Origin of the sequence: uncultured Thiohalocapsa sp., assembly GCF_913063425.1 — a bacterium.
Classification (GTDB): domain Bacteria; phylum Pseudomonadota; class Gammaproteobacteria; order Chromatiales; family Chromatiaceae; genus Thiohalocapsa.
The window spans coordinates 1-42,797 of sequence record NZ_CAJXYK010000051.1; the positions used below are offsets into that span (position 1 = coordinate 1).

Below are 42,797 nucleotides of genomic sequence, written 5' to 3' on the forward strand. Positions count from 1 at the left end.
GGGGGTGGCGGTGACGCCGGAGAAGCTCGCGGTGACGGTCGGCGGGGCGGCGGCCGCGATGACGGGCTCGCTCTCTGTCCCGCTGCCGCCCGCCGGAGTGGCATCCGGCGGCTCCGCTGGGGTCGGCTGCGGTGCTGCCGGCGGTTGGGCGCCCAGCAGCTCCGTGAACGGCAGCCAGCGCGCCACCTGCAGGCCGGCGCCGTCGCCGGCGACGCCGCCCGCCAGTGACGCGAGCGAGACGGTCTGGCTGTCCAGCTGCTGGCGCTGCAGGAGCACATAGTCGCGGGTCTTCTCCAGCCGCCCGCGCAGCGCACGGATGCGGTTGTCGGTGCGCTCCATCTCCACCTGGGCGATGCGGTACTGCACCACCAGCCCGTTGGCCGCGGGCGTGGGCGGCGCCGGGGGGGCGCCGTCGTGCGCGGCGAGCCAGTCGGCCCAGCCCTGCGGCGGCGGGGGATTCGGCGTGTCGTAGGGGTAGAGGTCCGGGTCGCCTGCGCCCGTGTGGGCGGCGGCGATGGCCGCGCGCCGCTCGGCCTTGACGCGGTCGTAGAAGGTCGCCGGCAGCTCGGGTGCGGGCTCGGGCTCGGGCAGGTCCAGGGCGCGGATCTCCGCGGCGCTGAGGTCGATGTCCTCCGCCTCCAGGAGGTGGTAAAGGCGGTCGTGCTCCCGGTGCCAGTCATGCCAAGCGGTGTGGGCGCGGCGGTGGTGGCGGTGCAGGTCGTCGGCGAGGCGTGCATCGATGGCGGGCAGGTCCAGCAGGTCCGGGCGGTAATCCGCGGCGGACACGGCCAGCAGCAGGCGCAGGCGCTGGCCCGCCGGCCGGCGCAGGTCGAGCGGGTCCCCCGGCAGGTGGCGGCGGATCAGGTCCGCCACCGTCGCCTCCGGCACCGGCACCATGTCCACGCCGAGCTGCGCCGGCAGCCAGCGCAGCCGCGGGCGCGCCGGTGGACGCGCTGCGGCGTCCTCCAGCAGGGCGAGCGGCAGCTCGCCGGCGGCGGGGAGGACGTCGAGCCGCAGCGCCGCCTCCAGGTGCTCGCCCACCGGCGTGCCGGCGGCGATGGCCGCATCCCGCGCTGTGAACAGGGCGTCGCGGGTCTGCGCCAGCAGCACGCGGTGGCCGGCATCGGGCAGCGCCGGCCGCCGGGCTGCCGCCACGGAGACCCAGGCCAGGCGCAGGCCGAGGTCCGCAAGGCGCAGGTCGCCGGCGTCCGGGGCCGGGTCGGCGGCGCCGGCATCGACCTCGCTGGCGGGCAGGGACTCCAGCGCCAGCAGGGCCAGCAGTACCGCGTGCCCCAGGGCGTCCAGAAAGGCGCCGTCCAGCTGGCCCGCGACGAGACGGTTCTGCAGCGTGGCCGGTGCCAGGTCCGCGCGGGCGGCGTCGCTCACGGCCAGCCGGCGCAGCGCCAGGCTGCCCACGGCGACGCTGCGCAGGTCACGGGTGGGGTCCAGCTCGGTGCGCCGGCAGGGGTCGATGCCGGGCTCCGCGTCATAGGGCAGGTAGCGCCGGCGCAGCACCAGCTGGTAGACGCCGGCGGCATCCGCGGCGCCCGTGTCCCGCAGCCAGCGCTGCACCAGGGCGGCCCAGGTGTCCCGCAGCGGTCCGAAGAGCCCGAGCGCGCGGCCGTTGGCGGCCACCGCCAGGCCCGAGCGCACCCGCAGACCCTCGCCCGCCGGCGTGTCCGCGGCGGGGGGCTTCAGGTCCAGCTCCAGGCCGTGCAGGATGCCCGCGGGTCGCCCGGCGAGCAGCGGCGCGAGTCGGGCGTCCGCATAGGCCTGGAGCTGCTCGAAGGCGCGCTCCCCCATGGCCCGGCCCGGGAACAGGTGCGGGCGGGACAGGGCGCCGGCGGCGGGCTGAAACGGCGTGAGTCGGATCATTGGGCGTGGCCTGCTCAGGGCTGGTTGCGGGCGCGCTCGGTCCAGCGCTCGCGCAGGGCCGGGTCCACATCGAAGCGCGGCAGGGCCGCGGCCATGGCCGCCGCGGCATCCATGTCCGTGACCAGTCCCGCCAGCGCCTCCAGCAGCGCCCGCAGGCCGTCGCGGTTGGCCACCGCCAGCAGCGTGGGCCAGCTGAGGTCATCGTGGCGGCGCTCGATGAGGAGCAGCAGCTCGGTGACGGCGAGCACCACGTCTGCGTCCTGGTCGAAGGCCCGGCGCAGCTCCGCCAGGGCCGCGCGTGCCTGCGGCGACAGCGGCGGGCGCAGGCGCTCGAGCCGCGGCCAGTCCAGGCGCGTCAGCAGCAGCGCGTTCTCGTCGATGATGCGCTCCGGCACCGGCGTGGGCGCGTCGATGGGCAGGGCGGGTCGGCCCGGCGGTGTCACGGGCTCGCCGGGGCGGATGGGCGTGTCGCCGGGGTCCGGCCGGCCGGGCGGCCGGATGATCGGATCGGCATCGCGCGGCGGGGGCTGGTCGGGTGCCGGCTGGTCGGGAGGGGGCAGGCTGCTGCCGCGCGCCAGCACGATGCCGCTGACGGCGGTTTCCGCGGTGCGGGTGGGCCGGCGCACCCAGCGCAGGCCGCCCTCGGGCACCCGCGCCCAGATGGCGGCCCAGGTGCCCTGGTCCAGGTCCAGCCGGTGGCGTGCCGGCAGCGGGCGCAGGCGCAGCATGAGCGGGTCCAGCCGGGCCAGCGGCGGCGGGTCCGTGTTCGCGGGGACGGACTCCAGCGCCCGGGCGAATTGCCCGTAGTCCGCATCCCCGAGCGGCGCCAGCACGATGATGTCCACACCGGCCTCGGGCCGGTCCAGTGGCAGCGGCGGCAGGGGCATGGACTCGCGCAGGGTCAGCGCCAGGTCGCCCTCGCGGATGGGGGCGACCCAGACATCGAAGCCCTCCGGAAAGAACCCCTGGCGGCCCTGCACCGGGTCGAAGGCGTCCTTGGGCGCGCTGCCGGCGGGCGGCAGCAGCGGGAAGTACTCCGCGGCCGGGAAGTCGCCGCCGAGACCGCCGGCGCGGCGCTCCGCCAGCACGTCCGCGAGCAGGGCCTCCCAGCGTCGTGACAGGTCGTGCTGCAGGTCGTCCGGGTCCGGCAGGGCGCGGGCCGGGGTGCGCAGCAGCTCGGGGTCCAGCCATTGCGGGCGGTCGTCGGCGATGGCGAGCACGCCGAGCGGCAGGCCGTCCTCGGGCAGGGTGGCCGTGGGCAGGTCGCCCCGGGCCTCCCGGGCCATGACCTCGGCACGCACGGCGAGCCGCCGGCCCAGCGGCGAGACGCCGGTGAGCGGTGCGAGCCCGAGGGTCATGCCCTCCACCATCACGGCATAGTCGCCGGTGCGCGGCGCGGCCAGGTCGCGCGGGAAGACCTCGGCGCGCCCGTTGCCCTGCTCGGCATACTGGAGCACCAGGGCGTAGAGCCCCCGCGGCAGCCGGGAATAGCTGCCGCCGTTCTGCCCGGCGATGGCCGCGCGGTCGCCCAGGTCCGCGGTGATCTCAGCGGTCAGCTCCAGCACCCGCCCGGCGCCGGTGACGCCGAGCCCCGGACCCACGCGCACCACGCCCGTGCCGCTGTCCAGTGTCGCCGCGAGCCCCCGCAGCACGCCGGGGCCGATGACCCGGCCGAATTCCCGCAGGCGCCGGTCCAGGTAGAGCTGGTCGCGGGTCAGGTCGTCCGCCGTCAGCAGGCGGCCGTCGAAGTAGTTGCTGCGGGTGAGCCGCGGGTCCAGGTCGGCGCTGCCCTGCTGCGCCCGGGCGGCGAGCCCGGCGCTGCCGAGGGGGACGAAGGCGGGCGTGGTGCTCATGGATGATTCTCCGTGGATCAGCCTTGCATCAACTCGACCAATTGGGATGCGGTGGTGATGAAGGGCCGGATCAGGTTGTCGACGCTGACCCGGGCCGGGTTGATGACGATGGCGTCGGGGTCCGGCGCCTGGATGCTGAGCCGGGCGAGCGGGATGGCGGCGGCCCCGGCGAGGTCTGCGGGCGTGGGCGCCGGCGTGGCGTCGTCATCGAACAGGTGCAGCAGCCGGGCGTGCAGCATGAGCTGGGCCGCCTCGGCCGGTGAGCCCGCGGCGGCATTGACAGCGGCCTGCTCTTCGGCGCTCAGCGCCGGCGGGGCCGGGTGCCGCGGCCAGGGGCGGTAGCCCGCCTCGGCGTCGGCCGGCGGCTCCGGCGCCAGTATCAGTGCCACGCTGTCGGCGATACGGCTCGGCTGCACCGCGTCGGTGGACAGGTTCAGCTTGCGCGCCAGCACCGGCTGCGCGGCCGTCGGGCAGTCCTGGTAGCGGGCGTGCAGCAGCAGCCGCAGGGTGTCGCCGTCGCGGCCCTCGGCCAGGTCCGTCGGCGACTGGGCCTCGAGCCAGGCGCGCAGGTCCAGGCAATGGGTCTCGGTGACCATGAGCTCCCGCCCGAGGCCGTCGATGCCGACCCCGGGACCCACCAGCACCCGGGTCAGCATGTCGTCGTCCGGGGTCTCGGTCTCCGCCGGGTCCAGCCAGACGCGCAGCCCCGCCAGGGTGCCGGCGCCGTGCAGCCAGTACTGCTGGCGGGTGAGCCGGCGGCGGTGATAGGCCTGCTCGGCGCGGGTGGCCTCCAGGCCCAGCAGCATGCCGGCCTCGTAGGCGACCCGGGCCAGGGGCTCGTCCAGGGCCGCGTCGGCGCGCAGCGTGGCCTCGTCGCCGCTGCCCCAATCCGTGCTGCTCATGACTCAGGAACCTCCGGTGCCGGCGCTCATGCCCCCGGCCCCCGTTGCAGGTGAATGGGTGACAGGGCCGGCGCGTTGGCGAGCACGCCCTCGCGGCCGATCCAGGTGTCGTCGAGGCGCACCCGGCGTGCCGGCGGGCCATGCTCGACGAAGCTGTCCACCGCCAGCAGCGGCGCCAGTCCGAGCACGAAGGGGTGCTCCGTGGGCACGATGCGCCACTGCACCCGCGCCGGCATCTCGGCGGCCAGGCAGTCGCGCACCTGCTGCTCCTGTGCCCGCGCCGGGCCGTGCAGCAGCACGCTGACGCGGTGGGCGTAGTGCTCGAAGAACGCGGCGACGGCGGCCTGCTCGTCCAGCTCCGCCACCTCCGGGGCGAACAGCGCCAGCACCTCCGGCACCTCGGCGGGCGCCGGCGCCTCGGCGAGGAAGAGCGCGTCGCCGACGATGCTGTTGGCATTGGCGCCGGTGCCGAGGGTGAGCGGATGGTCGGCGTCGTCCAGGTCGAGTCCCAGCACCGTGGCCATGGTGCGCCGCAGCCGGAAGTTCTCCACCACCACCACCTCGCCCCGACCGACGCCGCCGTCGGTGGCGATGTCGAGGGCCAGCTGCACGCCGGCGAGGGTGCCGCGGCGGCGCTGGATCTCCGTGCCCGCGGCGAGCTGGCGGCGTTGGCGCTGCTCCGGCCAGGCCGCCGGCAGGTCCAGACCGAGGCTGGCGGCGAGCCGGCCAATCTGCGCCGCCGGCATGCTCGCCGGGTGCAGGTTGGCCTCCGCCGCCTTGATGCGGCCCTCGATGGGGGTGAGCACGCCCTCAAAGGCGGCGAGCAGGCGCTCGCGCAGGTCGGCGCCGTTGGCGGGTGTGCCCGGGCCAGCCTCCATGTCCGGCGCCGCCTGTTGCCGGAACAGCTCCGGCAGGTAGGCCTCCTGGTAGGAGAAGCGCGGGGCATAGACGCGGATGGCATGCACCGCCGGCGTGCGGCGCCCGTCGCTGGTGAGCACCAGGCGCAGCTGCAGGAAGCGCCCGCGCAGCTCGCGCACGGCACCCTGGCGGCGCTGCAGCAGCAGCTCGAAGAGTCCGGCCTCGCCCGGCACCGGCTCGATGAGGGGCCGGGTCGCCGGCAGCTCGGTGCCGAGGGGGCTCCACTGCAGGGCCGGCTGCTCGATGAAGGGCAGGGCCGTGCGCGTGTCCGGCTCGTCGAAGGCGCGGGCGTAGAGGCGCAGTCCGCAGCCGGGCGGGATACAGCCCTCCAGGTAGAGCCGGTGCCAGAGGTTGCCGGCGGCGCCCGAGTCCAGTCCGGTGTCGCCTTCTCCCAGCAGCAGCGTCGCCCGCGCCGCCCGCGGGTAGACGGGGCGCGGCAGCGCCAGCAGCACCGGCGTGGCGGGGCGGGCGTCGGTGGCGCCGGCCGGCTCCGGGCGCGCGGCATAGCGCAGCCGGCCATCCACACCGCCGACGAAGCGCGCCCCGACGGCGTGGCGCAGCGGATGGCGCTCGCCGAGCAGGCGGGCATCGCTCACTGGGCCGGCCGCCGGGCGCTCCGGCGGCAGCTCCCAGACCGGGCAGTCCCGGTGGCGCCGGGCGCTCGGTGCAGCAGGCTCGGCGGGTGCATCCGGTGCCGGCGGCAGGGTGGCGAGGCGAGCGCCGGGCAGCAGGCCCAGGTCGGTGCAGAAGGGTGCATCGGTGAGTGCGAATGCCTCCCAGGGCGCGTCCGCGTCCTGATCCCGGCGCCGGCGCAGGATGGCCTGGCTGTCGCCGTCGTGGGCGAGCACGAAGAGCCCCCCGTCGCCGATGGCCAGGGCCAGCGGTGCCCAGCTCCCCGGCAGGTCCTGGGACCAGGCCAGCCGCAGCGGGTCCGGATTCACGACCAGCGGCTCGAAGCGCCCGGGCTGGGGCGCATAGGGCTGCGGCAGGGGGCCACCTGTCAGGCGCAGCAGGGCGGCGTCGCTGAGCGCCCAGACAGCGCCGTCCGGGTCCAGAGCGGCCCGGCGCAGCGGTGCCGCAAGCTCGACGGTGGCCTGCCGGCGCCGGCGCAGGTCGAGAAGCAGCAGGCCGTGGGCGTCGGCGCCGTCGCTGTAGGGCGCCGCGAGCCGCACCGTGCGCTCGGGCCCCTCCGCCCCCACGGCGCCGATGGCGAGATCCGTGAACACCCCGGCGGGGGCGGTGACCGGCGCCAGGGCGTCATCGGTGAGCGGTGCCCAGGCGCCGCCGGCGGGCGCCACCTCGATGCCGGTGCCGTCGGTGCTCAGGCGGCCGAGCTGGCCGAAGCCGTCGCGCACCAGCGGTGCGGCATCGCGCCAGCGTTGCAGCGCCTCCGCCGCCGGCAGGCCCGGCAGGTTGAGCACCTGCGCCTGCGCCAGCACCAGCGCCCGGCGCCCGGCGTCCCAGCGCAGGCGCGTGGAGCGGTGGGCCAGCTCGTGGGGCTCGCGCAGCAGGAAAAAGGCTGTGCCGTTGATGTCCATGGGATGTTGCGAAATCGGCTTGCCGTCAGCACAGGTCCGGGATCACGGGCGCGGGCACGCCGTTGTCGTCGCCGCCCGCGGGCAGCTCGCCCAGCCCCGCGGGCAGGGTCGGGTCGGCGCTGCCGCTTCGTACCTGCACACCGAGCAGGTCCGGCACCTGGTAGTCCTGCAGGATCAGCTCGCCACCGGCCACCGCCCGCCAGGGGCCGGCGTTGGGGCCGGCCTCGGACGGCCCGCGGGCGAAGAGCACCAGCTTGTTCACGGCGCGCACGCCCGGCACCCGGGCCACCTGCACGCCGGCCTCCGCCGCGCGCACATCGCCGCCGAGGCCCCAGCCGGTGCCGTCGGCGCCGCCGGGGGCGAGGGGCCAGAGCCAGGCGGCGAGCGTCTCGCGCACGGCGCGCAGGGTGGCCTCCTCGGTGGCGGCGTCCGCCACGTCCACGGCGACGCCGACGGCGAGCTGGACATACTCCGGGCTCAGCACATAGAGCTCGGTGCCGACGGTGACGCGCGCCAGCAGATGGTCGAAGACATCCCGCAGCAGCCCGGGCGTGGGCCTGGGCGCGGCGGCCACCGCGGGCACGGGGCCGGGCGGCACCACAAAGACGCTCACCACCCCGGGCACCTCCCGGCGCAGACTGCGGATGCTGGTGCCGGGCAGCAGGCCCGGGCGCACCTCGGCGCGGGCCACGGGGCTCACCGGGTTGCCCTCCGCCAGCAGCCGGAAGTCCTCCGCGGTGACGGCGCGGTTGCGGTGGGCGAGGAACTGCGGGATGCGCCGCTCGGCGCGGGCGATGTCCTCGGCGTCCACGCCGCCGCTGAGGGCGCGCTCCTGGCGCACCCGCAGGCCCGGGTCGGCGGCGACGGCGTCCAGGCTGTCGGCGGGCAGGTTGGAGGCGGCACCCCCGCCGTGGCGGTAGCGGGCGGCGCGGATGCGCTTGCCGGCGAGCGGCCGGCGCCCGTTGATGCCGTCGCCGAAGTGCACCCGTCCGGCGCGGGCGTCCAGCCGGTACACCTGGGCCCTGTCCGGCTGGCCGTAGAGGATGTCCACGGGCGTCCAGTCCTCCCAGCGGCCGGTGTCCTCCACCTGCAGCACCAGGGTGGCCGGGTCCAGGTCCAGGTCCGGCAGGTCCAGCACCTGGTCCGGCTGGCCGGTGCCGATGCCGAGCATCAGGTCCTCGCGCAGGCCCTGGGCGCTGACGGCGACGGCGTTGATGCCGAGCCAGCCGAGCGGCAAGTCGGGCTCGGTGGCGCAGGAAAGCCTGAGCCAGAGCGCCACCCGCGCCGGCTCCACGCCCTCCGGCAGCTCGGGTGGACGGTCCCCCACGCCCGCCTCCAGCGGGTCGGCCACGGCCAGGTCCTGCATCAGCGCCGTGTTGCGGGGCAGGCGCAGGCGCACCACGCCGGCGCGGCGGGCGCCGCCGGAGCTGTCCGCGGCCACCTCCAGCGGCAGCGGGCGGATGCGCTCGATGCCGGCGCTGTCGGTCTCGCGCACCAGAAGCTCCCAGGTGAGCGGGCGGTCGGGCAGCTCGGTGGCGAGGCCATCGGCGTCGGTGTTGGTCTCCACGGGCGGCGTCAGGCCGATGTTGAGCACCCGCCCGGCCAGGTCTGTGCGCAGCGCGTCCATGCTGCCGCCGGCGCTGCGGGGCAGGGCCAGGGCCAGGTAGTAGTGGTGATCCAGGCTGCCGGCCAGCGACAGGCCCTCCTCGGCCGGCACGAAGTGGCGGGGGCGGAACGCCTGGGGCACCACGTCGGCGGCCAGGCCGTGCTGGTCGCGCAGGTCCTCCAGGGTGTAGCCGAGGGTCTCGAGCAGGTCCGGCGCCAGGGCCTCTTTGATGACCGGGTGCAGGGCGAGGGGCAGGGGCGTCACCTCGCCCAGGGTGATGCAGTCCGTGCCGGCGCCGGAGACGGTGCTCTCAGCCGGCAGCAGGGGCTGCACACTGTGGCTGCGCTTGGGCGGGTCGATGCACACCAGGCCCTGCGCCGGGCGTGCGGCGCGGATGGGCACCTGGAGCAGGTTCAGGATGATCCGCCGCTGGCGCTCGGGGATGGCGTTGGCGCGGAAGAGGATGGTCTCAGTGAGCCACGCGAAGACATCCGTCAGCGCATACAGGGGGTCGCCGGGGGCGATCTGCGTCAGCTCCGGCAGGTGCCCGGCGAGCCGCTGGCGGGCCTCGGCGACGAGGTCCTCGAAGCGGCGGTCGTCCAGATTGGGCACGGGCAGGGGCATGTGCTTGGGCTCCGTTGCGCGGGGGTGGTCCGATGGCCGTCAGCCGGCGGCGCCGGCGGGGGTCAGGGCCAGGCTCAGGCCGAAGGTCGCCGGCCGCTGCGGGGCATGGCGCGGGCGGTAGCGGATGCTGATCTGCGCCGCCGCCGGGTCGTCCGGGTCCGCGGCCACGTCCACTGCCTCCACCCGGATGCGCGGCTCCCACTGCGCCAGGGCCTTGCGCACCCGGGCGCCGATCATGGAGCGCGTGGTCTCGTTGTTGGGCTCGTGCACGAAGTCGAGCAGCCCGGCGCCGAAGCTGGGCCGCATGAGCCGCTCGCCGGGGCGGGTGAGCAGGATGGCCAGGATCACCTGGCGGAAGCTCTCGTCCTCCCGCGCCCAGCGCAGGCGGCCGTCGGCGTCGAGGCCGTCCAGGCTCCAGCTGAGGATGGTGGGCGTGGCGGTGGACATGACGGGCTCAGCTCCGTTTCGGGAAGGGCAGGCAGATGCGCACCCAGGGCAGCCAGAAAAAGACGATGTTCAGCAGCGCGATCATGATCATCAGCAGGATCATGGCCACCAGCGTGATCACCGGCAGGCTGAAGGAGCAGATCCACTGGATGCCGAGCGACGTGCCGGAGGGCTCGCCCACCACCTCTTCGGTGGCGCCCTTGTTGAGCTTGAGGCCGTCCAGCAGCTGCTGGGTGTCCGCCGGAATGAGCATGGACGCGCCCTTGGCCAGGCCGCGGCGCAGGTCGTCCAGGGAGGGCATCTGCATCACCGCCGGGCGGCTCGCGTCCGGGTCGAAGGGGGCGGCGACGCGAAACGGCAGGCTGCGCGCCTGCTCGCCCCAGACCACGCACTCGCAGCCGTCGGCGTCCCGCGTGCGCAGGAAGGGCAGCACCTGGAACAGGTCGTCGGCGCCCTGCTGGAACTTCGGCACCGGTACCTCGCCCGCGGTGCGCTCGGCGGCCGTCAGCACCCGGGCACCCAAGGCGCTGTGCAGCTCCTCGGCGTCCGCCGCGGTGATGGACAGCGACGTGCCCAGGGCGCCGCCGGCGGCGGGCGCTGCCGGCAGCGGGTCGCTGTGGGCGTTGCCCAGGCGCTCGCGGTCCGCGAGCCAGGCCACCAGCGGGCTCGGGTCCGCCGCCGCGTGGGCAGCCAGATAGTCCAGCAGCGACAGCCCGTCGGAGAAGGTCTGGGTGCCGGCCCAGGCGGCGAGGTCGGCGTTGTCGTCGGCGGCTGTCTCGGTGCCGGCTGCGCCGAGGTGGTAGCGCTGCACCAGGAGCCGCAGCACGGCCGCGAACAGGGGGCTCGCGCGGCCGTCCTGCACCAGCGCGCCGTGGGCATCGCGCCAGTGGCGGTCGAGATCGGCGCCGCGGTCGAGCGGGTAGGGCAGCCCGGCGCGGTCGGCGGCGATGAGGGCGTCGGTGTCCAGGTCCGCCGCCGGCGGCAGGAACTGCCCGCCCAGGGGCAGGAAGCCGAACAGCACCGTGCGCGTGCGCCCGTCGGCGCCCGTGACCACCAGCGGCTGGAGCGGATGGGTCTCCTCGCCGCTGTAGGGGCCGGCGGGTGCGGTGCGTGCGCGCAGCTCGCGGGTGGGGTGCTGGAGCTTCAGCAGCCGCTCCCGGCGCTGGCGCAGGCGGCGCTTCACGTCCGGGTCCCGGCCGCGGGCGTCGGTCCGGTCAGCGCGGTCTTCTCCGGCCTCCGCCGGCAGCCGCCAGCCCGTGGCCGTGCCGCCCTCGAGCCGCCAGATGCGCTCCGCGGCGCCGCCGATGCGCCGGATCACGAAGCCGGCGGAGGTGATGCGCTGGGGGTCCAGTGCCGGGCGGCCCGGCGTCTCGCACACGGCCTCGCAGGCCACCAGGTAGAAGGTGCGGTGCACCGGCAGACGCAGCACCAGGGCCTCGTCGTGACGGCTGAAGCGGTCCGCCTGCTGCCAATCCGCCTGCCGCGGGTCCGTCAGGGTGCCGGCGGCGAGGGCGTCGCGGAAGCGCGGCACGAAGTCCGCCTCCAGCCAGCGGTGCAGCGCCGCGCCGCCGCCCGGGGCATAGTGCGGGGCCGTGAGCAGCACGGGATGAGCGGATTGCGCCATGGCCGTCACCACATGTTGCCCGCGCCGGGGCTGTAGCTGGCGCTGACCACGGAATTGGCCAGAACGGTGTCGGCCTGCAGCACGCCGGAGAAGCTGCTCATGGCAGCGTTCACCGTCACCATGGCCGCGTTCACCTCCACGTCGGCGCCCGCCTGGACACTGACCCGCCCGGCGGCGGTGATGCTGATGCCGTCCTGGGCCAGGGTCACCTCGTCGCCGCCGCGGCGGATGCGCACCTCGCCGGCACCGTCGTCGATCTCCACCCGGTTGCCGGAGGGCGTGCGCAGCGTGGCCCTGGGTCCGGCGCCGTCGTCGAGCTGCAGCATGCAGCCGCGCGGCGTGCGCAGCAGATAGTGGTCCTCGGGCGGGTCGGCGGCGTCCGGGAAGCTGTCGGCGCCGGACCAGAGCGCGCCCAGCACCAGCGGCAGGTCCGGTGTGACGAAGCCCACCACCACCAGCTCGCCGATGCGCGGCAGGCAGGCGAGGCCATAGCCGCCGCCGGCGGAGGGCACCACCACGGGCGCCCAGAAGGCCGTGGGCGCCCCCACCAGGCTCACCTGGATGCGCCCGCGGGCGTCCGGGTCCTGGTTGTCCTGCACCTCCGCCAGGTGCAGGGCGGCGAGCTCGCCGAGGCCGTGCGGGGTCATGCCGCCTCCCCCCAGCCGCTGCGATTGAGCCGCAGGCGGGCGCGGTAGCCGGTGGCGCTGTCGAAGCCGTGCAGGCAGTGACTCACGCGCCAGGTGCCGGCCATGCGCGCAGACACACCGGCCAGGCGCACCTCGCGGCCGGCGCGCAGGCGTGGGTCGCCGACGCAGGTGACCTCGCCGGTGCAGAAGGCGCGGGCGCGGCGCTCGAAGTGGCCGCGGGCATAGGCGCGGCCGAGGCCCTCGCGGGTGGGCAGGGGCTGGGGCACCAGCTCGTTGCCGGCCCAGCCGAGGAGGTCCAGCAGCTCAGCGGCGCCGCTGCCTGCGGGAGCGGGCTCCAGGCGCGCGCGCTCGCCGTTGATGCCGCTGCCGGCGGCGAGGTCCCAGCCCTTGACCTCGGTGCGGGTGGGCTGGTGGGCCAGGTCCGCCAGCAGCCGGGCGCTGAGGGCGTTGTCGGCGGCGTCCAGGGTGATGGGCTCCGGGTCCGGCGCCTCCGGGCGCGCGCGCAGGATGCCGTTGTGCACCCGCAGCGCCACGCCGAAGGGCCCGAGCACCCGCAGCAGAAAGGCGAGGTCGCTCTCGGTGAGCTGGTGCCAGTCGGCGGCGACAGCGGAGACGGCCACGTCGTGCTCCAGTCCATGGCGCTCGGCCACCGTGCGCACCAGGGTGTCGGCATCGGTGGCGGCGTAGACCATAGGTGCGCGCGCCCGGGCCAGGCGATGCAGCGGGTCCTGCAGCAGCAGCACCAGGCGCGGGGCGCCGTCGCCGTAGCGCTCCTCGATGCCGGTGAGCTCGCCGTCGAAGACGCGCAGCTCGGCGTCTTCGCCAAAGGCCACCTGCACCCGGTCGCCCAGGGCGATGTCCAGAAAGCGGAAGTCGGGTGCGTCGTCTTCCGGCCCGGCGCCGAAGAAGTTGAGCAGCAGCTCGCCGTGGGCCATGCCGTGCAGCGGCAGGTTGAGCGTCGCCCCCTGCAGCGCGTCGGCGAGGTCGGCGCGCTCCGTGCCGGCGACCTTGAGCCGCGGTCTGGCGCTGGTGTAGGCGGGGTCGGGCATGGCGAATGGGGGCTCTCTCGCTTAGGTCGATCAGTCGGTGAGCAGGCGCGCGCGGCGCTCTTCGGCCAGCGCCAGCAGGCGCAGGACCTGCTCCTCCTCGGGCGTCGCCGGTGTCAGGGCGCCGAGGGGGTCCGGGTCGCCTTCCGGCTCCCCGCCGCCGGTGACTTCCAGGTCCAGCTCGTCGATGAGAATGGGCATGGCAGGGCTCCCGTCAGTCGAAGCCGACGCTGGTGGATGCGGAGGCGCGCAGGTCGGCCCCGGCGGAGGCGCCCGCTGATGCGCCCCCGGATGCGCCCAGGGATGCGTCGGCAGACGCGCCGAACGCGGCGCCGGCTGAGGCCGAGGCACCGGCGCCGGCCGTGAGGCCAGCACCCAGACTGCCACCCAGACCCGCGCCGGCACCCGCGCCCAGTCCGGCTGAGGCGCCCGCCGAGAGGCCGGCGCCGAGGCCGGCAGCGGCGCTGAGCTGGCCGGTGAGGGAGGCGCGTGCGTCGATGCTCGCTGACCCGCTGAGACCACCGCCGATGCCGGCGCTCAAGTTGGCGCCAGCGCCCGCGGACAGCCCGGCGGTGGAGAAGGCGCCGGCGATGCCGGTGCCGATGGCGCCGGACGCGCCGAAGCTGAAGCCGGCCCCGCCGACGGCGGCGCCGGCCTTCACCGACAGCCCCAACTTGCCGCCCAGGGCCGCCGTGGGCTGCACCCCCGGCAGGCTGAGCCCCTGGCCCATGGCATCCCGGGGCGACTCCAGCCCGTTGAAGGCGGCGGTGCTGCGCCAGTCCGTGCTGGGCACGGGCGGGCTCCAGTCCGGGGCCTGGGTGCTGACATCGGCGAAGGTCGGGTCAGCGCCGGCGCCCGGCGCGTCCGCGCTGCCGGCGCGGGGCTGGTAGCGGTCCTGCTGGAGCTTGAGCGACACCGTGGCGCGCAGCGGCAGGCCGGTGGACGAGAAGAAGTCCAGCGTCTCGTCCATGCTGAGCATGAGCCCGACGAACTCGAAGGCCCCCCACTGGAACAGGCAGCGCGACGGCGCCTTGAGCTTGCTGCCTTCCTCCACGGGCTGCATGAAGCGCTCGTAGAGCACGCCGGTGCGCCGGCGCACGTCGGTGCCCTCCGCGCTGGTGTCGAACACCAGCTCCACCGTGAGCGTGCCGGCGCTCTTGTCCAGGTACTGGGCGGCGTTGCCGTTCTTGCTCTTGTCGTTGGCGGACAGGGAGTTGGCCAGGCTCACCTTCAGCGAGTCCGGATTGAACTGCACGTCCACGGCCTGACTCGGGTTGCCCTGGTCCGTGGGCCCGCTCACGGGCAGCAGCTTGGCGCGGGTGGGGTCCGGCATCTTGGTGTCGCCTCCTGTGTCGCGCTCTGGATTCGGCTCAGACGGGCCGCGTCAGCTCGAGCCCTTCATGCACCAGGTGCAGCTCCTCGATGGCCACCTGGTTGGCGGTGCCGGACAGGTCCGGCCCCTTGAACTTGATGGGCAGGGCGTTCAGCAGGGTCCAATGCATGACGGTCTCCGGGCTCGGCGCCGTGGTGAGGCCGGCATCTGCGCCCGGGGCGTTGCCGAGCACCTCGATGACGCCCACCATGCGGTAGTCGTAATCGGCCTGGCGGCTCACCACGTCGAACCAGGCCCAGAGGTCGTTCAGCGTGGTGACGCCGCGCTTGAGAATGACCGGCGAGAACTTGGTGCGCCCGGGCAGCTGCACCTCGCCCCAGTTGCGCCCGCCTTCCTGGACCGTTTTCGGCTCCATGGTGGCCTCGAGCCCACTCACCTCGCTGAAGGCGCCGCCGCAGAGGACATTGGTGGTGCGCCCGGCGGCGGCGCTGCGGGTGGCCGCGGCGGTGGGTGCAGCGGCCTCGTCGGCGGCGAAGAGCGTCACCCGGAAGCGGAAGGGGATGAAGGGCGTCATGGCTGTGCTCCCCTGCGCCGGTCAGGCCGCCGCCGCCGGGCGCCCGTCGGCACCGACTGCGCCCCGGCCCCCAGACGCCGGCCCCCCAGACGCCGGCCCCCCAGACGCCGGCCCCCCAGACGCCGGCCCCCCAGACGCCGGTCCCCAGCTGCCGGCCTGGTTGACGAAGGTGAGCCGGACGCGGTCCAGCGGGAAGGCCGGCGCCAGCTCCAGCTCGTAGCCCAGCACACCCGGCGGCGCACCGCCGACGGGGCGCAGCGGGCGGATGCTGAAGGCGTCCCGGGGCTGGGCGCCGCGCAGGGCGCCGCGGTCGTGCAGGCTGCGGCAGAAGCGCTCCAGCAGCAGCGGCACCCGTGGGTCATCGGGGTCGGCGTCGAAAACCAGGGCCTCGCCCAGGCGCCTCAGGCGGCGCTGAAGCCAGCCGAGGAACCGCTGTACCTCACCGGAGCGCCAACCGGGGGCGGTGCGGCCCACGGCATCCGTCGGGTGCAGCGCCGGCACCAGGAGCCGCTCGTCTTCCAGCTCAAGGCTGCCGCCGCGCTGGTGCAGCACGCCGACGCCGGGGCTGGTGCGCAGCGCCGCCGCCTGCTCCCGCGCCACGGGCGGGTAGGGATTCCCGGCGCTCACCAGCGCCATGCCGGCCGCGGAGCGCCAGGGCCCGAGCCTGGCCGCCACCTGGGCCTGGGCGCCGGCCACCACGCCCACGGCGCTGCGCAGCCCGAGGTCGGCGTCGCGCAGATAGGGCCAGAGCAGCTGCAGCCGGCGGCCCCGGGACCAGCCGGATCCTGCTCGCGCCGCGAGCTGCGCCAGGGCCGCCGGCTGCGGCACCGGGTCCCGGTGGGTGCCGGCGGCGGCGAGCGGCAGGGTGTAGAGGCACATGAGGTCCGGGCGATAGTCCGCCAGCGCCCCGGCGACGGCGCCGAGCAGGGTGAGCGTGGGCAGCGGCGGGGTCGGGGAGACCATCTCCGGGCCGTGGCGGCGCTCGCGGTGGCCGTCGTCATGGCGCACGCTGCAGGGCAGGAAGCGGGGCGCCGGGTTCGGCAGCCGCACCCGGGGCGGCCCCGCGAGGGTGGGCGGCACCTGAAGGCGCTCCAGGTCCGGCAGGGCCAGGATGCCGATGTCCGGGATGGCCAGCGCGAGCCCCAGCCCGCGCAGGGCCAGCGGCATGTGCAGCGGCAGGGGTGCGGACGGGTGGGCCGCGTCCGGGTCGGCGAGGGCCGCTTCCGGCAGGCCGAAGAAGCCGCCGCGACCTTCCGCCTCCGGCACGACGATGACCCAGAGCAGCTCGCCGCCGTTGGCGAAGAAGTCCGCCACCGCCTGGGGCAGCCAGGCGCCGCTGCCGCCGAGGGTGCTCGGATGGCCGGCCGTGGCCGTGGCGGCGTCCGGGAAGAGATCGGTCAGCTCCGCCGCGGCGCGCAGCGGCAGCGGCAGGTGCTTAAGGGCGCTGAGCCGGGCGCGGGTGGCCGCATCCAGCTCGCCCGTCGAGGCTGCGCCGGGCGCTGCCGGCGGAGCCGCCGCAGGGCCGGGCGGATGCGCCGCGTCCAGATGGTCCACGGCGGCGCCGAAGCCGATGTCGCGCAGCGCCGCGCGCGCCCGGGGGCGCAGCCGCTCGGGGCGCACCCGCCCCGGGCAGTGGCCGATGAAGCAGGCCGGCAGCACCGAGCCCGCGGCGTCCGCCGGGCGCGGCGTGAGCCGGACCCGGCCGGCCATGAGGTCCATGTCCGCGGTGCCGGTCACAGCTGCTCGATGGTCTCCACGGCCAGCACCAGCTCTTCCATGGCCACGTCGGTGCCGCCTTTGGCCGTGAGGGTCGGACCGGTGTACTTCATGGGCATGGCCCCGAGCAGGCGCCAGGTGACCACCGTCTGGCTCTGGCTCTCGTCCTGCAGCCGCACCTCCACGGAGCGCTTGGCGTCCACGGCGCCGCCGCGGATCTGCTCCAGCCAGTCGTAGATGTTCTGGGCGCCGATGACGCCGCGCTTCAGGGTCACGTCGCCGGCCTTGTGGATACCGGGGATCTTGGTGACATAGTTCACCGGCACATTGCCGTTGCGGTACTCGGCGATGGTGACCTCGGCATTGAGGCCCGAGACCTCGGCGAAGCCGCCGATCACCTCGGCCTCGGTGCCGTCGCCTAGGGCCACCAGGAAGTTGAAGGCGGAATAGGGGGTGGGGCGTTGAATGGGCATGGTGCGCTCCGGTTGGGTCCTGTGCGGGCTCGGTCGGCCGGTCGGGTCTTAAGGCGTGCTCTCGGGCTTGCTCCCAGGCTTGCTCTCGGGCTTGCGCTCAGGCTGGGCCTCAGGCGTCCGCCGTCTTCTGGCCGATGCGGAAGATCACGAACTCCGCCGGCCGCAGCGGCGCGACGCCCACCAGACACACCAGGCGGCCGTTGTCGAGGTCGTTCTGGGTCATGGTGCTGCGGTCGCAGCGCACGAAGAAGGCGGCCTTGGCGGAGCCGCCGAGCAGGCGGCCGTTGAACCACTCGTTGTAGAGGAAGCCCTCGACGGTGGCCGTCACATTGGCCCAGAGGCGCTCGCCGTTGGGCTCGAACACCACCCACTGGGTGGAGACGTCGATGGAGCGCTCCAGGTACAGGAAGTAGCGCCGCACGTTGACGTACTGCCATTCCGGGTCGCTGGAGAGCGTGCGCCCGCCCCAGACCCGGTGGCCGCGCCCGGGGAAGGAGCGCAGGCAGTTGATGCCGTTGGGGTTCAGCAGCTCCTGCTGGAACTGGTTGATGTCCTGCGCGAACCGGAGCGCGCCGATGACGACCTCGTTGGCCGGGGCCTTGTGCACGCCGCGGGTGACATCGGTGTTGGCATAGACGCCGGCGATGAAGCCGCCCGGAGGCACTGTGATGGTCGGGCGGCGCCCGGTGGGGTCTGCCGTAACCACCCAGGGGTAGTAGAGCGCGAGCCGGGAGTCGTCGAAATTGCCCGCGAATTCGCGCACCTCGGACAGGGCCATGCCCTCCTGCGCATCGACGATGCCGATGCGATAGCGCATGCGCCGGCAGTGGGCCTGCATGGCCGCCACCACCTGCTGGTGGCTGTCGGCATGGGCCGCTGCGGCCGGGGTCATGACAATGGCGATGTCCTCGATGTCCTCCAGCGCGGCGAGGCCGGTGTTGCCCTGCACCTCGTCCACCTCGCCTGCGTAGTCCGTGCCCCCGGGGGTGTCGCCGTCGCTGCCCGGGCTGCCGTTGGCGGCGCCGGCGCCCATGCGGATGAGCCAGCGCGGGCCGGCGGCGACCGTGGCGGGCGGGTCCAGGAAGGCGTCCTCGAACAGGCTCTCCAGCGCCGCGAGCACGTCGGCGCCGGTGACCGGGGAGCCGTTCAGGGTCTCCGCGATGGTGCAGGACACGGGGGCGGTGAGGGCGTCCAGACGCCGCTCCGGCGTCGCCGGCATCACCGCGGGCATGCTGTCGGCCCCGTCCGGTGCGGTGCTCATGCCGGTGTAGCTGTGGATGATCTCGCCCTGCTCGTCGTCCGGCTCGTCGCCCGGGTCCGCCAGGCGCACGTCGATGTCGAAGCCGCGCTTCACCATCACCGCGGCGGCGGCGCCGGGCTCCGCCGCCAAGGCGGCGAGGCGCAGGGGGATGTCGTCGGCGACGCCCTGATTCAGGTCCGCCAGCACCGTGAAGGTCGTGCCGGCGGCGTCGATGGTGCCGCGCAGCTGCCGCAGCGTGCCCCAGTGGGCGGCGCCCGTGAACGCGGACAGGTCGGTCTCGTCGGTGAGGGTGATCTCGGCGGCATCACCGTCCGCGAGCGGACCCGTGGTGGGTTGGCGGGCGTAGACCCGGGTGAAGGTGGTGCTGGCGGCGGCGACGCCGGCGGCCATGAGCCGGCCCTCGGTGGCGCCGTCCGGGGCGAGCTGATCCGGCGTGGTGCTGCCGGAGGCGGCGGTGATTTCCGCCAGGTTGTCCACGATGTCGTAATGGTCGCCGTTGCGGCGCACCAGGCCGCGGAAGTCCATCGGGAAGCGCGCCGGCGGCACGTCGCCGGCGACGCCGGTGGCACGGATCTCCTGCGGCAGCCCGGTGGCGTCCAGGAACAGCACTTCGCCGTCGGCGGGCGTGGTGGTGCGCTCGCGCCTGAGCAGGTTCTCGCTGTCGCGCCAGCGCAGCTCCAGGGTGAAGTCGCCGCGCGCCCCGGGGAAGCGGCTGGTGAAGGTGACCACGCCGTTGGCGTCCGTCGCAGTGGCCGCATCGGCGCTGCTGCCGGCGCTCGTCGCATCGGTGCTGTTGACGCCGGCAACCACCCGGGCCACGTAGAGCTGCTTGCCGCCGTTGTCGAAGAAGGCGCGGGCGGCGATGGCGGTGTGGTTCAGTATCGCATTGCCGCTCAGGCTCAGGTCCTCGGCGTCGCCGTAGATGCGCACGAAGTCCGCGAAGCTGGTGCAGACCTCCGGCCTGCCGCGCAACGGGCCGGAGCGGGTGGGGCCGACGATGGCGGCTACGCTGGTGCCCACGCCCTCGATGGAGCGGGAGCGGAAGCTGACTTCCTCTACGAAGACGCCTGGGGCGAGGTACTCGGGCATGGCCTTGGTCTCCTGATGCGTGGCGCGGCGGGCGAATCGGTTGAGGTCAGGCGGGTGCCACCGCCAGGTGGGTGCGCGCGGCGGAGTCGAGCCGGGCGACACCGCCGGGAACCAGATCGAGCGCCAGCGCCGCGGCCAGCGCGAAGGGCGCCCGGGTGCTGCCGAGGCGCATGGCCGCGAAGCCCGCGGCGGGCGGTGCCTCCGGCGCTGCACCGGTCGGCGCGGTGGCGCTGAGGCTCGCGGTATAGCTCGGCACGCCGTCCGGCAGCGCGGGCAGCCGGCTGAGCAGCAGCCGGAAGTCCCCGTGGGCGTCGGCCTGGGCGACGAAGGCGCGTACCTGCGCGGGGTTGTCGCCGTCCGCCGGCACCAGGGTCACGTCGAGCCGCAGCCGCGCCCAGCGCGCGGGGGTGCCGTCCAGCGCCGGGTCGCCGGTCTGCTCGAAGACCAGCCGGCCGACGAGCACGCCGCCGGTAACGGTGTTGCCGGCGGGCACCATGGCGCCGACGGGCGAGCGGTAGAGCAGCAGCGGCTGCCCCGCGTCGCCGGTGATGTCCAGGTCGAAGGCGAGCGGGTTGAAGCGCCCGGCCGGGTCCGCCGCGGTGCCGGCGACGCGGTAGGGGGTGAGCGCCGGGCGGGCGCGCTCGGCCTCGCTGGCGACGCCGTCCACGATGGACGCAGCGGGGGGTCCGGCGGGCCGGCGCCAGAGCACCAGCTGCCCGGGCTTGGCGCGCCAGCGCAGGTCGCGTGGATAGGTGCTCAGGGTCACGGCCAGGGGCTCGCGCACCGGCGCCAGGGTCTCCGGGTCGTCCGGGTCGCCGCTGGTGGCGTCGAGCCACAGCAGGGCGCCGTCGGCGTGGAGGATGTTGGTCTCCAGGACCTGGACCTTCGTGTCCATGGCGGTGCAGCCCTCAGACGGTCCCGGACGGGAAGACCCGCGAGCGCACCGGGCCGTGGCTGGTGGCGTCCGGGCGCAGGCGCAGCTGCAGGGTGCGGATGACATAGGCCGCGGACAGGGTGAAGTCCGCGCCGAGGCGGTCCCAGATGCGCATCTGGTCCTCGATGCTGATGTCCTCGGGGGCGATGCTCGCCTGCTCGGCGCTGCGCCATTCGGCGTCGTGCTCGACGAGGGCCGCCAGGTCCAGCAGCGGCTCGTTGGCGATCTCCAGCATGGCCCAGGCCAGCAGGTCTGCCTCCAGCGCGGCGCTGGCGGCATTGGCGATGAGCAGCAGGTGCAGATTCACCGGCAGCTCCCGGTCGGGCTCGGCGCCCACACCGGCGGGGCCGGGCGCCGGCGTGCGCCGGTTGCGCCCGTGCGGGTCCACGGCGATGCGGTACAGGTAGAGGCCGAGCTGGTTGCCGCTCAGGGCTTCGCTCAGGTCGGCGCTGCCGAGCACGGTCACCCGGGCGGTGGTGCTCCCGCTGCGCCAGGGCTCGGGCAGGCGGGCGGTGAGCCGGTCCGCGAGCGCGGTCACCGCGCCGTGCACCCCTTGGAAGGACGCCATTGCGTTGGACCTCAGGCGTCGCGGTCCGGGGTTTCGGCGCCGTCCGCGCCGGCATCATCGGCTCCCGACGCGTCCGGGTCCGCCGCATCCCCGCCCGGGGCGACGGCGCCGTACACCAGCTCGCCGCCGGCGTTGCGCTGCGGGCGCACACGGCCCTGGGCCTCCAGGTGACGCAATGCCTTCTCCACCATGCTCCTCGTCTCCAGCAGGCGCTGGCGGGCGATCCACCAGCGCGTGATGCCGTCCACCGTGTCCCGCGCGCCCTGGTTGGCGGCCAGGTAGCGGGCGATCTCTTCCGCAAGGGCCGCCACCGCGTCCTCGTCGTCGCTGCTCATCTCTGCTGGGCGCGGGCTCCGTGGCGAGCGTTTGGGGTCGGGTATGAGCAAGCGCTTTGCCAATCTGCCCAGGTGAAGCAGAACAATGGCTTAGCAGCAGTCGGCGTCGCCCCTGTGGGTCCGGAGTGACCCAGGGCGCAGGGGCCTCGGGGTCGGGCCCAGGCACGCCGGCGCGAATCTCTGTTGCGTCCGGCGCGAGGCGGGCAGGCGGGTAGGTCGGATCAGCCTGTCAGGGCGTAACCCGACCTGCCGGAGCGAGCCGTGCCCGGTGTCTGCTGGTTCTGAAGCCAGTCGAAAGCCCGCTGTCGAGGTGCTGCAGCGCCGGGTGCCGGGGCCTGGGTCGGAAGCGACCCAGGGCGGGGTGCAGGTGACCCGGATGGGTGTGACGCGGATTCAGCTGCGGGCGGGTCCGGCGTCGATGGCGTGCTTTTTGAGGAGCTTGCCCAGCGCCCGGCGCTCCTTGTCTGCGCGGCGGGCGGCCTCGGAGACGTTGCCGCCGGTGGCCTGGAGCAGGTCGGTGAGGTAGCTGCGCTCGAAGGCCTCGATGGCGCGGGCCTTGGCCACGGCGAAGGGCTCCTGGGTGGGGGCGGCGGACACCGATGGCATCGCCTCACCGGCCGCCGGCTGTGGGAAGACGAGCGCCCCGTCGGCGAGCAGCACACTGCGGTGAATCAGATTCTCAAGCTCGCGCACGTTGCCGGGCCAGGGGTGGGCGGCGAGCACCGGCAGGGCGGCGGGGGCGAGCTCCCGGGCGGGCAGTCCGTACTCGGCGCAGAAGCGGTGGATGAAGTGGCGTGCCAGCAGCGGGATGTCCGTCACGCGCTCGCGCAGCGGCGGCAGGCGCAGCGCGAGCACATCCAGGCGGAAGTAGAGGTCGGCGCGAAAGCCGACGCCCGTGCTCAGGCGGCGCAGGTCCGCGTTGCTGGCGGCCACCACGCGGGCGTCGGAGCGCAGCGTGCGGCTGCTGCCCAGGGGACGGTACTCGTGCTCCTGCAGGAACCGGAGCAGGGCTGCCTGGGCCTTGGGCGAGAGGGTCTCGATCTCGTCCAGGAACAGCGTACCCCCGGCGGCATCGCCGATGGCGCCGGCGCTGGCGGTTTTGGCGTCCGTGTAGGCGCCGCGGGCGTGGCCGAAGAGCTCGTTCTCCAGCAGCTGGTCGGGCAGGGCACCGCAGTTGACGGCGACGAAGGGCCCGCCGGCCCGCGGACCCAGATAATGCAGTGCCCGCGCCGCCAGCTCCTTGCCGGTGCCGGTCTCGCCCTCGATGAGCACCGGCGCCGCACAGGGCAGCATACGGCCCAGCACGGCCATGGCCCGGTTGAAGGCGGGTGCGCGGCCGATGAGGTTGAGCTCCGCCAGCAGCCCCGCCAGCGCCGGGTCCAGCGCGTCCGCCGCGGGCTCCGGCAGTTGGCGGCAGAGGCGGGCGAGCCGGAAATCGAGCTCCGGCTGCTCGCAGGGCCAGCGCACACAATCGCAGCAGAGCTCCGCGAGGCGGTCGCCCCAGCCTGGGTGACCACCCACCAGGACGGCGAGGGCGGGAATCCCCCGCGGCCGGCAAAGCGCGTGGAGCCGTTCGGCCAGTGCAGTGTCAGGGGTGCCGGCGAGCACCAGAAGCGGCGCGGCGGGTGGGCTCGCGCTCAATGACTCCAGCGAGCTGATACTGACGGCGTAGCCGAGCGCGGTGCAGGCGCCGGTCACGGCCTCAAGGCGGTCGGCGCCGCCGGCGGTGGGCAGGAGAAGGAGAGATCTGTCGCGCATCCGGGCATACCCCGCTGGGTCGGGTACCGCGCGCGACTGTGGTTATGATGGTCTGCGCGGCGAACCGAATCAGGTTATCCGCCGTTGGCTACAGCCGCCGGGGTGCCTGCGATACGCTGCCAGGGAATCCGGCCAACGGGTTGCCCCGCGCCTGTGCCGGTACGCGAGGTGGACACGGCTCCGCGGCCGCCCCCATCAACCGACGGTAGCAACCTCGCCGATAGAGGGGTATGCGGGATTTCCGCGAGCACCCGCAAGTCTGACGGAATCCCTGAGTCGATGGAAAGGGAAAAGCTGATGACCGGCCCGATGGCCAGTGCCGACGGTCCCCATCAGGACATCGACGCCATGCGCGAAAACGCCCGAGCAGGCCGCTGAATCATCCCTTTTCGCGTCTTTCGCGTACTTCGCAGCTCCAAAATTCCGGTCTTTTCAGGGTCGCCCTGCGGTTCAGTGCTGACAAGATCTGGGACGCTCAGTAACGCGCGAACGAATGACATACAACGTCCCCGTATCAGCGCCGAATTAGGTATAACGTCCCCTAATTAGCGTCAACTGTTATGGGGACGTGATACTTAATTGTCTGATGGTGTCCACCGACGGTAATACGGGGACGTTATACTGAATTCTTGGATGCTTTCTCTCGGTAATACGGGGACGTTATACTGAATTCGTGGATGCTTTCTCTCGGTAATACGGGGACGTTATACTGAATTCGTGGATGCTTTCTCCCGCGTCCTGCGCAATCCTGCGCAGACCCCCGCACGGCGCGCTAAGCTGTCGCCCGTCTTCCCGAATCGATCATGAGTCAACACCCATGCCTATCACTCCGCGGCTGCCCCCGCGCCGACGCTCCCCGGCCGCGCCGGCGCTCGCATTCGCTCTGGCCTGTGCCTGCCTGTCGCCGCTGCTCGCGGCGCAATCCATGCTCGACGGCCTCAAGGAGAAGGCCGCGGCGGCCGCGAGCAAGGCGGGCGAGGTGGCCGGGGAGGTCACGGATACGGTGGGCAAGGCCGCCGGCGATGCGGCCCGGACCACCGAAGCCCTGGGCAAAAAGGCGGTGGACAGCGTCAAGACCACGGCGGCGGAAACGGCAGAGGATCTGGGCGATGCGGACACCCCCGCCGCCACCCGCGCCAAGCTGGACCTGATGGCCGCCGAGACCCTGGACCGCCTGCTCCGGGAGCGCCCAGACGTGGCCCCACTGGTGGGGGCGAGCTACGGCTACGCCGTGTTCGACACCCGCCAGGTGAAGCTCGGGCTCGCCGGCGGTTACGGGCGCGGCGTCGCCGTGGACAACGACACCGGGGAGCGCACCTATATGCGCATGGCCAGCGCCGGCGTCGGCGTGCGGCTCGGCTTCGGCGGCTTCGATACGCAGTTCGTGATCCTGTTCGAGACGCCCTTTGCGTACAACAAGTTCGTCACCCAGGGGCTCGACGCCACCGCCGAGGCCACCACCATGGCCGGCGACAAGCTGGACCGCATGGCGCTCGGCTTCGAGGACGGGCGTGCCGTCTTCGTGCTCACCAAGCAGGGCTGGAAGGTCGCCGCCGGCCTCACCGGCAGCCGCTATTGGCCGGACGAGGCGCTCAATGCGACGGACTCCTGACGGCGGGCGACGGGTGCCTGAGAGACGCACAGTGCATGGGTGCCGGGCGCGGCTTTGGCCCGTCATGAGCCTCGTGCTGCGCCTCGGCGCTGCGATGCTCGCTCTGTCGGCCCCGGGCGCCTGGGCAGCACCGGAGCCGGCGGCCGGCTCCGCGACGGCGCACGCCACCGGGCCGGCCGCACGTCCGGCGGACGCGGGCTACGTCGGCAGCACCCGCTGCGGCGACTGTCATGCCGATGCGCTCGCGGCCTGGCGCGGCTCCCACCACGACCTCGCCATGGCCGAGGCGACGCCCGACACGGTGCGCGGGGACTTCGACAATGCGAGCTTCACGGCCCATGGCGTCACCAGCCGCTTCCACCGCAAGGACGGCGGCTATTGGGTGCACACAGACGGACCGGACGGCGAGCTGCGGGACTACCGCATCGCCTACACCTTCGGCTGGGAGCCGCTCCAGCAGTACCTGATCCGCTTTCCCAACGGGCGCCTGCAGGCGCTCGGCATCGCCTGGGACACACGCCCGGCCGCCGACGGTGGCCAGCGCTGGTTTCACCTGTATCCGGCCGAGGGCGACTACGACCACACGCATCCGCTGCACTGGACCGCACGCGACCAGACCTGGAACTACCAGTGCGCGGAATGCCACTCCACGGCGCTTAGCAAAGGCTACGACGCCGACACAGACAGCTACGCCACCACCTGGGCCGAGATCGACGTGGGCTGCGAGGCCTGCCACGGACCCGGCGCCAGGCATGTCGCCCAGGCGCAGGCCGCCGCCGGCGGTGCGCCAGATGCCTGGACCGCAGACAAGGGGCTGGTGGTGGACCTCATGGACCGCGACGGCGGGCACTGGACCATCGACCAGGGCACCGGGCTGCCGCGCCGCGAGCCCGCCCGCAGCAGCCATGCGTCGCTGAATACCTGCGCCCGCTGCCACGCCCGCCGCGGCCAGATCCACGCCGACTACACGCCGGACGTGCCGCTGGCGGACACCCATCGCCTGGCGCTGCTGGGGGAGGGGCTCTACCACGCGGATGGGCAGATCCTGGACGAGGTCTTCGTGCACGGCGCCTTCCTGCAGAGCCGGATGCACCAGCAGGGCGTCACCTGTACCGACTGCCACGACGCGCACTCGCTGGCGCTGCGGGCGCCCGGCAACGCGGTCTGCGCCCGCTGCCACGCGTCCAGCCGCTACGGCGTCGCCGCGCACCACCATCATCCGCTGCCGGACCCACCGGGCACCAAGGGCAGCGGCACCGCCTGCGTGGACTGCCACATGCCGGAGCGCACCTACATGGTGGTGGACGACCGCGCCGATCACAGCCTGCGCATCCCGCGGCCGGACCTGTCCGTGGCGCTCGGCACCCCCAACGCCTGCAACGGCTGCCACAGCGACCAGACCCCGGCCTGGGCGGCGGCGCAGATCGACAGTTGGTACGCCGAGCCGGCGCGGCCCAAGCATTACGCAACGGCGCTGCACGCCGGGCGCGAGGGCGCGCCCGAGGCTGCCGAACAGCTCGCCGAATTGATCGCCGATGCCGACGCCCCCGCCATCGTCCGCGCCACGGCCGTGGACCTGCTCGCGGGTCAGCCCGCGGCGCCGGACCCGCGGCTGCTGGCGGACGCGGCCATGGCCGACTCGCCGCTGCTGCGCGCCGCCGCCGCCCGCGCCCTGGAGCGCCTGTCGCCGGATGCCGCCGTGCGCATCGGGCTCATGCTGGTGGCGGACCCGGTGCGGCTGGTGCGCGTGGACGCCGCCCGCGCGCTGGCGAGCTTCGCGCGGCTGGAGGCGAACATCCCCGGGCGCAAATCCCCCATGCAGCGGGCGCTGGCACCGGCCCTCGCCGAGTACCGTGCCATCCGGCGGGTCAACGCCGACCGGGCCGAGTCCTGGCTCAATCTGGGCCTGCTGGAGGCGCTGCTCGGCGACAGCACCGCAGCCGAAGCCGCCTATCGCAGGGCCATGACGCTGGAGCCTGGCTTCACGCCGGCCTATGCCAACCTCGCCGACCTGTACCGGGCGCTCGGGCAGGACAGTGCGGGTCGCCGGGTGCTCGAAGACGGACTCGCCAAGGCGCCGGCCGATCCGGCCCTGCTGCACGCCCTGGGCCTGCTGGAGATCAGGGCCAGGCAGCTGCCGGCGGCGGTGGCAGCCCTCGCCCGCGCCGCCGAGCTTGCGCCGCAGCGGCCCCGCTACGCCTATGTGCACGCGCTGGCGCAGGAGGCCGCAGGCGACCCGGACGCAGCACTCGCCACCCTCGCCGCTGCCGCCGACCGCCATCCCAACGACCGCGACATCGCCCTGGCCCTGGTGACCATCAACGCCGAGGCAGGCCACACCGACGCCGCCATCCGCTGGGGCGAGCGTTACCTGGACCGCTTCCCGGACCCAAGCGGCCAGGCCACCGGCTTCCTGAACCGCCTCAAAGCGCAACAACCGCAACAGCCGTAAACCAATTACGGGGAAAATTACGGGGACGTTATACTTAACTTCGGGCCGCAGCGCCGCACAATTACGGGGACGTGATACTTAACTTTTGCGCCGCAGCGCCAATTGAGGTTACCGTCCCCGTATTAAGTCCGGGGACAGTTGCGGGGACGTTATCCTGAACTGCGTCGGACTCGCGACGGCCGCGATGCTGCCCCAGCGCGAGCGTCCGGTAAGAATTAAGGTTACCGTCCCCGTATTGGTTACCGTCCCCGTATTGCTGTTCCCGCATTAGGGCGTCACGGGGCCTCCTCCAGGCTGCCCGAGAGGGGCGACGGCTCGGCGGCGTTGCGCTCGAGCCTTGGCAGCAGCGATTCGGCAATGGTGATTGCGCTGCCAAGGTTGCGCGCCTGCAGGTGCTCCAGGATGCGTTGGCCCTGCGCGGTGGAGAGCAGTCCGCCCGTGTCGGCGCCGCCGGCCGCCTGGGCCAGCACGGCTTCGACCACACGGGCCGCGGGCAGCGTCTGCGCGGGCTGCGCGTCTGCCGCCGGTGCTGCATCGGCAATGCCGTCGTCCGCCAGAAAGCGCGCTGCGATGTCGTTGGTCAACTGGCGGAAACGGCCGGCATCGCGCCGATTGCACATGAGCGCGACGCCCACTTCCTCATCCGGCCAGAAGGTGTAGCGCGCGGTGAAGCCATCGATGTTACCGCCGTGCATGAAGCTCGGGCGGCCCAGGTTGTCGAGCTTCCAGACCCCCAGGCCGAAACGGTGCGCGCCGCTGGGCGGCAGGATGTCGGGGGCCATCATCTCCGCCCGCAGCTCGGGCGAAACGAAGCGATGCGTGTGTATGCCGATCATCAGCCGGGTCAGGTCGCCGATGGTCATCGCCCAGCCGCCGGCGGGTCCGCGCCAGCCGCCCGGACCTCCGTCCGGGTTGACGAGGTTGGGATAGGCAGTGACGCCGTCCGTATCGTAGCCGGTGGCCAGATTTCTGATGTCGTCCTCGCGCCAGTAGGTGTCGAGGCAGAGGCTGATCATGGTCGGGCCGGTGATCACGCCCTCTTTCAGGCCCACGTTCCACCAGGTGTAGGCCTCATAGCCACGGCGCCCGGGGAAATTCGGCGCATGCGTCACAGCGTCGATCACCGCACCCAGCAGCGAATACCCCGCATTGGAGTAGCGGCCGGACCCGTTCGGCAACGCCTGGAGCGCGGTCGCGTTGTAGGCCTGCTGCACAAGCCGCGGGTTGATGCCCGGGTGATCCAGCGAGGGGTAGAGACCAATCAGCTCCTGCTCGGTGTCGAGCGCCGGCTCCCAATCGGGCCAGGTGGGTAGACCGCTGGTGTGGCCCAGAAGGTCACGCACCGTCACCTCCAGCAGGTTGAAGTGCGGGAAGTCCAGGTGCTGATTGACCCTGTCGTCCAGCGATAAATGGCCCTGCTCCACCAGCTTCATGATTGCCAGGGCCGTGATGGTCTTGGACACGGAGCCGACCCCCTGCATGGTCGCATGGGTATACGGCGTGTTTGTGGCAAGATCGGCAAGGCCATAGCCTTTGAGCAATTCGATCTCGTTGTCGACGACGACGCCGACGGCACAACCCGGCGGGGCGTTGTTGCCATCCAGATAGTCGCGCATGATGCTGTCCACCTGGCGCGTGCGTGCCGTTGCGCGGGTGTATTGCGCATCCCCCAGTGCCACCAGCTCGACATTGGCATCGAAGCATTCCTCGGCGGGCGCCACCTCCTGCCGCGGTGCGCAGCCGATGCTGGTCAAAGCCAGGGTGGTGCAGGCCAGTGCCGCGGCTGCTGTGGATCGCCCTGACACAGGGTGGATCAAAGGTGCATGGGGTTTCATTGGCTGCTCCGGAGGGTGACAGGTGAGGCCGAACGGGTGCCCAAGACTCACCCGGGCAGTTTGCGGCGCCGATCCGCGCTGAGAACGCACAGGCTCGACGGCGCTGGCCGCATACGCGCTCGGCAAGGCCCCACTGCGCCGCTTGGTCATCAGCCTAGGCAAGGCGCTTCCGGAATGGCGCGGATCATGGCGCGTCGAGCTGTGGGAAAACTGCTCGACGCCCAACGAGCGGGGACAGTATACTGGACTCACCACTGACCCCACCCGCATGCCCGCTCATGGCCAGAATCGCCCGCGTCGTCGCCCCCGGCCTGCCGCATCACATCACCCAGCGCGGTAACCGCGGCCAGCAGACCTTCTTCGATGACGACGACTACAAGGCCTACCGCCACCTGATGGCCACACACGCCGCCGGCTGCGGCACCCGGGTTTGGGCCTACTGCCTGATGCCGAACCACGTCCACCTCATCATGGTGCCGGACCACGAAGACGGGCTGCGCTGTGCCGTCGCCGAGACGCACCGCCGCTACACCCGGCGCATCAACTCGCGCAATGACTGGCGGGGGCATCTGTGGCAGGAGCGCTTCCACTCCTTCGTGATGGATGAAGAGCACCTCATCGCTGCCGCCCGCTACATCGAGCGCAACCCGGTGCGGGCCGGGCTCTGTGAGCGGGCCGAGGACTGGCCCTGGTCCAGCGCCCGCGCGCATCTGGCGGGGCGCGACGACGAGCTGGTGGACGTTCAGCCCCTGCTGGAGCGCGTGTCGCAATGGCATGTCCTGCTCGCCGAGCCGGACGAGGACCCCTTCGCTGCCCAGCTCCATGCCCACATGCGCACCGGCCGACCGCTGGGGCAGGACACCTTCGTACAGACGCTGGAGGCGCGGCTCGGCCGGTCGCTGATGCGCAAAAAGCCGGGGCCGAAGCCCAAGCCCAAGTCGGATGCGCCGCCGAAGGCCGATGCCGAGGCCGCGGGCAGTCAGAGCTGACAACCTAGGGGAATTTCGTTTACCCTTCAGCTAGTTGGTGGAGCCATCAGCCACGATGTCGAGTCCTGAAACAGGTGCGCCCGAGCAGGCAGCGCGTCTGCGCGAAGACCTCCGCGCGATGGAGCAAAACCTGCTGGCGGCCCTGCGCCGTCGGACCATCTTTCTCATCGGCGCGATCAGCCTGATCGTCGTGGTGGACGCGTTGCTCGGGAGGCTTGTGCAGCCTGGGTGATGACAATCGTTCGCCGCGTACCCAACTCCATGCAAGGTCTGCAGCGTCAGTTCCTCAGGTCGCAGCGGGCGTCAGCAAGCTTCAAGCTGGCCTGCACCGCCCGCCAAGCCTGTGTCTTTCAGCGAAAGTCCGCCTCTTGGCTGGCCGCGGTGAGGATGCGCTCGGACCATAACCGCAGGCTGTCGCTGTCGGCTGCCTCGAGAGGCGCGCGCACGTCGTCGGCGGCGGTGCCCCCGAGCTTCTTCTCGATGAGCCAGTACAACCCGTCTGCTTCGCCCTCGCGATAGCCGATCTGCTCGCCCTGCTCGCGCCCCTGCTTCAGTCCCTTCTCGATCCCGGCCCAAAAAAGGTTGCCGTCCCCCTGATCGGCTGACCTGACCCCCGGTTGGAAGTCTGCCGGTTTCGACTTGGAGGAACTGGGCTGCAACCACCGATTCCGCTTCCCGGTGGCGAAGCTGCTCGACTTCGCCGACCGGCTCGACCAGCTGGAGCGCGACCCCAACCCCTTCGCGCTCATCACCGCCGCGCATCTCTACACCGCCCGCACCCGCCGCGACCCCAACGCCCGCTACCGCTTCAAGCGCCGGCTGGTGGAATTGCTCTACCAACACGGCTGGAGGCGTCAGCGCATCCTCGACCTGTTCGCAGTGCTGGACTGGATGATGCGCCTGCCGGAGAATCTTGAGCAACAGCTCTGGCAAGACATTCAAGACCACGAAGGAGCCAGAAAAATGCGCTACATCACCAGTGTCGAACGCATCGGTCGCCGCATCGGCTGGCAGGAAGGCAAGCAGGAAGGCGCGCTTGAAGGCAAGGCCGACATGCTGGCCATGTTGCTGAGCAAACGCTTCGGCCCCCTGAGCGACGACACCCGCGCCCGCCTGCAGCGCGCTGGCGCCGCCCAGCTCCAACGCTGGGCCGAACGCGTGCTCGACGCCGACTCCCTGAGCGACGTGCTCGACGAGCACTGACACCCACAGGGACAGCCGGGCTGTTGCAGCATCCCGAACGCCCGCCGTGGGAGCGGTATTCCTGCCGCGACAATCAGCCGACCAAAAAACGGGGACAAAAAACGGGGACGGTATACTTAATTGACCGGTTCGCCTCCGCCCCGCATTCTGTATACCGTCCCTGTTATTGCGCCCTAAGGCCGATCACGCACCCGCCGTCACGCCTTGAGCGCTGTCATCACCGCCGCAGGTCGGTAGTCGCTTGGTGTTCAGCGCCGGCAACGACCCGAACGGCCGTGGTCAGCGCGCCATCAAGGCCGTACCGGCGACCGGTGTCATCACGGGCAGCGCCGCGCCGCCGACCCGGCCCCGCGGCAGCCGGCCGGCGGCGCGCTCCACCCCTCGCTCGCGTCCTCACCTCCCGGCTTCCGGCACGGCGCACGCGTCACGCGAGCGCAAGCCCGCCCGCACACCCCGCCGCCGTGACCAATCCCTGCGACCGCTGCCGCTCGACTGGCGCACCGGGCTGGTGGCCGCCGCGACGCTCTGCCGAGCTGTCTGCGCTCGGGCGCGGGTAGGATCGGGTGAGCGCCAAGGCGAGGTGGCGGTGGCGGATCACTGGGCCTTGTGCCGCACCAAGCTGCGCGGGGTCATTCGCGGCAGAAACGTGGTCTGCTACTGATTCTCGAAGCCGTGGTCAAGACCCTCTTCCCCGACCTGCTGGAGCAGATCGCGCTGCCGCCGTGCAAGGTCATCGAAAACCCCTGCGCCGCCTGGCAGGGCATGGCCACATGCTGGGGCACAGCTTCGGTGGCGACAGCTCCGCGGCGTTCAGTCATGCCCTTTCGGAGATGCTGTCGGCCACTGTCGATCACGCGGCACAAAGCGGCGGCCTGCGGCGAGCTTGGGATGAGACGGAGGGTGAGAACCTGGCAAGAGCAGTTGAGCGCGCCGCAACAGCGCCCGGACCCGTGGGAGCGGCATCCCTGCCGCGACACCCAGCCGGACACGGAGGCAGCGTCTGCAACCCGAGGTGCACACCAGTTAAGGTTACCGTCCCCCTGATCATTCCCCTGATCATCCCCCTGATCGTCCCCCGGATCAGGCCCACAACGAAGCTGGCATCCGCCGAATCGCAGCGCTAACCTGTGGGCACGCAGATTCGCAACGACCGACATCCACCCCATGTCAATCTCCGCGGATTACGACCAAGACTTCTTCGCCTGGATCACCCACAACGTGCAACTGCTGCGCAGCGGTCGCTTGTCAGAGGTGGATGCGGAGCATGTCGCCGAGGAGCTCGAAAGCATGGGCAAGCGGGATCTCAGGCAGCTGCGGAGCCGCCTGCAGGTGCTGATCCTGGCGGATTCTACAGCCTGGGCCCAGGCTGCGGGGGCCGGGGGCGATGGCAGGTTTCAGCACCGTGAACGGTTACATGAAGACCGACCACCCCATCTACATCTTCCTGACGGCCGGCCCCGAAGCCTTTCGGGTGCTGACCGGTGGACACAGGCTTTCGGGTAAGTACCGTTTCAGCTCCCTCACCATCAAGAGCCTGGAGCGGCGTCTGGACGGGATTCTCGAGCCCGATGGGCACGCCGGGCCAGTGTACGTGGTTGAATTCCAAGGGCAGCCGCAGGCCAAGGCCTGGTATAACCTGCTCACCAAGATGGGGCTCTACGGCGAGCAGTTTCCCGAGCGCGAAGTGCTCGGCATCGGCGTGCTGCTGCGCGAGCGCGACCGCCCGGATCAGCCGGCCTGGGCCAACGACAGCGAGCGGCCGCTGTGCATTGTTGCGCTGGATCGGTTTCTGCCCCAGTGGCTGGAGCGCGAGCCCGAGAACCCCTTTGTCGCCGTGTTCGCGCCGCTGGTGATCGAAGACGACGCCGAGCTGCGCCGCCGCGCACCGAGCCTCTGGCAGCGCATCCGCGGCGCGCCGCTCAGCGAGGAGGCGCGCGAAGCGTTGTCGCAGGTCTTGGAGTTTTGGTTTTTCGAACGCTTTCGCGGCCTGTCCGCGCAGGAGATTTGGGCCATGCTGAACCCATCGACCCCCATTCAAGAGACCCGCGCCTACCAGAGCATCTTTGCCGAGGGCAAAGCGGAAGGCAAAGCGGAAGGCAAGGCGGAAGGTAAGGCAGAGGATCTTGGGCGGCTGCTGGCCCGACGCTTCGGCCCCTTGCCCGACTGGGCCGTCGCACGCATCCAGGCCGCGCCCATCGCCCAGCTCGACGCCTGGCTCGACGGCATTTTCGACGCCGACCGCCTAGAAGCGCTCATCGGACCGGAGCAGCAGGACTGAAGCCGCTTCTGGAGCCCCCCCCGTCGGAGCGGCTTCAGCCGCGACAGCCGCGCGTTCCGCATGCCGCAAGTCAGCGCGCCGCAGGTAGGCAGCCGCTGGGTGTTCAGCGCCGGCAACGACCCCAACGGCCGTGGTCAGCGCGCTATCAAGGTCGTACCGGCGACCGGCGTCGTCACGGGCAGCGCCGCGCCGCCGACCCGGCCCCGCGGCAGCCGGCCGGCGGCGCGCTCCACCCCTCGCTCGCGTCCTCACCTCCCGGCTTCCGGCACGGCGCACGCGTCACGCGAGCGCAAGCCCGCCCGCACACCCCGCCGCCGTGACCAATCCCTGCGACCGCTGCCGCTCGACTGGCGCACCGGGCTGGTGGCCGCCGCGACGCTCTGCCGAGCTGTCTGCGCTCGGGCGCGGGTAGGATCGGGTGAGCGCCAAGGCGAGGTGGCGGTGGCGGATCACTGGGCCTTGTGCCGCACCAAGCTGCGCGGGGTCATTCGCGGCAGAAACGTGGTCTGCTACTGATTCTCGAAGCCGTGGTCAAGACCCTCTTCCCCGACCTGCTGGAGCAGATCGCGCTGCCGCCGTGCAAGGTCATCGAAAACCCCTGCGCCGCCTGGCAGGGCATGGCCACATGCTGGGGCACAGCTTCGGTGGCGACAGCTCCGCGGCGTTCAGTCATGCCCTTTCGGAGATGCTGTCGGCCACTGTCGATCACGCGGCACAAAGCGGCGGCCTGCGGCGAGCTTGGGATGAGACGGAGGGTGAGAACCTGGCAAGAGCAGTTGAGCGCGCCGCAACAGCGCCCGGACCCGTGGGAGCGGCATCCCTGCCGCGACACCCAGCCGGACACGGAGGCAGCGTCTGCAACCCGAGGTGCACACCAGTTAAGGTTACCGTCCCCCTGATCATTCCCCTGATCATCCCCCTGATCGTCCCCCGGATCAGGCCCACAACGAAGCTGGCATCCGCCGAATCGCAGCGCTAACCTGTGGGCACGCAGATTCGCAACGACCGACATCCACCCCATGTCAATCTCCGCGGATTACGACCAAGACTTCTTCGCCTGGATCACCCACAACGTGCAACTGCTGCGCAGCGGTCGCTTGTCAGAGGTGGATGCGGAGCATGTCGCCGAGGAGCTCGAAAGCATGGGCAAGCGGGATCTCAGGCAGCTGCGGAGCCGCCTGCAGGTGCTGATCATGCACCTGTTGAAGTGGGAGCATCAGCCAGACAAACGCGGCCCGAGCTGGTTGAGAGCCATCGATCATCAGCGTGATGAGATCGAAGCGCTGCTGCTCGACAGTCCCAGCCTCCGGCCGCGGCTCGCCGAGGCCGCCGGCCAGATCTACGCCAAGGCCGTTCGCGACGCCGCGCGTGAAACCGGCCTTGCGGAGGACGCCTTCCCGCACGAGTGCCCGTATGAACTGGACGACATGCTGGCCGCGGGCTTCTTGCCCGACTGACGCGCCGGCATGCAAGCGCCAGTGGGGCCGCGACGCAGGGGTCCGACAAGCGTCCGACTTCGGACCCAACGCAAGCATCCACCCGGCGGACGGTCAATTGCCCCGCGCACGAGCCCGCGGCAGCTCACTGCCGATCCCGCCGGTGTGCCCCGAGTGCAGTTGGGCCGGTAGCGGATTGATGTGCCCAGAGCGCGCCTGCCCGCCGTGGGAGCGGCATCCCTGCCGCGACACCCAGCCGGACAGCAGGATCGCCCAAAGCTTCGCAGCAAGACGCAGTCAAGTATACCGTCCCCATAATTGCGTGCCGTGAGCGACAGCACAGCGCATGTCCACCCAACTGGCTGGCTCAGCCATCCCAGTGGCTCAGGTGCTGAATGGCCGGCAGCGCCCTGACCTTACGGTGGTAGCGGTCGTCTGCGGTGATCAGGCGAGCATCCGACTCAAGGGCCACCGCGTGGTAGAGGGTGTCGAAAAGGTGATGCTTGAGATCGACGGCCAGCGCACAGTCCCGCATCAGCACGGCGAAGTCCTCGCGAACGGGGAGCGCCATGGCCGCGAGCAGTGCAAGATCCTCTTGGGCGCGCTCGGGCGTCTCGCGCACCATGACGGCGGCCACCTCGATCAGCCAGTGCTGCGGCTGAACAACGCGGTGCTCACCGCGCACGACGGCGGCCATCAATGCTGTCGCCTGCTCGGTGCCGGCCTCGCGCTCGGGGTCGTTAAAGAGCCATTTGATGATGACGCTGGCGTCGACAACCAAGATCATGTGCGCGATGCAGCCGCCATCAGGGCACATCAGGGCCCATCAGGCCCCATCAGGGCCGGCCCGATTCCCGCGCGGCGCGGGCGGCGGCAGCGGTCAGCGCAGGCCGCTTGAGCCGGGCCGCGGTGAGCTGCTCGAAGGCGGCTTGGCGCCGACGCTGCTGTTCGGCCTCGGCAACGGCCTGCTGCATCAGGCGGGCGATCACAGCACTCTTGTTCTGTCCGGAAAACTCCCGGTTGAAGGCATCCCGGATGGCGTCCGGAATGCTGAAGTTCATCGTCGCCATGGGGTGCACCGGATTGGTTAAATCTTCAACAAGCTTAGGCGCAAGCGCGTTGGCTCGCAACCCCGTTGATGGGCCTCGACCGCTTCGTCTTGGCGCGCTCTACTGCGCGTCAGGCCGCAGCGGACTCAGTTCGGACAAACCGCTGCACTGACCGGACCCGCGAGGACCCAAACGCCCGCTACCGCTTCAAACGGCGCCTCCTCCACTCACTCTGCCGGCACGGCTCGACGCAATAGCATGTCTGATTGTGTCAGGCCAGGATGACCTGACTACGCCGTCCTACCCTGCGTAGTCAGGGCTTTCAGCCCTGATTCTGTCAGGCCAGGATGGCCTGACTACGCAGTCAGCGGCCAAGGTGGTCGGAGTTGTGCGCAAGGCCGCCACGCACACCGATCTGCCGAGCAGATTTGCTATGCTCGACCCCATCTCCCAAGCGATCCCAGCCCCCGACGCAGCCGCCACCCCAGCCCCATGACACTCGCCTTCAGGCTCTACGAACAGGTCAACGAGGCGCCGGACGATCGCACCCGGTTCCGCCTGATCGTGGACGCTATCCGCGAGCTGGAGGAAGGCTTGCCGCGGCCGGGCGAGATCGCCCGTGGTGCGGACGTGCGGGAGTCGGAGCTGCGCCTCCAGAAGGAGATCGAAATCGTCCGCAAGGAGATGAAGGAAGTCGAGCTGCGGCTCCAGCAAGAGATCGAAGGCGTCCGCAAGGAAATCAAGGAAGTCGAGCTGCGCCTCCAGAAGGAAATCGCGCAGGTCCGGGTCGACCTCGAACAGGTCCGGGTCGACCTCAAATCCACCGAGGCCAACCTCCGCACCGCCATGCACCGCCAGACGGTATGGATCATCGGCGCCATCGGCGCCGTCACCGGGCTCGTCAGGCTGCTCGACTGGCTGCTCGCCTAGCCTGCCCCGCGCAAGGCGCCCGCAGCAGCGCGCCCGGTCCCGGCATTGATGGCATCGCAGCCGGAGGCCGCTTCCAAAGGCACCCGCGCGCTGTGGGAGCGGCATCCCTGCCGCGACAGCCCCGCACACACCAGCCCCGCCCAGATCGCAGCCAGAGGCCGCTCCCACACACTCGCGCGCCCCGTGGGAGCGGGATCCCTGCCGCGACAATCAACCACACAAACAACCCCGCCCGACAACCAGAAGCCAGCAACAATCAAAGTGACCGACCCCGAAGGTTATCCGCACAGCTTCCACCCCCACCACTGCTCCCAACACACATCTGAACCGCCCGCACCAAAACCGCCAACCGCGTCACACACCCAGCGCGTCAAGCATCCCACTCTGCTGATATCATCAATCGAGCGGCAAGACCTTCCAGCCCACAGCGCGCCGCACCGGACCCACAGCGGCGCCCGGCACCGCCACCGCAGCCCGCAGGCGCCAGCCCGACCAGCACCAAACCGGCATCCCGACCCACCCGCGCCGCCATGGCCCATCCGCTCCATGCCTACCTCGCCCTGCTGGACGACCTGCGCGCCGCCGGCTTCCGCTGCCACCCCATCCGCGACTACTTCACCGGCAACCAGGCAGGGCAGGGCGCAGCCTCAGCGGGCGAAGACAGCGACACCCGCCGGGCCTACCTCCGCCACGACGTGGACCGGCTGCCCGCCCGCGCCGTCGCCATGGCAGAGGCCGAAGCCGCCCGCGGCATCCACAGCACCTACTACTTCCGCTGCGACGCCCGCGGGCGCTTTCCCGAAGCCGCCATGCGCCGCATCGCCGCCCTGGGCCACGAAACCGGCTTCCACTACGAATGCCTCTCCCGAACCCGCGGCGACCGCGTCGCCGCCGTGGAGTGCTTCGCCCGTGAGCTCGCCGCCTGCCGGGCCATCGTGCCCGTGACCACTGTCTCCCCGCACGGAGCCCCGCTCGCAGCCAGCTCCAACATGGACTTCACCGCCAGCATCGACGCGCAGGCCCTCGGCCTACTCGGCGACGCGACCGACATGGACTTCACCGACATGCTTTATGTCACCGACACCGGCGGCACCTTCGGCAGCCAGTACAACCTGCGTGATCACGTTGCTGGTCGTAACCTGGACCATCCGATAGCGCCAAAAGGCCTCGCTCGAAGACTGATCGACGGTGATGAGCGCCGTATTGTCCTGAGCTGTCACCCCGAGCGATGGGCCGTCGGCCGTTTAGCGCTGCTCGAGGCAAGCGCAAGAGAAATCGCCTTGAACCTCCTCAAACTGGTGCTGCACCGCGCTAGACGCTGGTTTTCGCCGGCTCTCAACCGAAGCCCATCTCGCGTTAACGGTGCGCACCGCCGGCCATTTCCAAAGTACTCATAGGATGTTCGATTATGTAGAACGCGCTCCTCGGCCGGCGGCCACCAGTCCAGCAAAAAACAGCATCGCTTCCCCCGCAAGAAACCACAGCCGTGCGACCACCGATAACGTAATCGCAAGCTCAGCGGGTCGCCCGAGCATGACCAATAGGGCAATCAACAGCCCTTCCCGCACACCAAGACCACCGGGCGCGATCACCGCAACCACGCCCAACGTCGTCGCCAACACGAACGCGAGCCCGTCGTCGAGCCGTGGTGCGCCACCGGTAAAGGCCGCCGCTAGCATCGCGAAGCCCGCGGCCCAACACACCCACACGCCTAAGAACCAGGGCGCGATCCTAACCAATCCGCTCATCCGTAGCTCAATGTCTGGTCCCTCAAGGCGCAATCGATTCTGCAGCCAGGATGCGCTGCGTCCAGCCACATCGAATCGCAGCAACCACGCCAGCAATGCCCAGAGTCCAATCGCAAGCCAGGCGAGTTCCCGCCAGCTCGCGTCCACTACAAACATAAAGGTGAGCGCGCCCAATGGTACGCCGATCCACAGGGTCAACAGCTGTGCACGCAGCGATGCGAGCGACAGTGGCGCCAGCCTATAAGCGCTGCGCTCGGCAAGATAACCGGCGCGACCAACGATCAACCAGACCTTTCCGGGGATGTACTTCGCAAATATCGTGACGCCGACTGATGCCAGAGACAAGCGCAACGATACGGGCAAGCCATGCAGGGCCAAGAGTCTCCACCAAGCCGCCGCCGCCAAGAGGAATCCCGCCAATACCAAGCCCAGAGAAGCGAATAGCGCCCGAGGGTCAGCGATGTTATAGGCTCGCAAATAGTCAGCCTGTAGCGCCCAGACCACAAGAAACAGCAGCGAGAGATAGACCAGCAGTGTGGACCAAGAGCGAAGCCGCATAACTCAACTTGTGGACGTTTTCGGATGAGAGGTGAGGGCTTGCCGGAAGCGATGAATAGCGGCCGTTAATGTCGCCTTTGAGTACCGGTCGCCGGCTTTGGTCGCGCGCTAGTCCTCCTCCATGTCTTCGATGTAATAGAGCGCGGAACCCATGCGTTCGCAGCGATAGGATCCCTGTGGACGCATTACCACTGCGAGCTGCCACGGATAGACGAAGAAATGAAGATGGGCATTGAGTCCCCAGCGGCCCGGTCGCTCCCGTGGCACGACGACGATCAGCCGGCGGGCAGCCACGCGCCGAAGCTCCTGCACCGCAGAGCACAGTTGCAGCGCGTGCTCAAGCGTATGTGTCGAAACAACCGTTTCAAAGGCTCCATCAGCGAAGGGCAGTCCATCGATACTCGCTTCCACAAAACTGATGTTGCCAGCCAGTCTGCGTTCGGCAATATGGTGGTCCACACCCACCCCGGTGCATGAGCCGTCCGCGGTAAGCTTGCGGAGCAGATATCCGGTGCCGCAGCCCACGTCGCAGACTCGTCCTGGCAGGACGTCGGCCTCGATGCGTCGAATCACGGCGTTAGTGTTGTCGGTCACCCTGGCGGAGCGACGCCGGATCTGCCCGGCGTAGAAGCGCCTCAAGTCCGTCTGTGACATCGTCGGCGCGCATTGCCGGAGGTCGTCGAAGGCAGCCACTCGCGCGCCGAAGAGCAACTTCAGGACAGCACGAAACGAGGCCGAATCACGCAAAGCCGGCGGCAACGCCTCCGCGGCGAGAGTATTCAAAAAGCGGGCGATGGAGCTTCGGGCCATTGGGGAATCCTACTGGGGGGTCTGCGGCCCCAAGATACGGGCATGATTGCGCAACAGAGATCAGTGATGCCGTCAACGATCCAGAACGCGGGCACGTTCGATCCGCCGCTGTTCGGAGGCGGCGAAGTGCTCCCGATGGATGTCTATCAGACGGTCCCATTCGGCGGCCGGCAGCTTGGCCACCTCGGCCGGCTGCAGGGCCGGCGGTGAGGTATCACGCGCGGCTAGCTCAAACTTTGCGGCGATGCGCTCTAGCGTTCTCGCCGGCTCAATGCAGAGCCTGTCATAGTCGACGACCAAGGAGGCGTCCGGCTTTGCGAGACACGCAAGGAGCCCCAGTTCCTCCAACTGCTCGACTTGCCACAAAACCTGATACAACGGTTCCCGGTCGAGTACGGACTCATATCCCGGCGGCGCTACACTCCACCAATGTTCCGCGCTGCCAAGCAGGCGCCGCCTGGCCAGGATGAGCGATTGCGCGGTGAAGCGCATGTCGCGGCGTAGATGCAGCATCCGCGCGTCGGAGAATACATGTCGAATGTTGTCTAGGCGCAGCGTGTTAGTCTGATTCTTGAGAACTAACGGCCCGTCGGCGATTCCCGCCAGGGCGGCGACCGTCGCCCGAACCATGTCGGCAGTCGTCGGGTAGTTATCGCCGTCAAACCAGTCGCGCATTAATCGGCCGGCCTCATTCGGGGACAACAGCCCCGGAAGGTACCCGAACCTGCTTTCCCTCAAGCCGCCGCGGTAGCCCGAGCATAGCCCAGGCCAGCGCAGGCTGAGCCTGACCATATATCTGGGCGCCAAGGCCATCAGGTTACTGATATAGGTCAGCCGGTAATGCTGTGCGAGCAACTGAAAGAGCAAGGTGGAGCCCGTGCGTGGCGCGCCCACCAAGAACACAGGCTGCAATTGACTCGGAATATCTACGTGAAGGGCTTCACATATCCATGGGTCAAAGCCGGCGAATCGCCGTTGCGCTGCAAGAGCTACCGAGCGGAGCAGGGCGTTCATTTTCGGTCCGATTGCGCGGCGGAGCGCTCGGCGCCCGTTCGCCAGAACCAATGTTGGCGAGCCTGAGCTTCACGTTTGGCCTGCTGTTGCAGACCAGATCGCCGAACACACCGCGTGCACAAAGCACCCGGGGTACTTCTCCACACAGAAGGACCACCAGCTTGGAACCCGTGCGAGTACAATGATGGGCTATCTTCACACGCCAGCATTGCCCGCCAACCTGGCCTCCCCATCTCCGCGCTCCAGCAATGACATCCAGCTACCAATCCCTCGGCGCAGAAGACTATCCTGCGTGGAATGCCTTCGTCGCGGCAAGCCCCCAAGGGAGCGTCTTCGCCTCCACGCCCTACCTTGAAGCCCTGGGCTGTCGTTTCCAGCTCTTGGCGGTGCGACGGGGAAAGGAGATTCTTGCCGGCGTGCCCCTGATCCAAGGCCATCTCGGCGCCTATGCCTTGCCGCTGTTCGTCAAGTACGCCGGAGTGCTCTTTGCAGCCTTGCCCGGCACCGAGACGACCCAGGCGAGCCGCCGTTACGAGTTGCATGAGCATCTGCTCCCAGGCCTGCGCCGTTATCCAAGCTTCGAGTACAATTTCCACCCCGGCTACGACAACTGGCTCCCGCTGCGTTGGGCCGGCTATCGACAGACGACACTCTACACCTACCGGCTGCCAGCGGAGCGCGCTGGCACTTGGCTGGAGGAAAGCCACAGCCGCGTGAGGCGCCACGTCCGTGCCGCGGAGCGGCGGCAGCTCCACTGTGTGGTACGGGCAGACTATGACGACCTGATCTACGACCTATTGATGGCGCCGTACCGCCAACGCCAGGCACCGCCGCCGAAGGGGCGCGCAGCAATGACGCGGTTCGCGACTGCACTTATAGCCGGCGGACTTGGAAGGGTGTGGCAGGCGGTTTCCGGCCATGGAGACCCACAATGCGCGGCACTCGTCATCGAAGATCAGCAATGGGCTTATCTGCTGGCTCATGGATGCAAGCCGGAAACAGACCCGGCGGCCAATACGTACCTGATCGCTGAGATCATCGACGACACCTTGGGGAGAGGCTTGGGCTTCGACTTTGAGGGCTCGGTGATCCGCCCGATTGAGCATTACTATCGCGGGTTCGGTGGCGACCTTGTTCCCTACAGCCGAATCTGGCGGCCAGGGCTGGCCTCCAACGCCCGCCGACTCGGCCTCGCGGCGGCCAGGCGCGTGCTCGGCTACGAACGCTAGCTGCATATCCATTGCGCGATGCCAGCGATGAGACAATCATGCGGCGTCACCTCGGGTGTCCGAAAAAGCCCGCCAAGCGAAAACACTCAGCGCAGTTCCTTGTTGTTTTCCATGTCCATCCACATCGCGAACAGCAGGAACTGCAGCCCGCTCAGGAACAGGAACATCGCGAACAGGGCCGAGGTCGCGGCCACGGGTCCATGGAAGACGCGGAGCAGGAAAAGGTAGAGTCCAAAGAGCAGACCGCTTGGGAACAGCACGCTGCCGGCGGCATAGAAGAACAGGAGCGGATGGAAGTCCCGGATCACGTACTTCTGCACCATCCGGTACCAGAACAGCCTGTGCAGCAGCAGTGTCAGACGGGGGATCATCCGCAGTGGACGGATGCCGGACTTTTCGCCGATGCCGTAGATGGGGCGGATGGGCACGTCCCGGACGCGGAATCCGTGGATGTTGAGGCGCACCAGCAGATCGTTGGGCTGCCCGTAGCGCTTGTACATCTTGTCCCAGTCGATGGTCTCCAGCGCCTTCAG

39 protein-coding genes and 1 pseudogene are annotated in these 42,797 nt (G+C 71.0%); 13 read left to right on the top strand and 27 right to left on the bottom strand.

Features of this window, described 5'->3' with window-relative positions; translation table 11 throughout:
- The 19 genes from QZ607_RS21240 to QZ607_RS21330 all read right to left on the bottom strand — a co-directional run.
- Positions 1 to 1,875: hypothetical protein (locus QZ607_RS21240; RefSeq protein ID WP_295886890.1), on the bottom strand; the 1,875-nt coding region annotated here is incomplete at its 3' end.
- Positions 1,876 to 1,889: 14 nt separating this feature from the next.
- The gene (locus QZ607_RS21245; protein ID WP_295886894.1) at positions 1,890 to 3,728 is read right to left on the bottom strand and encodes a hypothetical protein; all 1,839 of its coding nucleotides are present in this window, start codon (positions 3,726 to 3,728) and stop codon (positions 1,890 to 1,892) included.
- A 17-nt stretch (positions 3,729 to 3,745) separates the two neighbouring features.
- Positions 3,746 to 4,630 carry a hypothetical protein gene (locus QZ607_RS21250; protein WP_295886897.1) on the bottom strand — a complete coding sequence of 295 codons (885 nt, stop codon included), beginning with the start codon at positions 4,628 to 4,630 and terminating at the stop codon, positions 3,746 to 3,748.
- Between the two features lie 26 nt (positions 4,631 to 4,656).
- Positions 4,657 to 7,086, bottom strand: a complete 2,430-nt coding sequence (locus QZ607_RS21255) for a phage tail protein (RefSeq protein ID WP_295886899.1) — start codon at positions 7,084 to 7,086, stop codon at positions 4,657 to 4,659.
- Positions 7,087 to 7,111: 25 nt separating this feature from the next.
- The gene (locus QZ607_RS21260) at positions 7,112 to 9,316 is read right to left on the bottom strand and encodes a putative baseplate assembly protein (RefSeq protein WP_295886901.1); all 2,205 of its coding nucleotides are present in this window, start codon (positions 9,314 to 9,316) and stop codon (positions 7,112 to 7,114) included.
- A 39-nt stretch (positions 9,317 to 9,355) separates the two neighbouring features.
- Positions 9,356 to 9,763, bottom strand: a complete 408-nt coding sequence (locus QZ607_RS21265; RefSeq protein WP_295886904.1) for a GPW/gp25 family protein — start codon at positions 9,761 to 9,763, stop codon at positions 9,356 to 9,358.
- Positions 9,764 to 9,770: 7 nt separating this feature from the next.
- Positions 9,771 to 11,387 carry a hypothetical protein gene (locus QZ607_RS21270; RefSeq protein ID WP_295886906.1) on the bottom strand — a complete coding sequence of 539 codons (1,617 nt, stop codon included), beginning with the start codon at positions 11,385 to 11,387 and terminating at the stop codon, positions 9,771 to 9,773.
- A 5-nt stretch (positions 11,388 to 11,392) separates the two neighbouring features.
- The gene (locus QZ607_RS21275) at positions 11,393 to 12,034 is read right to left on the bottom strand and encodes a phage baseplate assembly protein V (protein WP_295886909.1); all 642 of its coding nucleotides are present in this window, start codon (positions 12,032 to 12,034) and stop codon (positions 11,393 to 11,395) included.
- The gene (locus tag QZ607_RS21280; RefSeq protein WP_295886911.1) at positions 12,031 to 13,083 is read right to left on the bottom strand and encodes a hypothetical protein; all 1,053 of its coding nucleotides are present in this window, start codon (positions 13,081 to 13,083) and stop codon (positions 12,031 to 12,033) included. The genes QZ607_RS21275 and QZ607_RS21280 overlap by 4 nt, the downstream gene beginning before the upstream one ends.
- A 30-nt stretch (positions 13,084 to 13,113) precedes the next feature.
- Positions 13,114 to 13,281 carry a hypothetical protein gene (locus QZ607_RS21285; RefSeq protein ID WP_295886914.1) on the bottom strand — a complete coding sequence of 56 codons (168 nt, stop codon included), beginning with the start codon at positions 13,279 to 13,281 and terminating at the stop codon, positions 13,114 to 13,116.
- 13 nt (positions 13,282 to 13,294) lie between these two features.
- Positions 13,295 to 14,413: a hypothetical protein gene (locus QZ607_RS21290; protein ID WP_295886916.1), complete on the bottom strand. Its 1,119-nt coding sequence runs from the start codon at positions 14,411 to 14,413 to the stop codon at positions 13,295 to 13,297.
- Between the two features lie 37 nt (positions 14,414 to 14,450).
- Positions 14,451 to 14,987 carry a phage tail protein gene (locus QZ607_RS21295; protein WP_295886919.1) on the bottom strand — a complete coding sequence of 179 codons (537 nt, stop codon included), beginning with the start codon at positions 14,985 to 14,987 and terminating at the stop codon, positions 14,451 to 14,453.
- 21 nt (positions 14,988 to 15,008) lie between these two features.
- Positions 15,009 to 16,724 (bottom strand): hypothetical protein, encoded by a 1,716-nt coding sequence (locus tag QZ607_RS21300; protein WP_295886921.1) that lies wholly within the window; start codon positions 16,722 to 16,724, stop codon positions 15,009 to 15,011.
- Positions 16,721 to 17,176: a phage tail protein gene (locus QZ607_RS21305; RefSeq protein WP_295886924.1), complete on the bottom strand. Its 456-nt coding sequence runs from the start codon at positions 17,174 to 17,176 to the stop codon at positions 16,721 to 16,723. Before QZ607_RS21305 ends, QZ607_RS21300 begins: the two co-directional genes overlap by 4 nt.
- Before the next feature lie 109 nt (positions 17,177 to 17,285).
- On the bottom strand, positions 17,286 to 19,526 hold the full coding sequence (locus QZ607_RS21310) for a phage tail sheath subtilisin-like domain-containing protein (RefSeq protein ID WP_295886926.1): 2,241 nt from the start codon (positions 19,524 to 19,526) through the stop codon (positions 17,286 to 17,288).
- Between the two features lie 46 nt (positions 19,527 to 19,572).
- Positions 19,573 to 20,421 (bottom strand): carboxypeptidase regulatory-like domain-containing protein, encoded by an 849-nt coding sequence (locus QZ607_RS21315; RefSeq protein WP_295886928.1) that lies wholly within the window; start codon positions 20,419 to 20,421, stop codon positions 19,573 to 19,575.
- 13 nt (positions 20,422 to 20,434) lie between these two features.
- Positions 20,435 to 21,028, bottom strand: a complete 594-nt coding sequence (locus tag QZ607_RS21320; protein WP_295886929.1) for a DUF4255 domain-containing protein — start codon at positions 21,026 to 21,028, stop codon at positions 20,435 to 20,437.
- 11 nt (positions 21,029 to 21,039) lie between these two features.
- Entirely contained in the window at positions 21,040 to 21,363 is a 324-nt protein-coding gene (locus tag QZ607_RS21325; protein WP_295886931.1) for a hypothetical protein, read from the bottom strand.
- Positions 21,364 to 21,756: 393 nt separating this feature from the next.
- The gene (locus tag QZ607_RS21330) at positions 21,757 to 23,121 is read right to left on the bottom strand and encodes a sigma 54-interacting transcriptional regulator (protein WP_295886934.1); all 1,365 of its coding nucleotides are present in this window, start codon (positions 23,119 to 23,121) and stop codon (positions 21,757 to 21,759) included.
- 817 nt (positions 23,122 to 23,938) lie between these two features.
- Here QZ607_RS21330 and QZ607_RS21335 point away from each other — a divergent pair.
- Together QZ607_RS21335 and QZ607_RS21340 are read left to right on the top strand one after the other, a co-directional pair.
- On the top strand, positions 23,939 to 24,733 hold the full coding sequence (locus QZ607_RS21335) for a hypothetical protein (protein ID WP_295886935.1): 795 nt from the start codon (positions 23,939 to 23,941) through the stop codon (positions 24,731 to 24,733).
- Positions 24,734 to 24,797: 64 nt separating this feature from the next.
- Positions 24,798 to 27,185 (top strand): tetratricopeptide repeat protein, encoded by a 2,388-nt coding sequence (locus tag QZ607_RS21340; RefSeq protein WP_295886937.1) that lies wholly within the window; start codon positions 24,798 to 24,800, stop codon positions 27,183 to 27,185.
- A gap of 275 nt (positions 27,186 to 27,460) precedes the next feature.
- Here the strand turns inward: QZ607_RS21340 and QZ607_RS21345 are convergent, their stop codons facing one another.
- Positions 27,461 to 29,170 (bottom strand): serine hydrolase, encoded by a 1,710-nt coding sequence (locus QZ607_RS21345; protein ID WP_295886941.1) that lies wholly within the window; start codon positions 29,168 to 29,170, stop codon positions 27,461 to 27,463.
- A 128-nt stretch (positions 29,171 to 29,298) separates the two neighbouring features.
- On the opposite strand from QZ607_RS21345, the gene QZ607_RS21350 reads away from it, so the two are divergent.
- Positions 29,299 to 30,009 carry a transposase gene (locus QZ607_RS21350; protein WP_295886942.1) on the top strand — a complete coding sequence of 237 codons (711 nt, stop codon included), beginning with the start codon at positions 29,299 to 29,301 and terminating at the stop codon, positions 30,007 to 30,009.
- A 34-nt stretch (positions 30,010 to 30,043) separates the two neighbouring features.
- Positions 30,044 to 30,241 carry a hypothetical protein gene (locus QZ607_RS21355; RefSeq protein WP_295886945.1) on the top strand — a complete coding sequence of 66 codons (198 nt, stop codon included), beginning with the start codon at positions 30,044 to 30,046 and terminating at the stop codon, positions 30,239 to 30,241.
- Between the two features lie 118 nt (positions 30,242 to 30,359).
- Here QZ607_RS21355 and QZ607_RS21360 read toward each other — a convergent pair whose 3' ends face one another.
- Positions 30,360 to 30,668 (bottom strand): hypothetical protein, encoded by a 309-nt coding sequence (locus QZ607_RS21360; protein ID WP_295886947.1) that lies wholly within the window; start codon positions 30,666 to 30,668, stop codon positions 30,360 to 30,362.
- A gap of 19 nt (positions 30,669 to 30,687) precedes the next feature.
- On the opposite strand from QZ607_RS21360, the gene QZ607_RS21365 reads away from it, so the two are divergent.
- The 6 genes from QZ607_RS21365 to QZ607_RS21390 all read left to right on the top strand — a co-directional run bounded on the left by QZ607_RS21365 (position 30,688) and on the right by QZ607_RS21390 (position 34,947).
- The gene (locus QZ607_RS21365; protein WP_295886950.1) at positions 30,688 to 31,212 is read left to right on the top strand and encodes a DUF4351 domain-containing protein; all 525 of its coding nucleotides are present in this window, start codon (positions 30,688 to 30,690) and stop codon (positions 31,210 to 31,212) included.
- Between the two features lie 241 nt (positions 31,213 to 31,453).
- On the top strand, positions 31,454 to 31,873 hold the full coding sequence (locus QZ607_RS21370; RefSeq protein WP_295886955.1) for a hypothetical protein: 420 nt from the start codon (positions 31,454 to 31,456) through the stop codon (positions 31,871 to 31,873).
- Positions 31,874 to 32,376: 503 nt separating this feature from the next.
- On the top strand, positions 32,377 to 32,715 hold the full coding sequence (locus QZ607_RS21375) for a DUF29 domain-containing protein (protein WP_295886958.1): 339 nt from the start codon (positions 32,377 to 32,379) through the stop codon (positions 32,713 to 32,715).
- The gene (locus QZ607_RS21380) at positions 32,627 to 33,490 is read left to right on the top strand and encodes a DUF2887 domain-containing protein (protein ID WP_295886961.1); all 864 of its coding nucleotides are present in this window, start codon (positions 32,627 to 32,629) and stop codon (positions 33,488 to 33,490) included. Before QZ607_RS21375 ends, QZ607_RS21380 begins: the two co-directional genes overlap by 89 nt.
- A 60-nt stretch (positions 33,491 to 33,550) precedes the next feature.
- Complete coding sequence (locus tag QZ607_RS21385; RefSeq protein ID WP_295886963.1) at positions 33,551 to 34,006, top strand: hypothetical protein; 456 nt, start codon at positions 33,551 to 33,553, stop codon at positions 34,004 to 34,006.
- Positions 34,007 to 34,509: 503 nt separating this feature from the next.
- Positions 34,510 to 34,947: a DUF29 domain-containing protein gene (locus tag QZ607_RS21390; protein ID WP_295886966.1), complete on the top strand. Its 438-nt coding sequence runs from the start codon at positions 34,510 to 34,512 to the stop codon at positions 34,945 to 34,947.
- A gap of 346 nt (positions 34,948 to 35,293) precedes the next feature.
- On the opposite strand, the gene QZ607_RS21395 is transcribed toward QZ607_RS21390, so the two are convergent.
- On the bottom strand, positions 35,294 to 35,713 hold the full coding sequence (locus QZ607_RS21395; protein WP_295886969.1) for a type II toxin-antitoxin system VapC family toxin: 420 nt from the start codon (positions 35,711 to 35,713) through the stop codon (positions 35,294 to 35,296).
- A gap of 49 nt (positions 35,714 to 35,762) precedes the next feature.
- Positions 35,763 to 35,996 carry a hypothetical protein gene (locus QZ607_RS21400; RefSeq protein WP_295886972.1) on the bottom strand — a complete coding sequence of 78 codons (234 nt, stop codon included), beginning with the start codon at positions 35,994 to 35,996 and terminating at the stop codon, positions 35,763 to 35,765.
- A gap of 471 nt (positions 35,997 to 36,467) precedes the next feature.
- Between QZ607_RS21400 and QZ607_RS21405 the strand changes: the two genes are divergently transcribed.
- On the top strand, positions 36,468 to 36,905 hold the full coding sequence (locus tag QZ607_RS21405) for a DUF1640 domain-containing protein (protein WP_295886974.1): 438 nt from the start codon (positions 36,468 to 36,470) through the stop codon (positions 36,903 to 36,905).
- A gap of 530 nt (positions 36,906 to 37,435) precedes the next feature.
- Complete coding sequence (locus QZ607_RS21410) at positions 37,436 to 38,302, top strand: hypothetical protein (protein WP_295886976.1); 867 nt, start codon at positions 37,436 to 37,438, stop codon at positions 38,300 to 38,302.
- 9 nt (positions 38,303 to 38,311) lie between these two features.
- Here QZ607_RS21410 and QZ607_RS21415 read toward each other — a convergent pair whose 3' ends face one another.
- The 3 genes from QZ607_RS21415 to QZ607_RS21425 form a co-directional block, all read right to left on the bottom strand.
- Positions 38,312 to 39,211 carry a lysylphosphatidylglycerol synthase domain-containing protein gene (locus tag QZ607_RS21415; protein ID WP_295886979.1) on the bottom strand — a complete coding sequence of 300 codons (900 nt, stop codon included), beginning with the start codon at positions 39,209 to 39,211 and terminating at the stop codon, positions 38,312 to 38,314.
- Positions 39,212 to 39,319: 108 nt separating this feature from the next.
- Positions 39,320 to 40,021 (bottom strand): class I SAM-dependent methyltransferase, encoded by a 702-nt coding sequence (locus tag QZ607_RS21420; protein WP_295886982.1) that lies wholly within the window; start codon positions 40,019 to 40,021, stop codon positions 39,320 to 39,322.
- 72 nt (positions 40,022 to 40,093) lie between these two features.
- Complete coding sequence (locus QZ607_RS21425) at positions 40,094 to 41,035, bottom strand: sulfotransferase (protein WP_295886984.1); 942 nt, start codon at positions 41,033 to 41,035, stop codon at positions 40,094 to 40,096.
- A 248-nt stretch (positions 41,036 to 41,283) separates the two neighbouring features.
- On the opposite strand from QZ607_RS21425, the gene QZ607_RS21430 reads away from it, so the two are divergent.
- On the top strand, positions 41,284 to 42,264 hold the full coding sequence (locus QZ607_RS21430) for a hypothetical protein (RefSeq protein WP_295886987.1): 981 nt from the start codon (positions 41,284 to 41,286) through the stop codon (positions 42,262 to 42,264).
- Positions 42,265 to 42,350: 86 nt separating this feature from the next.
- Here QZ607_RS21430 and QZ607_RS21435 read toward each other — a convergent pair.
- Positions 42,351 to 42,797: pseudogene (locus tag QZ607_RS21435) on the bottom strand (glycosyltransferase family 2 protein); the annotation flags it as partial.

Excerpts from the sequence above, each read along its gene's own strand:
- QZ607_RS21285 (WP_295886914.1), bottom strand. The coding sequence starts at position 13,281 with ATGCCCATTCTCATCGACGAGCTGGACCTGGAAGTCACCGGCGGCGGG.
- QZ607_RS21405 (WP_295886974.1), top strand. The coding sequence starts at position 36,468 with ATGACACTCGCCTTCAGGCTCTACGAACAGGTCAACGAGGCGCCGGAC.
- QZ607_RS21400 (WP_295886972.1), bottom strand. The coding sequence starts at position 35,996 with ATGGCGACGATGAACTTCAGCATTCCGGACGCCATCCGGGATGCCTTC.
- QZ607_RS21430 (WP_295886987.1), top strand. The coding sequence starts at position 41,284 with ATGACATCCAGCTACCAATCCCTCGGCGCAGAAGACTATCCTGCGTGG.
- QZ607_RS21260 (WP_295886901.1), bottom strand. The coding sequence starts at position 9,316 with ATGCCCCTGCCCGTGCCCAATCTGGACGACCGCCGCTTCGAGGACCTC.
- QZ607_RS21275 (WP_295886909.1), bottom strand. The coding sequence starts at position 12,034 with ATGACCCCGCACGGCCTCGGCGAGCTCGCCGCCCTGCACCTGGCGGAG.
- QZ607_RS21410 (WP_295886976.1), top strand. The coding sequence starts at position 37,436 with ATGGCCCATCCGCTCCATGCCTACCTCGCCCTGCTGGACGACCTGCGC.
- QZ607_RS21305 (WP_295886924.1), bottom strand. The coding sequence starts at position 17,176 with ATGCCCATTCAACGCCCCACCCCCTATTCCGCCTTCAACTTCCTGGTG.
- QZ607_RS21345 (WP_295886941.1), bottom strand. The coding sequence starts at position 29,170 with ATGACCAAGCGGCGCAGTGGGGCCTTGCCGAGCGCGTATGCGGCCAGC.
- QZ607_RS21245 (WP_295886894.1), bottom strand. The coding sequence starts at position 3,728 with ATGAGCACCACGCCCGCCTTCGTCCCCCTCGGCAGCGCCGGGCTCGCC.
- QZ607_RS21250 (WP_295886897.1), bottom strand. The coding sequence starts at position 4,630 with ATGAGCAGCACGGATTGGGGCAGCGGCGACGAGGCCACGCTGCGCGCC.
- QZ607_RS21375 (WP_295886958.1), top strand. The coding sequence starts at position 32,377 with ATGTCAATCTCCGCGGATTACGACCAAGACTTCTTCGCCTGGATCACC.
- QZ607_RS21340 (WP_295886937.1), top strand. The coding sequence starts at position 24,798 with ATGAGCCTCGTGCTGCGCCTCGGCGCTGCGATGCTCGCTCTGTCGGCC.
- QZ607_RS21325 (WP_295886931.1), bottom strand. The coding sequence starts at position 21,363 with ATGAGCAGCGACGACGAGGACGCGGTGGCGGCCCTTGCGGAAGAGATC.
- QZ607_RS21335 (WP_295886935.1), top strand. The coding sequence starts at position 23,939 with ATGCCTATCACTCCGCGGCTGCCCCCGCGCCGACGCTCCCCGGCCGCG.
- QZ607_RS21425 (WP_295886984.1), bottom strand. The coding sequence starts at position 41,035 with ATGAACGCCCTGCTCCGCTCGGTAGCTCTTGCAGCGCAACGGCGATTC.
- QZ607_RS21290 (WP_295886916.1), bottom strand. The coding sequence starts at position 14,413 with ATGCCGGACCCCACCCGCGCCAAGCTGCTGCCCGTGAGCGGGCCCACG.
- QZ607_RS21395 (WP_295886969.1), bottom strand. The coding sequence starts at position 35,713 with ATGATCTTGGTTGTCGACGCCAGCGTCATCATCAAATGGCTCTTTAAC.
- QZ607_RS21310 (WP_295886926.1), bottom strand. The coding sequence starts at position 19,526 with ATGCCCGAGTACCTCGCCCCAGGCGTCTTCGTAGAGGAAGTCAGCTTC.
- QZ607_RS21315 (WP_295886928.1), bottom strand. The coding sequence starts at position 20,421 with ATGGACACGAAGGTCCAGGTCCTGGAGACCAACATCCTCCACGCCGAC.
- QZ607_RS21295 (WP_295886919.1), bottom strand. The coding sequence starts at position 14,987 with ATGACGCCCTTCATCCCCTTCCGCTTCCGGGTGACGCTCTTCGCCGCC.
- QZ607_RS21420 (WP_295886982.1), bottom strand. The coding sequence starts at position 40,021 with ATGGCCCGAAGCTCCATCGCCCGCTTTTTGAATACTCTCGCCGCGGAG.
- QZ607_RS21270 (WP_295886906.1), bottom strand. The coding sequence starts at position 11,387 with ATGGCGCAATCCGCTCATCCCGTGCTGCTCACGGCCCCGCACTATGCC.
- QZ607_RS21320 (WP_295886929.1), bottom strand. The coding sequence starts at position 21,028 with ATGGCGTCCTTCCAAGGGGTGCACGGCGCGGTGACCGCGCTCGCGGAC.
- QZ607_RS21265 (WP_295886904.1), bottom strand. The coding sequence starts at position 9,763 with ATGTCCACCGCCACGCCCACCATCCTCAGCTGGAGCCTGGACGGCCTC.
- QZ607_RS21255 (WP_295886899.1), bottom strand. The coding sequence starts at position 7,086 with ATGGACATCAACGGCACAGCCTTTTTCCTGCTGCGCGAGCCCCACGAG.
- QZ607_RS21350 (WP_295886942.1), top strand. The coding sequence starts at position 29,299 with ATGGCCAGAATCGCCCGCGTCGTCGCCCCCGGCCTGCCGCATCACATC.
- QZ607_RS21330 (WP_295886934.1), bottom strand. The coding sequence starts at position 23,121 with ATGCGCGACAGATCTCTCCTTCTCCTGCCCACCGCCGGCGGCGCCGAC.
- QZ607_RS21280 (WP_295886911.1), bottom strand. The coding sequence starts at position 13,083 with ATGCCCGACCCCGCCTACACCAGCGCCAGACCGCGGCTCAAGGTCGCC.
- QZ607_RS21385 (WP_295886963.1), top strand. The coding sequence starts at position 33,551 with ATGCCGCAAGTCAGCGCGCCGCAGGTAGGCAGCCGCTGGGTGTTCAGC.
- QZ607_RS21390 (WP_295886966.1), top strand. The coding sequence starts at position 34,510 with ATGTCAATCTCCGCGGATTACGACCAAGACTTCTTCGCCTGGATCACC.
- QZ607_RS21380 (WP_295886961.1), top strand. The coding sequence starts at position 32,627 with ATGAAGACCGACCACCCCATCTACATCTTCCTGACGGCCGGCCCCGAA.
- QZ607_RS21415 (WP_295886979.1), bottom strand. The coding sequence starts at position 39,211 with ATGCGGCTTCGCTCTTGGTCCACACTGCTGGTCTATCTCTCGCTGCTG.